Below are 57,671 nucleotides of genomic sequence, written 5' to 3'. Positions count from 1 at the left end.
CACCGTGCGGCGCATGGGCGAGGGCTTCACCTGGGAGACCCAGGACCGGCAGCGCGACATCGCTGCCGCCCGCGAGGCCTGGGAAGCGGCCAAGGAGCTGATCGTCTCGGGCGAGCATCACCTGGTGCTCTGCGACGAGTTGAACATCGTGCTGCGCTACGACTATCTGCCGGTCGAGGAAGTGGTGGAGTTCCTGAAGACCGAAAAGCCGGAGAACGTGCATGTCGTCATCACCGGCCGCAACGCCAAGGACGAGCTGATCGAGGTGGCGGATCTCGTCACCGAGATGGAGCAGGTGAAGCACCCGTTCCGCTCCGGCGTGAAGCCGCAGTCCGGCATCGAGTACTGAGGACCGTCCCCGGTCCGGCCTGGAGACAGAGCCCTTGGTTGACCCGCGATCCCGCACGCCGGCCCTGATGATCCAGGGCACAGGCTCGAATGTCGGCAAGAGCCTGATCGTGGCAGGCCTGTGCCGGCTGTTTGCCAACCGCGGCATGACCGTGGCCCCGTTCAAGCCGCAGAACATGTCGAACAACGCCGCGGTCACCGCCGATGGCGGCGAGATCGGCCGGGCGCAGGCCCTGCAGGCGATGGCGTGCCGCAGGCCCTTGAGCGTGCACATGAACCCGGTGCTGCTGAAGCCGGAAACGGACACGGGGGCGCAGGTGATCGTGCAGGGCAAGCGCTTCGGCACGATGCGCGCGCGGGAGTACGGCACCCGCAAGGCCGAGCTTTTGCCGAAGGTTCTGGAGAGTTTTTCACATCTTGCCGCAACAACGGATCTGGTGATCGTCGAAGGCGCCGGCAGCCCGGCCGAGATCAACCTGCGGGCCGGCGACATCGCCAACATGGGGTTTGCCGAGGCGGCCGACCTGCCCGTGATCCTGTGCGGCGACATCGACCGGGGCGGCGTCATCGCCTCGGTGGTCGGCACCCACGCGGTGCTGGAGGCGGCCGAGCGGGCGCGGATCAAGGCGTTCTTCATCAACCGGTTTCGCGGTGATCCCTCGTTGTTCGACGCGGGAATGCAGGAAATCGTGACGCGTACGGGCTGGACGGGGCTGGGTGTCGTGCCGTGGTTCGCGCAGGCTGGCCTGCTTCCGGCCGAAGATGCGCTGGGACTTGCCGACGGCATCGGCAACGGCCCCCTGAAGGTCGTGGTGCCCGTGCTGGCGCGGATTGCCAATTTCGATGATCTCGACCCCTTGCGCGTCGAGCCGGGCGTGACGCTGGAACTGGTGCACGCCGGAAGGCCGCTGCCTGCCGATGCGGATGTGGTGCTCCTGCCCGGCTCCAAGTCCACCATCGGCGATCTGGCCTATCTCAGGGCGCAGGGCTGGGACATCGACCTGAAGGCGCATCACCGCCGCGGCGGCCATATCCTCGGGCTCTGCGGCGGCTACCAGATGCTGGGCCGCACGATCAGCGATCCGCACGGGATCGAGGGGGCCGCCGGCACCGTGGAGGGGCTGGGCTATCTTGATGTCGAGACGGTGCTGAGCCCGGACAAGCGCGTCGTCGAGGCGGCCGGCACCCACCGGCTGAGCGGGGCAGCGGTCACCGGCTACGAGATCCATCTGGGCCGGACGTCAGGGCCGGACTGCGCCCGCCCGTTCCTCACCTTCGCGGATGGCTCGCCCGACGGGGCCACCAGCGCCGATGGCCGGGTCACCGGCACCTATCTGCACGGGCTCTTCACCGGCGACGCCTTCCGTGCGGCCTGGGCGAGGGGCTTCGGCGTGGCAGCCGCAACCGCCTATGACGCCACCATCGACCGCATTCTCGATGAGCTTGCGGACCATCTCGCCCGCCATCTGGACACTGAACTGATCCTCGGGCTGGCGCAACGCGCCTAGGCCTGTCCGGCCCCCCGGTCATCGACGGCGCCGGGCGACGGTGCCGAGCCCCCTGTGGAGGCACCAACTGATCAGCGCCGGTACACCAGCAACTGGTTGTTTGCCGGCATGGCATGATCGGCAACCAGCGTCAGGCCGATGCCGCGGGCGAGCGCGTCGATGGCCTCGAAGTCGCGCAGGCCGCTCTCCGGATCCTTCTTGCGCAGGCTCTGGTCGAAGGCCTCGTTGCTCGGCGTGGTGAAGGTGCCGCCATACTTCATCGCGCCATAGATGGCGAGCGTGCCGCCTGCGGCCAGCGTTTCATCCACGCCGGCGAAGAAGGCCTCGACCCCGGCCCAGCTCATGATGTGCAGGCTGTTGGCGGTGAAGATGCCGTCAAAGGCATCGCCGGCGTCCCGGTCGGGCGTCGGCCAGGGCAGGTCGCGCACGTCGAGGCCGATGGGCTCGAACAGGTTGTCGAGATCGGTCTCGATGATCCGCTGCTCGAGGCCGGCCAGATGCTCGGGAATGTCACTCGGCTGCCAGGTCAGATGCGGCAGGTTTTTGGCAAAATGCACCGCGTGCTGGCCGGTGCCGCTGGCGATTTCCAGCACCCGGGCCGCATCGGCGAAGGCATCCTTGAGAATGGTGAGGATCGGCGACTTGTTGTTTTCGGCAGCTGCGGAAAAGGGGAGCATGGCGGATCGCAGGTCAGAGGTTCGGAATGCGTCACTCAGGCTTCAGAAAAGCACCAATGCCACCATCAGAACCAGCATTGCCTCGACGACGCAAGCCCCTGCGAGCACGCGCAGCGCACGCCGGATCTCGCCCGCGCCGATGTCCTTGCGGCCGCCGGGGTTCATGAAGGGGTCCTCGACCCGGTAGGTGGCATAGGCCCGCGGTCCGGCAAGGGCGATATCCAGCGCACCGGCCATGGCCGCTTCCGGCCAGCCGGCGTTGGGCGAGCGGTGCTGGCGGGCGTCGCGGGCAACGCAGGAAAGCGCCCGGCCCGAGGACCCGCCGGCCAGCGGCGCGGCGAGGGCGATGAACGCGGCCGCAAGCCGGGAGGCCGGCAGGTTGATCAGATCATCGAAGCGGGCCGAGGCCCAGCCGAAGGCCAGATGCCGCTCGGTCTTGTGGCCGATCATGGAATCGGCCGTGTTGACCGCCTTGTAGGCAAGGAGGCCGGGCAGGCCGAGCAAGGCAAACCAGACGACCGGGGCAACCACGCCGTCGGAAAAATTCTCGGCGCAGGATTCGATCGCCGCCCGGGAGACGCCGGCGGTATCCAGCTGCTCCGGATCGCGCCCGACGATCATGGCAACGGCCCGGCGCCCGCCGGCAAGGCCGTCCCGCTCCAGCGCCACCGCGACGGCCCGCACATGGGTATAGAGGCTGTTCTGCGCCAGCAGCACGCTCGACAGCAGCGCCAGCACGATCCAGCCATGCGGCAGCGCCAGCAAGGCCCGCTGCAGGGCGTAGCCCACCGCAAGGCTGATGATCAGCAGGAGGAGCAGCGTCACGACGCCAAAGGCGCGGCGGGTGCGGTCGGACCAGGCCGGGCGGTTGAGGTGCCGGTCCAGGGCGCCGATCAGGGTGCCGATCCAGACCACCGGATGGGGCAGGCGGCGCCAGAGCCAGTCCGGGTCCCCGATCAACGCATCAAGGACCAGCGCGGCAAGCAGCACCCAGAGCAGGAACGGATCGAACAGCACCGGTCAGATCTCGGCCATGGCATCCGCCAGCGCCGTGCTAAGACGGGTGAGTGCGGCGGGGCTCCCCGGCAGGCCGAAGCGCAGCCAGGTTGGCGAATGGTCAAAGCGCCGGGTCCAGATGTGGCGGCGGGCAAGGGCGGCATGCATCGCCTCTGCCTTGCGCAGGCCCGCGAGCGCATAGAGCGCGGTGCCGCCGAACACCGTAAGCCCCGCCATTGACAGGGCGAGCGTCAGGTCGGCCATCTCGTCGGCCAGCTGCCGCCGCATGGCGTCCTGCCAGGCCAGGTCTGATAGGGCCGCCTGACCGACCGCCAGCGCCGGTCCGCTCACCGCCCAGCTTTCCAGCATCCCGGCTGCCTTGTCCGTGAGGTCAGGCCGGCCGGCGAGGAAGCCGAGGCGCAGGCCCGCAAGGCCGAAGAACTTGCCGAAGGACCGCAGCACCAGAACAGGCTCATCGCCCAGGTGAGGCAGCAGGCTCAAGCCCGGAACCACATCCGAAAAGGCCTCGTCGACGATGAGAAGACCGCCGCGGGCCTGCATCTGGCGCGCCAGATCCATGAGCGCGGCGGGCGACAGCATCCGGCCGTCCGGATTGTTGGGATTGACCAGAACCAGGACGCGGGTGTCCTCGGGGGCGTCATAGGCGGTCGGGATGTCGACCACGGTGCGGCCGGCAGCGCGCCAGGCATCGCCATGGCTGGAGTAGGTTGGCCCGACGATGGCGACCGGTCCGTCTGGCGCCAGTCGCGGCAGCAGGGGCAGGATCACCTGCGTCCCTGGTGCAGCCATGACACCGAGGGAGGCCGGCACCCGGTAGGCCCGTCTTGCGCTGTCGAGCAGACCGGTCAGATCGTCGGCAGACGGCAGCTCGGTCCAGAATCGCGTCTCGATCCGCTCCGGAATGGCCCAGGCATGCGGGTTGATGCCCGTCGACAGGTCGAGCCAGTCGGCGCGCGAGCCGCCAAATCGGGCGATGGCGTCCGAAAGATCGCCTCCATGCCGCATGTGCCATGTCCCCCTTGCTGCACGATGTCGTCTCCGCCCCTGTCTAGCCGAAGCCGGCCGGCGTCGAAAGCGCCAAGGCGCTGGCGGCTGGCCCGCATCCGACATCGCGCCTGGCCACGGGCAGCGCTGCCCGCTTGCAGGCCTTGCTGCCGGGAGACTGTATTCACTGTGAATAGACATGGTAAGATTTAACTATTATTGCAAATGTGCGTGATGGGCCAGGTCGCTTTAACCTGTGATTATTTGATCCGTGGCAGATTTTCCGTGTCGGAGCGTGTTGCGGGACCTGTCAACGCCCGCTGGTTGGTCGGACAGGCTTGCATCGGCGCGCGGGAGCGCGCCCCAGGAGGCAGAACGAGGATGGCGCCCTTGGAAAAGGCCCTGCTGGCGGATTTGTCGCAGCCGGCCGTTCAGAAGGTCATGCTGGAGAGCCTGCAGTCCGAGAGTGCATGGCTCAGGGCGATCCTCGACCAGATTTCCGACTATGTCTTCGTGAAGGACCTCCGCAGCCGCTTCCTCTTCGCCAACCGGGCGGTGGCCGATGACCTCGGCTTTGCCTCCGCCGACGAGCTGATCGGGCAGACCGATTTCCTGCTGCATCCCCGTCAGGTGGCGCTGGGCTTCTTCCGCGACGAGCAGCGGGTGATGCGCACCGGCGAACCGCTGATCGGGCGGGAAGAGTTCATCCAGTTGCCGGACGGCCAGCAGCGCTGGTTCAGCACGTCGAAGTACCCCTTGCGCGACGAGACCGGTCGCCTGATCGGCCTGCTCGGCATCTCGCGCGACATCACGGATCGCAAGCGCTCCGACCGCCTGCGCGATGGTCAGGCGCAGGTTCTGGAAATGATTTCCTCGAGCGCCCCGCTGTCGAGGGTCCTCGACTGTCTCGTGCGCCTGATCGAGGATCAGTTCGACGGCCTGCTGGGGTCGATCCTGCTGCTGGACGAGGATGGCGTGCACATGCGCCACGGGTCCGCCCCGAGCCTGCCGGACGCCTACAGCGCCCGGATCGACGGCATGGCGATCGGGCCGAAGGTCGGGTCCTGCGGGACGGCGGCGTTTCGCAGGGAACCGGTCATCGTCACCGACATCATGTCGGACCCGCTGTGGGAGGAGTTCCGGGCCCTGGCCGAGGTCGGTGGCGTGCGGGCCTGCTGGTCGACGCCGATCCTGTCGCTCGCCGGACAGGTGCTGGGCACCTTTGCCATCTATGCCCGCCGCCCGCTGGCGCCGAGGCCGGCCGAACTGCGTCTCATCAACGACACGGCCCGGATTGCTGCCATCGCCATCGAGCGCAAGCGGGCCGAGGACCGGATCCGCTTCCTGGCCCATCACGATCCGCTGACCGGCCTGCCCAACCGCAGCTTGCTGCCGCCGTGTCTGGACCAGGCGCGTCAGCTGGAGAGCGGTCGCGGCGGACGGGTGGCCGTGGTCTTCCTCGATCTGGATCACTTCAAGGCCGTGAACGACAGCTTCGGCCACGCCGCCGGCGACCAGCTGCTCGTCATCGTGGCCGAGCGGATGAAGGCCTGCCTGTCTGCCTCCGATGCCGTCCTGCGGCTGGGGGGCGACGAATTCGTGCTGCTGATCCCCGTGGGGGCGGACCACCCGGAAGGCCTCAGGGCGCAACTGGCCCGGCTGCGCACGGCGATTGCCGAGCCGGTCGAGCTGGCCGGCCGGACCTTCCATGTCACCTGCAGCATGGGGGTTGCGATCTGCCCGGATCACGGCACGGAGGCCGATGCGCTGCTGGTCCAGGCTGACGCGGCGATGTACCGGGCCAAGGAGGCCGGACGCAACACCTTCGAGTTCTACCGGCCGGACGCCGGCGAGGAAGCCGGCAACAACCTGCTGCTGCTGGAGGAGATCCGCTCCGGCCTGACCCGGGGCGAGTTCCTGCTGCACTACCAGCCGCAGATCGACCTTGCCTCGGGGCGGCTCTGCGGACTGGAGGCGCTGGTCCGCTGGGCGCACCCCCAGCGTGGTCTGCTCGGTCCCGACCAGTTCATCCCGGTGGCGGAGGAGGGCGGGCTCATCCATGCCCTTGGCAAGTTCGTGCTGAAGACAGCCTGCCGCCAGCTGCAGGCCTGGCAACGTCAGGGCGTGCCGGTGGTCCCGGTCAGCGTCAATGTCTCGGCACGCCAGTTTGCCCATCCCGGCTGGACGGATCTCGTGCGCGTGCAGATCGAACGGTCGGGGATCGACCCGCACCAGCTCGAGCTGGAGCTCACCGAAAGCATGCTGATGCGCAATGTCGAGCAGGCCATCGCGACCATGCACGAGCTGCGTGCGCTGGGCGTGACCTTTGCCATCGACGACTTTGGCACCGGCTATTCGAGCCTCAGCGTGCTGCGCTCCTTCCCGGTCTCGCGGCTGAAGATCGACCAGGCCTTCGTCCGCGACATCACGCGCGACACCAGCGGGCGCGGCATTGCCGAGGCGATCATCTCGCTCGGCCATACGCTGAAGCTGCGGGTGATCGCCGAAGGGGTCGAGACGCCGGAACAGCTTGAGTTCCTGAAGGCCGCCGGCTGCGACGAGGCGCAGGGCTATCTCTTCGCCCGTCCGATGCCGGCAGACGAGATCCCCGGCCAACTCGCGCGCGATCCCGGCCAGACCGGCGCGGAGCCATGAAAAAAGGGCACCGGCTTGCACCGATGCCCTTCAATCTGGAGGCCTCGCCCGGAATCGAACCGGGGTTCACGGATTTGCAATCCGCTGCGTCACCACTCCGCCACGAGGCCGTTGCGTGCCTTTTCAAGGAGTTGCTTTGTCCTGTCAAGGGGACTTCGCCCGCTGTCACAGAATTTGCACATCTGACGTCCGTCCGGGCCGCGCCGCCGGGGCCGCCCGACCCCGGCTCCCGGGGCTGCCGCGGCCCTGGCGCCGGGGTGGTCGCCCGTCCTGCGGTGGCGGCGCCGGGGCGCGATGACGCGGGGATGGAGGGCGCGAAGCCCGCAGCTGGCTCTTGTCAGCCGGGACGCGCCTCGGTAAGGGAACGCTGGAGAGAGGGTGGCCGCAGCTCGCGACCGCTACAGGCATGAGGCTCGCCATGGGTGATTATGCACAGTCCCGCACGCGAATGGTGGACAACCAGCTGCGGACCAACGATGTGACCGACCTCCGGATCCTCGACGCGATGGAAGCGACGCCGCGCGAGCTGTTCGTGGCGTCCTCGAAGCGTCCGGTCGCCTACATCGACGAGGACATCCTCGTTTCCGACACCGGCACGCCGCGCTACATGATGAAGCCGCATGTCTGCGGCAAGCTGATCCAGCTGGCGCTGGTCAGGCCCGGCGACGTCGTTCTGGTCGTCGGCGGGACGACCGGCTACACCACCGCCGTGCTGGCCCGCCTTGCCGGTGCCGTTGTGATGGTCGAGGAGGACGCAGCCCTCGCCGCCCGCGCCAGCCAGACGCTCGTGAGCCTCGGCATCGAGAATGCCGCCGTGATCGAGGGCAAGCTGACCGAAGGCTGCGCCTCGGAAGGCCCCTATGATGTGATCCTGCTGGACGGGGCGGTCGAGTTCCTGCCGGAAGCCCTGGCCCAGCAGCTGAAGCCGGGCGGCCGTCTGGTGGCCATCGAGGGCCTCGGCCGGGCCGGCGTCGCGCGCCTCTATCAGGATTCCGGCGCGGCCATCGGCGCCCGCTTTGGCTTCAATGCCAGCGCCCATCTGCTGCCGGGCTTTGAAAAGGCAAGCGAATTCGTCTTCTGACGCACGCTTGATCCAGGCACCCGATGCGATCCCCGGATCGCACCGGGCGCGTCCTCGCCTTGCACTGTTAACCGTTTCGTAACATGTTGCAGCCGTGCCGCAGGTCGCCGGTTTTCGTTCGTTGACCGACGTTCCGGGGTAGGCATGTTTTTCCCGGTGGCTATACTGCCACCATCTTTCGGCACGGGTGGGGGTCCGTGACACAAGGGGCTGACTTCAGTGTATTTTCGCGTTTCTCTGACTGCCGCAGCCATTGGCCTTGCCGCGTTCACTTCGCTGTCCTCGGCCCGGGCCGAGACCATCGCCGAAGCCCTGGCACTCGCCTATGCCAACAACCCGACGCTGAATGCCGCCCGCGCCGAACTGCGCAGCGTCGATGAGCGCGTGCCGCAGGCGCTGGCGGGCTGGCGTCCGTCCATCTCTGCCAATGCGTCCTTCGGCGGCATCCGCACCACGGGCGCCGGCTTCAGCAACTACCGCAACAACGCCTCCATCTCGCTGACGGTGCAGCAGGCCCTGTTCCGCGGCTTCCGGACCGTCAACTCGACCCGTCAGGCCGAGGCGATCGTGCGGGCGCAGCGCGAGAACCTCAATGCCACCGAGCAGGACGTGCTGCTGTCGGCCGCCGAAGCCTACGTCAACGTGATTCGCGACACCGCGCTCGTGTCGCTGCAGCGCTCCGACGTCGAGTTCCTCAACGAGCAGGTCCGCGCGGCCCGTGACCGGTTTGAAGTGGGCGAGGGCACGCGCACCGACGTGTCGCAGGCCGAAGCCCGCCATGCGGAAGCGCAGGCCCGCCTCAACAGCGCGATTGCCAACCTCAACACCAGCCGTGCGATCTACCGCCAGGTGGTCGGGATTGAGGCGCGGAACCTGTCCGCCAGCACGCCGATCGGGCGCATGGTTCCGAAGTCTCTCGACATCGCGCTCAGCACGAGCGAGGAGAGCCAGCCGCTGATCCGCCAGGCCCAGCATCTCGTCGATGCGGCCCAGTTCGCCGTGAAGACGATCGAGGGCGAGGCGCTGCCGACCGTGTCGGTGGAAGGCTCGCTCGAGCGCAACTGGACCACCGCACCGACCAGCCTCGGCGCGTCGAACACCGCGTCCGTGTTCGGCCGCGTCTCCGTGCCGATCTACCAGGGCGGCACCACGTCCTCGCGCGTGCGCCAGGCCAAGGAAGAGCTCGGCCGCACCCAGATCCAGCTTGACGTGATCCGGGACCGCATTCGCGCCAACGTGATCTCCGCCTGGGGCCAGTACCAGGCTGCCGAGGCCTCCATCAGCGCGGCCCAGGCCGCCGTCGAGGCCCAGCAGCTCGCCCTCGAGGGCGTGATCGAGGAGCAGCGTGTCGGCCAGCGCACGACGCTCGACGTGCTTGACGCCCAGCGTGAGCTTGTCGACCAGCGCGTCAACCTCGTCACGGCACAGCGCAACCGCATCGTCGCCGCCTTCCAGCTGATCTCGGCCGTCGGCGAGCTCGATGCCGAGTACCTGGACCTGAAGGTCGCTCGCTACGATCCGAAGGAGCACTACGACAAGGTGCGTGACAAGTGGTTCGGCATGAAGACGCCGGACGGCCGCTGAGACGGCCCCACCTGCTGCGAGTCGTCAGGGCCGGACAGTGTTCCGGCCCTTTTTCATGGCCCTTCGTCGATCCGTCTCGCCGCGCCGCGCTCGCCGGGCGCCCTCCGCTGCCCGTCCGGGTCAAGACCGGGCGTACACCGGGGGAACGGCGGGCGGATTGGGGGCGGATCGGGGGCGGATTTCGGGTGGACTGGACACGGATCCTTGACCCTGTTTCACCTTTTGAAGGGGAAAAGGCGATGGCGGGTCTATCCGCGTCCTATCGCCGGTCCCCTTGACGCCCCATAATCGGCTTAACCGAATCGTAACAGTCCATGTCGGTGCGTATCTGATTCAGTGCTGGGGGAACTCATGTCGAAGGCGAGTCAGGCCCAAGAACCCTCGATGGAAGAAATTCTGGCGTCCATTCGCCGCATTATCTCCGACGAGGAAGCTCCGGCCGCGAAGAAGGCTGCCCCTGAGCCTGTAGAGGAAGAGATCGACGATGCTTTCGAGGCCGCCGAGGCCGAGGAAGACGTGTCCATGTCGCAGGACGACCTGGACAAGCTGTTCGACATGGGCGGCGACGATCTCGACGAATCTCCCGACGACGTGGCCTTTGCCGAGGCCGCCGAGGAAGAGGAGGACGTTCTCGAACTGACCGAGGACTTCGCCGTCGAGGAAGACGAGGGCGACGAGGCCTTCGACATGGTCGACGGCATGGCCGAGACTGTCGATGACGACAGCGGCGATGTTGCCTTCGCGATGGACGACGAGCCGGAGCCGGAGCCCGCTCCGGTGGTTGCCGCCAAGCCGGTTGCCAAGGCCGAGCCGGTGCGCAAGCCCGTTGTCGAGACCCGGCCGGTCGACATGGATCGGCTCGACGATCTGGACGAGGCCGCCCCGCTCACCTCGGAGGGCACCGGCGCTGCCGTCCATGCCGCCTTCGAGAACCTGTCGACGACCATCCTGTCGGCGAATGCCCGCACGCTGGAAGACCTGGTCACCGACATGCTCCGGCCGATGCTGAAGAACTGGCTGGACCAGAACCTGCCCGTCCTGGTCGAGCAGCTCGTCCGCCAGGAAATCGAACGGGTGACCCGCCGTCGCTGACGGGGATGCCATCCAGCGCCTGAAACGCCGCCCCGGCCGGGCGGCGTTTGTGTTTCTGCCACAGCTTCCGCCATTCCTTGTGCTCGCGTGTTGACTTGGCTCCGGCCATCCGATTTACACGGGGACAAACCTTACAACGCTTCGAGAGCCTCCATGCTGGACAAGACCTACGACGCCGCGAGCGTCGAGCCGCGTATCACCGAGATGTGGGAAAAGGCCGATGCCTCGCGCGCCGGGGCAGGCGCTGCCGAAGGCGCGCCGTCCTACACCATCGTGATCCCGCCGCCGAATGTCACCGGCTCGCTGCATATGGGCCACGCGCTCAACAACACGCTGCAGGACATCCTCGTCCGCTTCGAGCGCATGCGCGGCAAGGACGTGCTGTGGCAGCCGGGCATGGACCACGCGGGCATCGCCACGCAGATGGTCGTCGAGCGCCAGCTGGCCGAACGCAAGGAGCCGTCGCGCCGCGAGATGGGGCGTGCGGCCTTCCTCGACCGGGTCTGGACCTGGAAGGGCGAGTCCGGTGGCATGATCTTCAACCAGCTGAAGCGCCTTGGCGCGTCCTGCGACTGGAGCCGCGAGCGCTTCACCATGGACGAGGGCCTGTCCGCCGCCGTCCTGGAAGTGTTCGTCTCGCTCTACAAGGACGGCCTCATCTACAAGGACAAGCGGCTCGTCAACTGGGACCCGAAGCTGCTGACCGCGATTTCGGACCTGGAAGTCGTGCAGCAGGACGTCAAGGGCAACCTCTGGCACTTCCGCTATCCGCTGGAGGGCGGGGCGACCTATCAGGCGCCGATTGCCTTTGATGACGAGGGCAACCCGACCGAGTTCGAGACGCGCGACTATATCGTCGTCGCCACCACGCGTCCGGAGACGATGCTGGGTGACACGGCCGTTGCCGTGAACCCGGAAGACCCGCGCTACAAGGACCTGATCGGCAAGCATGTCATCCTGCCGCTCGTCGGCCGGCGCATCCCGATCGTCGGCGACGACTACGCCGACCCGACCGCCGGCTCCGGCGCGGTGAAGATCACCCCGGCGCATGACTTCAACGACTTCGAGGTCGGCAAGCGCCACGATCTGCCGATGATCTCGATCCTCGACCGCGAGGCCGCAGTTGTCCTTAGGGACAATCCGGAGTTCCTCGAGGGCGTTCCCGCCTCGGCGATGCTGGACGAGACGATGGCCGCTTTCCACGGCAAGGACCGGTTTGTCGTCCGCAAGGCGCTGGTCGCCCGCATGGAAGAGCTGGGCCTTCTCGACCGCGTCGACGATCACCCGCACATGGTGCCGCATGGCGACCGCGGCGGCGTGCCGATCGAGCCGATGCTCACCGACCAGTGGTATGTCGATGCCGCAACGCTCGCCAAGCCGGCGATTGCCTCCGTCCGCGAGGGCCGTACCAGGTTCGTTCCCTCGAACTGGGACAAGACCTATTACGAGTGGATGGAAAACATCCAGCCCTGGTGCGTCTCGCGCCAGCTGTGGTGGGGACACCAGATCCCGGCCTGGTACGGCCCGGACGGCAAGGTCTTTGTCGAGAAGTCCGAAGCCGAGGCGCTTGCCGCCGCAAGCGCCTTCTACGGCAAGCCCGTCGAGGTGACAGACACCGAAGCGGCCATCGCCTCCTGGGAGGCCGGGGCAGGGGACAAGGTCCTTCTGCACCGCGACGAGGACGTCCTCGACACCTGGTTCTCCTCCGCGCTGTGGCCCTTCTCCACGCTCGGCTGGCCGGACAAGACACCGGAGCTCGCCCGCTACTTCCCGACGTCGGTCCTCATCACCGGCTTCGACATCATCTTCTTCTGGGTCGCCCGCATGATGATGATGTCGCTGCATTTCATGAAGACCGAGCCGTTCGAGACTGTCTACATCCATGCCCTCGTCCGCGACGAGAAGGGGCAGAAGATGTCGAAGTCGAAGGGCAACGTCATTGATCCGCTGAAACTGATCGACGAGTTCGGCGCCGATGCTTTGCGCTTCACGCTGGCGGCCATGGCGGCGCAGGGCCGCGACATCAAGCTGGCGACGAGCCGGGTCGGCGGCTATCGCAACTTCGCCACCAAGCTCTGGAACGCCGCCCGCTTTGCCGAGATGAACGGCTGCAGGCGTGTCGCCGGTTTCGACCCGGCCCGCGCGACGCGGACGCTCAACCGCTGGATCGCGACGGAAGTCGGCCGCTGCGCCGAGGATGTCACGGCGGCACTGGAAGGCTACCGCTTCAACGATGCGGCCAATGCCGTCTACCGCTTCGTCTGGAACACCTACTGCGACTGGTTCCTGGAACTGGCCAAGCCGGTGTTCAACGGCGATGACGAGGCCGCCAAGGCCGAGACGCGCGCCACCGCTGCCTGGGCGCTGGACGAGATCCTGAAGATCCTCCACCCCTTCATGCCCTTCCTCACCGAAGAGCTGTGGGAGCGTCTCGGCGAGGAGACCGGCAAGCCCGATCAGCTCCTGATGCTGACCCGCTGGCCCGCGCCGGCCCTCGTGGACACGGCAGCTGCCGACGAGATCAACTGGCTGGTCAACCTCATCACCGAGATCCGCTCGGTGCGGTCGGAAATGAACGTTCCGGCCGGTGCGCAGATCCCGGTCGTGGTTGTCGGGGCCAATGCGACAACGCAGGCGCGGCTCGCCACGCACGAGGCCGCGATCCTGCGGCTGGCCCGTGCCGAGACGCTCGGCCAGGCGCAGGATCTGCCGAAGGGGGCTGCACAGATCATCTATGGCGAGGCCACGGTCTGCCTGCCGCTCGCCGGCGTGATCGACCTTGCGGCCGAACAGGCACGCCTGTCGAAGGAACTTGGCAAGATCGCCGAGGAGATGGGCCGCATCGAGAAGAAGCTCTCCAATCCGGCCTTCATCGAGAAGGCCAGGGAAGAGGTTGTCGAAGGCGAGCGCGAGAAGCTGGCCGAGCTGAGCGAGCGCAAGGCGCAGACCGAGCTGGCCCTGAGCCGTCTCGCCCAGATCGGATGAGTTTCCCCGACACGCCGGCCGGGCTTGCAGGTGCCAGCCCGGCCGGCAAGGGGCCGGCCTTTTCGGGGCCGCAATCGGGTGCTACACGCGCCTCTGGTTTCGTGGCGAAGTCTGACTGCCGAAGGATGTCATGCGGCTTTCCAACAGTATGAAGCGGATTGGTCTCGGCCTGGCGGCGCTGGGGGGGCTTGGCCTGTCCCCGGCACTTGCCGAGAAGATCGAGAACCCGGTCGCGGTGTTTTCCGGTCTCGACAAGATCACCGGACGCATCACCAGCTTTGACGTCTACATCGGCGAGACGGTGCAGTTCGGTGCGCTGCAGGTGACCCCGCGCGTCTGCAACACCCGTCCGCAGACCGAAAACCCGCAGACGACCTCTTTCGTCCAGGTGGACGAGATCACGCTCAACAACGAGGTCCGCCGCATCTACTCCGGCTGGATGTTTGCCGCGAGCCCCGGCCTGCACGCCGTCGAGCATCCCGTCTATGACGTGTGGCTGACCGATTGCCGCCAGACCTCGACGGTTCCGCCGCCGGAGGGCTACTCGGGTCCGCCGGTGCAGGTGGTCCAGGAGGGCGCCGACACGCTCGGGGCGGACACGGCGGCCCCGTCGACGCCGGAGGCCGCGCAGGCCCCGCTTGATGGCGCGGCCGTTCCGGTGCCCCGGGCCAAGCCGCCGCTGTTCTGAGCAGGGGGGCTGCGCATCTAGCCGCTGGTGCGCCCCTGTCGTCATCCGGTGTCGTCTTCCGGTGTCGTCATCCGGGTCCAGCGCAGCGCCAACCCGCGACCGCAGCGCCCTGGTGTCGATATGCCGCTGAATTGATACCTGAAAGACCGGGGCGCTCCGCTCCCGGATCTCCGCCGCTTTCTCGCCTGGGGTGATTTCGGGACGGGCAAGCAGTGCGATCAGCATCGCTGGCTTTCGCCCCTCATCCCATCCGGGTTGGCGCCTCGATCAGGTCGTGCCCGGAGCCGCGGCGCGGCGCTCCAGGATGTCCATGACCATCGCCCCGGATACCGCAGGGGGGAGGGTGTGGAAGTTTGCTTCCTGTGTCATCGCCGTTGCCAGCCGCACCGCATAGATGTCCTTCGGGATCTCGATGGTGCCGAAGCGGGCGAGGTGCTCGGTGGTGAACTGGGTGTCGAGCAGGCTGTAACCGCCGGCCTTCAGCCGGGCGACGAGATGCGTCAGGCAGATCTTCGAGGCGTCGCGGGCGCGCGCGAACATGCTCTCGCCGAAGAAGGCGCCGCCAAGGCTGAGGCCATAGAGCCCGCCGACCAGCACGCCCTCATGCCATGCCTCGACGGAGTGGCAGTAGCCCATGTCGAACAGGGCGGAATAGAGGCGGCGGATCTCGCTGTTGATCCAGGTGTTGCTCCGTCCGGGGGCCGGCGCGGCACAGCCGTCGATCACGCCCTGGAAGTCGCTGTCGATGCGGATCTCGTAGACATCCGAGCGCACCGTCCGCGCCAGGCGGCGCGGCACATGAAACGTCTCGAGCGGCAGGATGCCCCGCCGCTCGGGTTCGACCCAGAACAGATCCGGGTCATCGGCGGATTCCGCCATCGGAAAGATCCCGCAGGCATAGGCGCGCAGCACCAGATGCGGGGTGATTTCCGGCAGCGATCCGTTGTCGTTCCGTCGTTTTGCCATGACCGGTTCCGGGGCAGCCGCCCCCGCTCAGGCCTTGTTCTCCGCCAGATACTTCTCCAGCCAGTGGATGTCGTACTGGCCGTTGGCGATGTCCTGGTTGTCGACCAGCTCGCGGAAGAGCGGGATCGTCGACTGGACACCATCCACCACGAATTCGTCCAGGCAGCGGCGCAGGCGCATCATGCATTCGACGCGGTTGCGCCCGTGCACGATCAGCTTGCCGATCAGGCTGTCATAGTAGGGCGGGATCCGGTAGCCCTGATAGACACCGGAATCGACCCGCACGCCCAGACCGCCGGGCGGGTGGTAGTAGGTGATCGTGCCCGGCGACGGCGCGAAGGTGCGCGGGTTCTCCGCGTTGATGCGGCATTCGATGGCATGGCCCTCGAACAGCACGTCCTCCTGGCGCAGGCCCAGGGTGCCGCCGGCGGCGATGCGGATCTGCTCGTTGACGAGGTCGATGCCGGTGATCATCTCCGTCACCGGATGCTCCACCTGCAGGCGGGTGTTCATCTCGATGAAGTAGAACTTGCCGTCCTCGTAGAGGAACTCGACCGTGCCCACGCCGCGATACTTCAGCTTGCGCATCGCATCGGCGACGATCTCGCCGATTTCCGAGCGCTGGCTTGCGTTCAGGGACGGGGACGGGGCCTCTTCGAGCACCTTCTGGTGCCGGCGCTGCAGCGAGCAGTCGCGTTCGCCCAGATGGATCGCGTTGCCCTGGCCGTCGCCCAGCACCTGGATCTCGATGTGGCGCGGCTTGGCGAGATACTTCTCCATGTAGAGCGCATCGTCACCGAAGGCGGCCTTGGCCTCGGACCGCGCCGTGGCAAGCGCGTTGTCGAGATCTGCCTCGGTGAGGGCGACCTTCATGCCGCGTCCGCCGCCACCGGCCGCCGCCTTGACCAGCACCGGATAGCCGATCTCGCGGGCGATGGCATGGGCATCGTCCTTCGGACCGACCGCGCCGTCGGAACCCGGAACGACCGGGATGCCGAGCCGCTTGGCGGTCTGCTTGGCCTCGATCTTGTCGCCCATGATGCGGATGTGTTCCGACGTGGGGCCGATGAAGGTGATGTTGTGCGCCTCAAGGATCTCGGCGAAACGGGCGTTTTCCGAGAGGAAGCCGTAGCCCGGATGCACCGCATCCGCCCCCGTGATCTCGCAGGCCGCGAGCAGGGAGGGGATGTTGAGGTAGCTGTCGCGCGCCGGCGCCGGGCCGATGCACACGCTTTCGTCGGCCAGGCGCACATGCATTGCATCGGCATCGGCCGTGGAATGCACCGCCACCGTCGAGATGCCGAGCTCCTTGCAGGCCCTGAGGACCCGGAGGGCGATCTCGCCGCGGTTGGCGATCAGGATCTTGGAGAACATGAGGGCGCCCCTTACTCGATGATGAAGAGCGGCTCGCCGTATTCGACCGGCTGCGCATCCTTCACGAGGACCTGCTTCAGCACGCCACTGCGCGGAGCCGGGATCTGGTTCATGGTCTTCATGGCTTCGACGATCAGCACCGTCTGGCCTTCATTCACGCGCTCGCCGACCTCGACGAAGGGGCGCGCACCCGGCTCCGGCGACAGGTAGGCGGTGCCGACCATGGGCGAGGGGACCGTGCCCGGATGCTTGGCCGGATCGGCGACCTCTACCACGGCGGCGGCTGCGACGGGCGCAGCCATCGGCTGCGGCGCGGCGACCGGCGCGGCATAGGTCGGGACCGAGGCCTCGATGCGCAGCTGGCGGGCGACGCGGATGCGGAAGTCCTTCTGCTCCAGTTCGATTTCCGACAGGTTCGTCTCGTCCAGCAGAAGGGCGAGCTCACGGATGAGGTTTTTATCGAAGCCGTTGTTGTTGTCTTTGGTCATCACGGAGTTCTTTCGATTCCGGCGTCAGGCGCCGAGCTTGTTGGCCAGGGCCTCGATCGCCAGGTCATAGCCCTTGGCGCCAAAGCCGCAGATCACGCCCACAGCGACCGGCGACACATAGGAATGGTGCCGGAAGGCTTCGCGGGCGAAGACGTTGGACAGGTGCACCTCCACCGTCGGGACGGCCGCCGTGCGGATCGCATCATGCAGGGCCACCGAAGTATGGGTGTAGGCCGCCGGATTGATGATGAGGCCGCGCGCGACGTCGCCTGCCTCCTGGATCCAGTCGACCAGGGTGCCTTCGTGGTTGGACTGCCGGAAGACGATGTCGAAACCAAGGCGCGCGCCGGTGGCGCGACACTGGGCTTCAATGTCCGCAAGTGTCGTGCGGCCATAGGTCTCCGGCTCGCGCGTGCCGAGCCGATTGAGATTGGGGCCGTTCAGGATGAACAGGGTTGCGGGCATTCCGTCTCCAAGACCGCGAAGTCCGCCCTCTTATAGGGACTTGCCGTGTTCAGGAAAAGCCCAAACGGGGGCAGGGCGGGCCATGCCCCCAGGGATTCGAGCCTTCAGCAGCTCGACTGGCCGCACTTGCGGACGGCGGCGATGGTTTCCTTCAGCGTGTCATAGCCGACCGCACCGGGAATGACGTCCTTGCCGATGACATAGGCGGGCGTCCCCGTCAGGCCGAGCTGGTTGGCAAGGCCGTAGACCTCCTCCAGCGTGGCCATGACCTCACCCGAGGCCATGGCCTTTTCCAGGTCCTGCTGGGTGACGCCGGCGGCCTTGGCCATCTCGACGGCAACGGCCATGTCGGCCTTGCCGCGGTTGCCGAGCAGGGCCGCATGGAAATCGGCATATTTCTCGGGGGCGGCAATGTTCACCGCGATCGCCACCTGCGCGGCCTCGATGGAGGGCTGGCCGAGCACGGGGAACTCCTTCAGCACCACGCGGAGGTTCTTGTCCTCCTCGATCAGCCTTTCCATGTCCGACAGGGCCCGCTTGCAGTAGCCGCAATTGTAGTCGAAGAACTCGACCAGCGTGACGTCGCCCTTCGGATTGCCGAGCACGACCTGCCGGGTCGAATTGAACAGAAGGCTGGAATTGTCCGACACCAGCTTGGCCGCGGCCGCTTCCGCGGCGGCCTTCTCGCGCCGGTCCAGCTCGATCAGCGCGTCCCGCACCACCTCGGGATTGGCAAGGAGATACTCCTTCACGATCGCCTCGATCGCCGCCTTGTCGGGCGTCTGGGCCGCCAGCGGGGCGGCCAGCAGGGGCAGGAACATCAGGGCGCCGGCGACGGCGGCAATCAGGCGTTTCATGGAGCACTCCCGGCGGACCCTTGCCGGTCCGGTGGTTGAAGGCGGACTCAGCGTCCGAACTGGGGTGGTTTATACGCCACAATATCATCCGCTTGCAGCCACGCGGGTGAACCACGCTTCAGATTCTTTTGCGCCCGCGCCGCATAGCGGCGCGCGCCCTCGACGTCGCCCGAGGTCATCAGTCCCTGGGCCGTCGCAAGGTCGGCCTCCGCCTGCTTGCCCTGCCGTCCCAGTGCGATGGCGAGCTGGCTGTAGGCGATGCCCGAGTTGGGGTCGCGCTGGATGCCGGCCTTCAGCACCCGCTCGGCCTCCGGCAGCAGCGCCTTGTCGTTGGAGCCGACCAGCGCGTAGCCCAGCCAGATGTGGAACTGGCCCTCGTTCGGCCGCAGCGCCAGTGCCCGCTGGAACGAGGGGATGGCCTCGCGCGGACTGCCCGATTCCAGCAGCGCCTGGCCGCGCAGCTCGTGGAAATAGGGGTTGTTCGGCTGCTGCCGGATCAGGGCGTCGATCTCCTTCAGCGCTCCCTTGCCGCGCGACTGCATCGCCGCGATCGCCCGTGCATACTGCGCCGGCAGACTGGTGTCGGAGGCCGGGAACTCGCGCGCCACCACATTGGGGTGGCTGGCGAAGGCGATCAGCTTTGCCCGCACCAGATCGTGCCGCGCCTGCAGCGCCGGCGGGGCGGGCGTGTCGAAGAAGCGGCTCTTGCGCGCGCCTTCCTCAAGCGCGGCATAGCGTTCGCGGGCCATCGGATGGCTCATCGCGTAAGGGTCCGCGTAGCGGGCCGACACGAGCTGCTGGTCGGCAAAGCGCTCGAAGGTCTTGAGCATGCCGCGAGCCGACTGGCCGGTCAGCTCCAGGTAGCGCAGGGCCGCCTTGTCGGCCGCCGCTTCCTCGCCCCGCTGGTAGGCCAGCAGCGAGCGCTGGCCGATGCTGCCGGCGCTGAGCGCCATGGCCGCGCCGCCGCCGTCGAGGCCGCCCGCCCCCTGGGAGGCTCCGGCCACCACCGCACCGGCACCGAGCACCGTGCCGATGACGGCCATGATCTGGGCATTGGCGACCGCCTCGCGCAGGCGCACCAGATGCCGGCCGGCGATGTGTCCGGCCTCATGCGCGATGACGCCGATCACCTCGCCGGGGGTCTCTGCCCCCATGATGACGCCGATGTTGATGAACATGCGCCGGGCATCCGGCACGAAGGCGTTGAAGTCGGTGTCGTTGACGAGAATGATCTCGACCTGTCCCTGCGCGATGCCGGCCACCTGGAAGATCGGCTTGGCGTAGTCGCGCAGGAGCTCTTCCGTCTCGGCATCCCGCACCAGCGGGATCTTGCGCCCCTGGGCCTCGGCGCGGCTGCCGAGCGTGGGCAGGACAAGCGCCGTGGCAAGGACAAGCGCGGCGGCCTGGCGCAGCAGCGATGCGGCACGGCGGGCGCGGGCGAGGGGCAGGGACGCTGGTGTTGCGGTCACGGGAAGGACATCCTCCAGAACGGACAACCGGTCGGCCGGCTTGGATCAGGGCACCTGGGCCAGAGGGTAGGGAGCCTCCCGCGACAAATCAACCGCGCGCCCCCCGACGCAGGCACCATCGGACCTCCAGTCAACCGTTCGAATGGGGCGACAGGACGGCAACAATCGGCTACAGCATCGCGGCCCGCCGCAACACCAGGCCGCGGGCGCCGGTGGGGCATCCTGCCGGTCTCCGGTTCTTCCGAGGAAACAGCTCCCGTGACCAGACACCCGCTCGCTCCCTCCCGCCGCAGTGCCGTCGATCCCTTTCTTGCCATGGACATTCTTGCCGCCGCCCGCCGCCTCGAGGCAGAAGGGCGCAGCATCATCCACATGGAGGTGGGGCAGCCGGGGGCACCGGCACCGCGACCGGTTCTGGAGGCTGCCCGCGCCGCACTCGCCGGCGGCCGGCTCGGCTACACCGAGGCAGCCGGCATCCTGCCGCTGCGCCGCCGCATCGCCCGCCACTACCACGACACCTATGGCGTCGACGTTCCCGAGAACCGGGTGATGGTCACGACGGGCTCGTCGGCCGGCTTCAACCTGGCCTTCCTCGCCGCCTTCGATCCGGGCGACCGGATCGTGCTGACCGCTCCGGGCTATCCGGCCTATCGCAACATCATCCGCGCGCTTGGTCTCGTGCCCGTGGAGATCGAGGTCGGTCCCGAAACGCGCTGGAGCCTGACGCCGGAGCTGATCGAGGCGGCAGCGGCCAATGGCCCGGTCAAGGGGGTTCTCGTGGCAAGCCCGGCCAACCCGACCGGCACCATGATGACGCCGGAGGCGCTCGCGGAGCTGGTGCGCTACTGCGACGAGGCCGGCATCTGGTTCCTTTCGGACGAGATCTATCACGGGCTGGTCTATGAGGGGGTGCAGGCAACTGCCCTGTCGACCTCGCAGAACGCCCTGATCATCAACAGCTTCTCGAAATACTACTGCATGACCGGCTGGCGGATCGGCTGGATGGTCCTGCCCGAGGCGCTAATGCGCCCGGCCGAGCGGATTGCCCAGTCCCTCTACATCTCCCCGCCGGAGCTGTCGCAGATCGCGGCGGCGGCCGCCTTTGACGCGCGGGTCGAGCTCGAGGCCGTCAAGGCCGGCTACGCCGCCAACCGCGCCCTCCTGCTGGAGCGGCTGCCGGCCATCGGCTTCGACCGTCTGCTGCCGGTGGACGGCGCCTTCTACATCTATGCGGACGTGCGCGGGATCTGCGAGGATTCGCTCGCCTTCACCCGCGCCATGCTGACGGAGGCCGGCGTTGCGGCCACGCCGGGGGCCGACTTCGACCCCTACAACGGGGCGCGGTTCCTGCGCTTCTCCTTTGCGGGCAGTCATTCCGACATGGCCGAGGCGCTCGACCGGCTGACGGCCTGGAGACAGAAGCGCGGCTGAGCCGCTCGGGGCGTCGCCGTCACGTCTGCGCAGGCGCATGCGTCCCTCCCGGTGTCCTCAACCACCGGGAGCCACCCATGCCTGCCCTGCGTACCCGCCTGAAGGTCAGCCTGACCGCCGCACTCCTTGCCCTGGCCCAGATGTCGGCAGCCCTTGCCGACGGGGCCGTCGTCATGACCTCGGCCATCTGCGACAACCCGCGCGATGCCATCGACACGCTCTGGGTATCCAGCCGGTTCGGGGCCAACGACGTCTTCTACATGCGCGCCGACACCAACCAGGTGGTGGCCATGAGCGCGGCCGTCGCCTTCGACGCGCGGCAGGACATTTTTGTCGTTTCCCATGGCAACGAGGATGACATCGGTCCTTTCGCCAAGGCGCAGTTCGCGGCCAACCTGTTTGCCGCGCACCCCTCGCTGCCGGCCAGGGTCTATTTCGACAGCTGCAACGCGGCCAGCGGCGTCCAGACGGTTCTCGCCGAAACCAACCAGCTCTATGGCAACCAGATCCCCGCCCTTTATGGCCCGCAAGGCCCCTGCCAGCTGGTCGGCAACGGCAACCCGGACGTGGCGAGTGCCGAGAACCGCTATGATGCGGGGCTTCAGCCGGGCAACCAGTTTGCCGCCGTGGCGGACAACATCATGACGGTCTGGACGACGCAGCCCTATGCCGCCAGCGGAATGACCTGGCAGGCGGCCTGCGAGACCTACGCCAACGCGGCCGACATGCCGAACCTCGATGCCTTCCGTCTCGCCGTTCAGCACACGTTTCTCAACGCCCCGGTCTATCCCATTGGCGAGAGCCACAACTATGGCCTTCTGATCCAGTGGAACACCGGCGGGCAGGCGTTCTTCCAGTGCGGGCTTGCGAACGCGGTGGCCTGTCCCTGAGCGGGCGGGCAGGGCGCCCGGTCGCCCCGCAAGCCGCCCGGTCCACACTCCCGAAAGACGAAAGGCCTCCGGGTGGATACCCGGAGGCCTTCAGATCTGCTTGAGCCGGACCTATGCCGGACGGCGGTCTCAGAAGAACGACCGCCGCTGCCACCAGCCGGAGCGCTTCGGCTTGCCGTCGTCGTCGTCGCCCGGTTCCGGCGTGCCGTCACCGAGACGCTCGCTGGTCACGACCGGGGTGGCCGGGGCCCGCGGCTTTGCCGGTTCGGCAGGCTCTGCGACAGCCGTCTCGGCGGCCTCGGTCACGGCCGCGCCGTCCGGATTGCCATCCACGTCCGTGGCGGCAGGGGCGACCGGGCTTGCCGTCTCGTCCCCGGCCGTCTTGTCCCCGGTCTGGACCGAAGTCTCGCTCCCAGTCTCGCCATCAGTCTCGTCCGCAGCCGCACCGGCCTCGTTGGCTCCGGCCGCCTCTGCAACGGCTGCCTCGGCCGCCGCTGCGGCTGCCGCGCGGGCCGCCGCCGCCTTGGACTGCCGGCCGCGAGGGGCCCGGGCCTTCGGGGCAGCGGTTGCGGCTGCCTCGACGGCCGGGGCCGCAGCTGCCTCGTCGCCGGCATCCGCATCGCGGGTCGCCTCACCGGCGGCATCGCCGGCTTCCGTCCCGCCGGCATCGCCATCACGGTCATCGTCCCCAGCGCCTTCGCGCTCGGCCCCGTCGGCTTCCGCGTCCGCGGCTGCGTCGGCGACGGCCTCGCCATCCTCGCTGCCGTCACCGGCCGAGGCTTCGCGTTCGCCGTTACGCCGGCCGCGACGGCCACCGCGCCGGCCGCGCCGACGCTTGCGCTTCGGCTCGCCGTCCTCGCCGGTGGCACCGCGCTCGTCGTCGCCCTCGTCGCCTTCGCCTTCGTCACCTTCGCCATCACCATCGGCGGAGCCGTTGCCAGCAAGATCGCCGCGCCTGCTCCCGTCGCCGGATGCCTCCGACTGTCCCTGGCCGGCACCGTCCGGGCCACGCCGGCGCTTGCGGCGGCGACGGCGGCGGCTGCGCTCGCCGTCTTCACCGGACGCCGGCCGCTCGGTCACCTCGACCTCGACCTCGTCCTGCTCGTCCTCTTCCTCCTCGATGACGTCATCGACGTCGTCGATCATGATCGTGTCGGGCTGGACAGAGGTCGGGGCAGGGATCGGAACGCGCTCGCGGTCGATCGGGGTCGAGCGTTCGAGCACGTAATGCTGGCCATGGCCGATCTCGTCGGCCTGGACCGAGATGTCGAGGGCGAAGCGGGCCTCGAGGTCACCGAGGTGCTTGCGCTTCTGGTTCAGGATGTAAAGCGCGACCGAGGTGTTGGTCCGCACGATGATGTTGTGCGACACGCCCTTGAGCAGGAAGTCTTCCAGCGAGCGCAGCACGTGCAGAGCGACCGACTCCACCGAGCGGATCATGCCGGTGCCATGGCAATGCGGGCAGACGGTGGTGGAGCTTTCCAGAACACCGGTGCGGATGCGCTGGCGCGACATTTCCAGCAGGCCGAAGTGCGAGATCCGGCCCACCTGGATGCGGGCGCGGTCGTTCTTCAGGCAATCCTTGAGCTTGCGCTCGACGGACCGGTTGTTCTTGTTCTCCTCCATGTCGATGAAGTCGATGACGATGAGGCCGGCCAGGTCGCGCAGGCGCAACTGGCGGGTGATCTCCTCGGCCGCTTCAAGGTTCGTCTGGAGGGCGGTGTCCTCGATGTTGTGCTCGCGCGTCGACTTGCCCGAGTTCACGTCGATCGACACCAGCGCTTCGGTCTGGTTGATGACGATGTAGCCGCCCGAGCGCAGGGTGACCTGCGGCGAGAACATAGCGTCCAGCTGCGGCTCGACGCCGAAGCGGGTGAAGATCGGCGTGGCATCGCGGTAGGGCTGCACGTTCTTCGCATGGCTCGGCATGAGCATGCGCATGAAGTCCTTGGCCTCGCGATACCCGTCGTCACCGGCAACGAGAACCTCGTCGATGTCCTTGTTGTAGAGGTCGCGGATCGAACGCTTGATCAGGCTGCCTTCCTCGTAGACGAGGCAGGGCGCCGACGACTTCAGCGTCAGGTCGCGCACGTTCTCCCACAGGCGCATCAGGTACTCGAAGTCGCGCTTGATCTCGGCCTTGGTGCGGCTGGCACCGGCCGTGCGCAGGATGACGCCCATCCCCTCCGGCACATCCAGCTCCGAAGCGATCTTCTTCAGGCGCTTGCGGTCGGTCGGCTGCGTGATCTTGCGGGAGATGCCGCCACCGCGACCGGTGTTCGGCATGAGGACGGAATAGCGGCCGGCGAGCGACAGGTAGGTCGTCAGCGCAGCGCCCTTGTTGCCGCGCTCTTCCTTCACCACCTGCACCAGCAGCACCTGGCGGCGCTTGATGACTTCCTGGATCTTGTACTGCCGGCGCTGCCGGGTGCGGCGCTCCGGGACTTCCTCGAGGGCATCCTCGGCACCGACGGACTCGACATGGTCCGCATCGTCGTCCCCCTCGTCGCCGTCGCTGTCGTCGGCGCCGTGGTCCTCTTCGGACTTCCGCGCCTGTGCGGCGCGCTCGGCAGCCTCGCGGCGCTCGTCCTCGGCCTTTTCATCCTCGAGGAGGGCCTGCCGGTCGGCCATCGGGATCTGGTAATAGTCCGGGTGGATTTCGCTGAAGGCGAGGAAGCCGTGCCGGTTGCCGCCATACTCGACGAAGGCGGCCTGGAGCGACGGTTCGACACGCGTCACCTTCGCCAGATAGATGTTTCCGCGCAGTTGCTTGCGATTAGCTGCCTCGAAGTCGAATTCTTCAACCCGATTGCCACGGACCACGACAACCCGGGTCTCTTCCGGGTGTGCCGCGTCGATCAGCATCTTGTTTGCCATTGATAGGGATCTCCACGATTCCCGATCCTTCTGGGCGCGGCGAACGCGCTCCATCGCTGAAGGCACGGCGAATCGTTTTCTTGTCGCTTGATGTGAGAAGGAAGAAGGCTGGCCTGCGCGCGCTGATGACTGCGGTGCAACGGTTCCCGCTCGGGGTCTCCGCCGCCTGTTCTGTGCCCGCATGCATCGCGAAAATCGTCAAGGCAGTGCCTGCCCATGTTGAACTGGTGTTGCGATCTGGCAGGGTGCGCCGGCCGTTGCCCTTGCACCGCGCCCTTGAATGTCCGGATCCGGGCTTTACTCCCGGCAAGCAACCACGTCAAAAAGGCGGGCATTCCCGTGAAGCCTGCAACGCGGTCCCGGTCATCTTCCCATCCGGTCGGGCCGCTGACGGTCGGGTTTGAATGGCCTCGCCCCGTGCCGTGCGTCCGGTCTAACCTCAGATGAGATGTGGACAGCCGTGCTGTCTCACCCGTCGAGCCGGTATCGGTTGCAAACCGAAATCCGTAGAGTCCCTTTTACGGTCCGATGAGCGCCTTGGCAAGCAATGGAAATCGCAGCCGGGCGCTTGCAAGCGCGACGTCGAAGCGTTAGCGGAAGGTTAACCGGGCGGGTGCAGGCTGGAGCCCGTCAGGCGGTGCGGTCCGCCGGCCTGTCCGCCTGCCAGCCCGCGCCCGGGATATGCCCGCGGCGTGACTGGTCCGGAACCGGTCCAGAACCGGTCCGGACCTGGGTCGCAACTGGCGCGCGACGGGGCGGAAAGCCCGGTGAACGGATCTGCCGCTGGGGCAGGATTGCGCGGAAAACCGGGGTCCCGACGGGACGGCCGGTGCTCCGCGGCGATGGCAGACAGGATGGAGACGGGATGCTGGGCCTTGGCAGCCTTCGCAAGCGACATGCCGGACGAGGGACCGTGTCGGATACCGGACCTGGTCCCGAGCCGACTGCTGGGCCGCGTGCCGGACAGGGTGCCGGGACGCTGGCCGTCTGGCTGCGCCGGGCGCTTTCGGTCGCCGTGATTGCTGCCGCTCTCCTGCAGGTCGGTCCCGCGCCGGTCGAGGCGGCCTCGCCGCCCGTGGCCGCTGCCACCGATGCGCGAATCGCCGGTGACGACGTGCGCACCCGTTTCATCCTCGACCTGGACGCGCCGGTCACCTTCACGGTCTCGAAACTGGCCGATCCCTACCGGCTGATCATCGACCTGCCCTCGATGGACTTCCGCCTGCCGCCGCTCGCCGGGCGGGAGGGCAGGGGGCTGATCAAGGCCTGGCGCTACGGATCCTTTGCGCCCGGCAAGTCGCGCATTGTCCTGGACGTGCGCGAGCCGGTCGACCTCGACAAGAGCTTCGTGCTGCCGGCCGTCGAGGACCAGCCTGCGCGGCTGGTGCTGGATCTCGTCAAGTCGAACCATGCGGCCTTCATGGCGGCGGTGGAGGCGACGCGGCAGGCGCCCGTGCCGATGCCGGCCATCCCCTCCGCGCCGAAGGGCGACCGGCTCGACAGTGGCGGCAAGACCAAGCCGGTCATCGTGCTCGATCCGGGCCATGGCGGCATCGATACGGGCGCGGTCGGCGTTCATGGCACGCTCGAGAAGGCCGTGGTCATGGATTTCACCAGCGTGCTGCGGCGCAAGCTCGAGGCCTCCGGTCGCTACTCGGTGCATCTGACGCGCGAGACCGACATCTTCGTGCCCTTGCGCAAGCGTGCCCTGATGGCGCGCGGGCTCAAGGCAGACCTGTTCATCTCGATCCACGCGGATTCGGTGCGCAGCGGCAAGGACGTGGTGCGCGGAGCGACCGTCTACACCCTGTCCGACAAGGCCTCGGACGATGTTGCCGCGCAGATCGCCGAGTCCGAAAACCTGTCCGACGTCATCGCCGGCGTCGAGCTCAGCGAGGAGCCGGCCGAAGTCACCGACATCCTGATCGATCTGGCGCGGCGCGAGACGAAGGTGTTCTCGATCCATTTTGCCCGCACGCTGGTCGAGGAGCTGCGCAGCGCGGTCCGTCTGATCAACAACCCGCATCGCTCTGCCGGCTTCGTGGTGCTCAAGGCGCATGACGTGCCCTCGGTGCTGATCGAGCTGGGTTACCTGTCGAACGAGCATGACGAGAAGCTGCTGATCTCGGAAGAATGGCGCGAGCGCACGGCAACGGCCGTGGCGGAGGCGATCGATACGTTCTTCCAGCCCCGCTTTGCCATGGACAAGCCGCCGGTCGCGGCAGCAACGGCACAATAAGGCGGGATGCAACGGGCGAGATGGCGGCAGATGCCGCCGATGCCTCAGCATCGCCATATTGCTCGATGACTAAGGAAGCTGGTTGTTGCGCGGCAAAAAGCGGTGCCGCCTGTCCGCGAGTGTGTTACGTGGGGCGACTGACGACCTGAGGCCTGGATTTAGGGCGAGCCGGACGCATGAAGTTTCTGATCAAGTTTTTCGGGTATCTGTTCGGCATTGGTGCCGTTCTGGCCTTGCTGGTGGCTGCCGGTGTCTGGATCTATCTCGACAGCCTGAAGAAGGACCTGCCGGACTACACCGCGCTCAAGAACTACGAGCCGCCGGTGATGACGCGCGTGCACGCCGCCGATGGCAGTCTCATGGCCGAGTATGCCAAGCAGCGCCGCATGTTCCTGCCGATCCAGGCCATTCCCGATCTGCTGAAGCAGGCCTACATCTCGGCCGAAGACAAGAACTTCTACACCCATGTCGGCATCGACCCGGAGGGCATTGCCCGTGCGGCCGTCCGCTTCGTGCAGAACTACGGCAGCGGCCGCCGGCCCGAGGGTGCCTCGACGATCACGCAGCAGGTCGCCAAGAACTTCCTCCTGACCAACGAGCTGTCGGTTGACCGCAAGATCCGGGAAGCCATCCTGTCGCTGCGCATCGAGCAGGCGTTCTCCAAGGACGAGATCCTCGAGCTCTACCTCAACGAGATCTATCTCGGCCTCGGCGCCTATGGCGTGGCGGCCGCCTCGCTGGTCTATTTCGACAAGTCCGTGCACGAGCTGACCCTAGACGAAGTCGCCTATCTGGCGGCGCTGCCCAAGGCGCCCAACAACTATCATCCGTTCCGCGGCCGCGAGCGCGCCATCGAGCGCCGCAACTGGGTGATCGACCGCATGGTCGAGAACGGTTACGTCACGGCCGCCGATGGCGAGGCAGCCAAGGCGCGCCCGCTCGAGGTCAAGCCTCGCGACACCGGCTCGCAGCTTTTTGCCGCCGAGTATTTCACCGAGGAAGTCCGGCGCGAGGTCGCCAACATCTACGGCGAGAACAGTCTCTACGAAGGCGGGCTGTCCGTCCGCTCCACGCTGGATCCGAAGATGCAGCTGATGGCGCGCAAGGCGCTGATGGACGGCCTGCTCGACTTCGACCAGAAGCGGGGCAGCTGGCGGGGGCCGGTGGCCGAGATCCCGCTGGCCGCGGACTGGGGCGTGGACCTGGGCAAGGTCGAGGCCCTGTCGGATCTGCCGGAATGGCGCCTGGCGGTCGTGCTTTCGGCCGGCAAGGACAGTGCCGAGGTCGGCCTGCAGCCGCGCCGTCTGGTCAGTGGCCAGCTCGGGCCCGAGCGGGACACCGCGACGCTGCGGCTCGCCGACATGAAGTGGGCCCGCATCGAGGGGCGCGCGCCCACGGCGGTGTCGGACGTGCTCAAGCCGGGCGACGTGGTCTATGTGCAGGGCGAGGGCAGCAGCTACGTGCTGCGGCAGGTGCCGCGCATTTCCGGCGCGCTGGTGGCGATGGATCCCTTCACCGGCCGCGTGCTGGCCATGGCCGGCGGGTTCAGCTTCGCCCAGAGCGAGTTCAACCGCGCCACCCAGGCGATGCGTCAGCCGGGGTCTTCCTTCAAGCCGTTCCTCTACGCGGCGGCGCTCGACAACGGCTACACGCCCTCGAGCGTGGTGATGGACGCACCGCTGGAACTCGCTGTCCCGGGACAGGAAGTCTGGCGCCCGCAGAACTACGGCGGCAAGTTCTACGGTCCGTCGACCCTTCGGACCGGCATCGAGCTGTCGCGTAACCTGATGACCATCCGCCTGGCGCAGGACATGGGCATGCCGCTGGTGGCCGAGTATGCCAAGCGCTTCGGCATCTACGACAACATGCTGCCGGTGCTCTCCATGTCGCTGGGCGCGGGCGAGACCACCGTGCTGCGCATGGTCACCGCCTATTCGATCCTCGCCAACGGTGGCCGCAAGATCACGCCGACGCTGATCGACCGCATCCAGGACCGTTACGGCCGCACCATCTACAAGCATGACAGCCGCATCTGCGAGACGTGCTCGGATGCCGACTGGAAGGGCCAGGACGAGCCGGAGCTGATCGACGAGCGGGAGCAGGTTCTCGATCCGATGACCGCCTACCAGATCACCTCGATGATGGAAGGCGTGGTCCAGCGCGGCACGGCAACCAGCGTCAAGGCGCTGGCCCGCCCGGTGGCCGGCAAGACCGGCACCACCAACGACGAGAAGGACGCCTGGTTCATCGGCTACACCCCGGACCTGACGGTCGGCGTCTTCATCGGCTTCGACCAGCCGCGCCCGATGGGCCGTGGCGGCACCGGTGGCCAGGTGGCGGCGCCGATCTTCACCGAGTTCCTGCAGATGGCCCTGAAGGACAAGCCGCCGGTCGAGTTCCGTGTTCCGAAGGGCCTGCAGCTGATCCCGATCAACCGCCGCACCGGCCTGCGTGCGGTCGCCGGGGCCGAGGACACGATCCTCGAGGCCTTCAAGCCGGGCACCGCGCCGCCGGACACCTACTCGGTCATCGGCTTCCAGGACGAGATGGGCGTGCCGCGCACCGTTTCGCCCGAGGCCGGCGAGGCCGTGCTCACCGGGACCGGCGGACTTTACTGAAGGCCCAGTCCACGGTTTACAGCGCGGCCTTGCGCAGCTAGGTTCACGCCCCAAATTCCGGCCCGTCCCAAAGGCGGGCCGGTGCTCATTCCACCCTTCCGGCAACCCCGTAGCGAGGTATCCGATGCGCGCCGAAATGGAAGCCATCGTCGACGAGATCAAGCAGGCCCTCAGCCTGCTGAGGAGGCATCTTTGACTGGGATCAGGCCCTTGTCCGTCTGGACGAACTGAACGCCCTCTCCGAGAACCCCACGCTCTGGAACGACCCGTCCAGGGCCCAGAAGCTGATGCGCGAGCGCCAGCAGCTTGAGGACAGCATCAACGGCGTGCGCCGCCTCGAGGGCGAGCTGGCGGACAACATCGAGCTGATCGAGCTGGGCACCGAGGAAGGCGACAAGTCCGTCGTCGAGGACGCCGAGGCCGCGATGCGCAGCCTCAGGTCCGAGGTCAGCCGCCTGCAGATGGCCTCGCTTCTGTCCGGCGAAGCGGACGGCAACGACACCTACCTGGAAATCAACTCCGGCGCCGGCGGCACCGAGAGCCAGGACTGGGCCTCGATGATGCTGCGCATGTATCGTCGCTGGGCCGAGAAGCGCGGCTACAAGGTCGACCTGCTCGAGTACCACGACGGGGAAGAGGCCGGCATCAAGTCGGCGACGCTGCTGATCAAGGGCGAGAACGCCTATGGCTGGCTGAAGACGGAATCGGGCGTTCATCGCCTGGTCCGCATCTCGCCCTATGACAGCCAGGCGCGCCGCCACACGTCGTTCGCCAGTGCCTGGGTCTATCCGGTGATCGACGATTCGATCGAGATCGAGGTCAACGAGAGCGACTGCCGCATCGACACCTACCGCGCCTCCGGTGCTGGTGGCCAGCACGTCAACACGACCGACTCGGCGGTGCGCATCACCCATATCCCGACCGGGATCGTGGTGCAGTGCCAGAACGACCGCTCCCAGCACAAGAACCGCGCGACCGCGTGGAGCATGCTGAAGGCGCGGCTCTACGAGGCTGAGCTGCAGAAGCGGGAAGAGGCGGCAAATTCGGAAGCCGCCTCCAAGACGGCCATCGGCTGGGGTCACCAGATCCGCTCCTACGTGCTGCAGCCCTACCAGCTCGTGAAGGACCTGCGCACCGGCGTCGAGAGCACCTCGCCGCAGGACGTGCTCGACGGCGATCTGGACGGCTTCATGGAAGCAGCGCTTGCCCAGCGTGTCTTCGGCGGTGACGAGGTCGAGGTCTCCGACGTCGAGTGAGACCACCCGACTGGCCCTGCAAACTGAAGAGGCCCGCCCGGGAAACCCGGCGGGCCTTTGCATGAGGGCGGGCGGAAGCGTCGGCCGGATCAGCGCACGAGCACGCCGGCCAGACGGTCGCCGGCAATGACGAAGCGCGACGGGTCAAGCGCGGTGCCGTTGCGCCGGACCTCGTAGTGCAGATGCGGCCCCGTCGAGCGGCCGGTGCTGCCGACGCGCCCGACCACCTCGCCCGCAAGGATCTCTTCGCCCTCGCTGACCAGGATGCGGCTCATGTGCGCGTAGCGCGTCACCAGCCCGCCCGGATGTTCGATCTCGACCATGTTGCCATAGCCGCCTTGATAGGAGGCGGTGAGGACACGGCCGGCCCCGGCGGCGCGGATCACCGTGCCCTGGTCGGCCTTGAAGTCGATGCCGGTGTGCATGGCCAGGGTGCCGAGGAAGGGATCGAGCCGCGGCCCGAAGTCGCTCGACACCTCGACATTGCGGATTGGCCGCGCCAGCGGCAGTTTCTGCGCCGCGCCGCGCAGCACGTCATAGGCGGCAATGGCGCGTTCTGCCCGGCTCAGACGTTCCTCAAACGTGCTGGCGGGCAGGGGCACAAAAGGGCCGCCGATGCCCTCCTCGGCCAGGCTGCTCAGGTCGAGACCGAGCGGACGGATGGCGGCGGTCAGGGTGCGGATGCCCTGTTCGGCCGTGCCGGCGAGCGCGTCAAGGGCCCGGTCGTTTTCGGCCAGCATCTGGTCCAGCGTCGCACCGATGCCGAGGAGATCGCCGCTGTCGGCCTGGGGGCCGGGCGCAGCGCCCAGGTCCTCGGTCTGCGGCACGCCGATGTCGGAGGAACTGCCGCGCAGGCCGAGCGAGGGCAGGGGGCCGGCCGGCAGGGGCACCGGCTCGCCACCGATCGCGAGGTTGGACTGGCCCGCCGGCGCGAAGGAGAGCACGCTGCCCGGCAGCGACGGCTTCTCGGCCGGCAGAGGCAGCGCCTGGGTCACCGTCAGGCCGACAGTGGAGGCCTTCTCGAGCAGCGCGCGGACACGGGCGTGATTGTCGGTCAGCTGGTTCTGGCGCTCGATCAGCGCGTCGACCATGGTCTCGACGGAGCGGCGCTCGAACACCTGCGTGCTGGCCAGCCGGTCGATCTCCGCCCGCAGATAGGCGATTCGGCTCTCGTAGGACGCCTCGATCTGGGAGCGTTCCGTGTCGCGGGCCGCAAGGATGTCGTCACGCCACACCAGATAGGCGGTGGCCGACAGATATCCGACCGCGAACACGCCGACACAGGCGGCGACCGAACCGAGCACCCAGGGACGGAACGAGAAGGTGCGGCTGCGGTCACCGTTGGTGATCGTCACGTGATGCAGGGACCTGCGTTTTCCGAAGCCATGGCGGAGGTTGGCTGTGGGGTCGGACATGTCGCGTGCCATCATCCTCGAGGCGGGCCACGTGCCCGCCGGTTGAGGCTGATTAGAAAGCGGTAAGGTTAACAAAGCCCTTGCAACAGGCCTCGCCAGCCCCTGTCGGTGCAGCTTTCCCCTGCGTCAGCCGGTCAGCTTGGCCAGCGGCCGGTAGAATCCGGGCGTCAGGCCGGCCTCCGAGCGGGCCCGGTCGTTGAACGGCGGCTTGAGCGCGCCCCGGAAATGCGTCCGCACCAGCTCGTGGAACTTCGGTTCCGGCCGCTCGCCTGTCCGGTCGCACAGGAACCGGAACCATTTTGCCCCGAAGGCGACGTGATTCTTTTCGTCGCGGTAGATCACGCCGAGCACCCTGGCGGTGGCGTGATCACCGAGCGCTTCCGCCTTCTCGATCATCGGCGGGGTGATGTCGAGGCCGCGCGCCTCCAGCACCAGCGGGATGATGGCGAGCCGCGCGGCCAGGTCGCGCCCGGTCGACTGTGCCGCCTGCCACAGCCCGTCATGGGCCGGGAGGTCGCCATAGGCGGCCCCGAGCTCGCCCAGCCGGTCCTCCAGCATCGAGAAATGCTTGGCCTCCTCGAGCCCCACCCGCACCCAGTCATCGTAATAGGAGCGGGGCAGGCGGGTGTCCGCAAACCGGCCGATCAGATCCCAGGTCAGGTCCACCGCATTCAGCTCGATATGTGCCAGCGAGTGCAGCAGCGCGATCTTGCCGGCGTCGCCGCCGAGGGCCCGCTTGGGCATGTCCCGCGGCGCAAGCAGGACCGGCCGTTCCGGCCGGCCCGGACGCTCCGGCATCGGACCGCTCAGGGACAGGCTGCCCAGCCCCAGATGCCGGCCGTACCAGGCCTTGGCCGTGTCATAGGCAAGGCGGACCTTCTCGGCCGTGTCGGTCGCCCGGACGATGGCATTGGCGCGGGCAACGAGCGTGTCCGCGCGGTCGGTGTCGGCAGTGATGGACATGGGGCTGAGGGACGAGGTCGGGGAACGGGGGGGGGATCCGGGAGCGGGCAGGGGCGATCAGAGCGCCTTGACGGCCTCCAGGACCGCCTCGGCGTGCCCGGGAACCTTCACCTTGCGCCAGATGCCGGCCAGCTTGCCCTCGGCAGAGATAAGGAAGGTGCTGCGTTCGACGCCCATGTACTTCTTGCCGTACATCGACTTCTCCACCCAGACACCGAAGGCTTCGGATACGGCATTGGACGGGTCCGAGGCAAGATCGACGCTCAGCGTGTGCTTGGTCTTGAACTTGGCGTTCTTGGCGGCCTCGTCGGGCGAGATGCCGATCACCTCGGCGCCGGCTGCGGCGAAGTCGGCCTTCATGCGGCTGAAGGCAATGCATTCCTCGGTGCAGGCCGGGGTGTCCGCCTTGGGATAGAAGTAGAGGACGACGGCCTTGCCGCGCAGGGAGGCCAGCGCCACGCTGCGGTCGCCGTCGAGGGCGAGGTCAACGGCCGGTGCGGCATCGCCGATCTGCAATTCGCTCATGTTGCCTTCCTTCTGTCATGTTCCGCCGGATTATCCGGGCGATAGGTGTGAACGCCGCAGCCCCCCGACGGAGGTTCGGGTTTTGGGTTGGCGTGAGTTATCATATTTTGCGGGTCGACTCGACGCCCCGCCATTGAGGACAAGGGTAACACGCGCTGACACAGTCCCTGCCCACGCCTGATACCGAAGCCTTACGGACGGCGGGCCCGAATGGATTTCGGCGGCTGCGTCGGGCTGCGGCACTCATCGTGCTGGTGCTGCTTGCGGGCATCCTGGCGCTGGCGCTGCGCCTTGCGCTCGGGCCGACCCCCATCCCGCTGGTCGCCGGACTGATCGAGAGCACCACGCGCGGCGCCGATGCGGAGCTGACGGTCGGTCGCGTCCTGCTGGACCTCAGCGCCGAGCAGGGTCCGACGGCGATCATCGAGGGGGCCGTGCTGAAGGTACCGGGCGAGGCGCAGGTCGATCTCGTGCTGCCGCGCCTGCAGGCCGTGATCGCGCTGGAGCCGCTGCTGGCCGGCACGCTCAACTTCACCCGGCTGGAGATCGACGGACCGCGCCTGACCCTGCGCCCGGGCGATGCGGACACCCCGATCGCCTCGATGGGCGACATGATGGAAGCGGTCGACCGCACGGCCGCCATCGTCGACGCGGAATTCCAGCGCCGCAGCCTCGCCGAGGTCCTGCTCAGGGACGGGCGTCTCGACGTCATCGGCCCGGTGCCCCGGCGCATCAACGAGATTGATGCCGTGCTGCGGCGGGATTCCGAAGGCGGTCTGCTGGCCGAAGCGGAGATTTCCGGCCGCATGGGCGTCTGGGACCTGGCGTTGCGCCGGGCCGTTGTCAGCGACAGCGGCGAGCGTCAGATCGGGCTCTACATCCGCGACATGGCGCTTGCCGAGCTGTTTCCCTCCAATGAAAAGGTGAATGCGGGCAAGGGGCTCGGTCTGCCGCTGGAGGTCCAGTTCAATGCCGCGCTTGACGGCACGGGCGCCTTCGAGGTCGCCAATCTGGTCGCCCGCGGGCAGGACGGCTGGCTGCGCTCGGGCTCGACCCTGATCCGGTTCGACGATGTTGCCCTCGCGCTCGCCTGGTCGGCCGGGACACCCGGCGTGACCATCGGCAAGTCGCACGTGATCCGGGGCAACACGGAGATCTTCTTCTCCGGCGCGGTCCGCCCGCCGGCGGAGGGCAGCAGCGACTGGACCTACCAGATCAGCACAGACCGGGCCCGTTTCGGCTCGGCCGACGTGCCGGAGCCGCCGATGATCGCCGACTATCTGGCGCTCGAGGGCCGGGTGAACCTGGCCGACCGGGCGGTCCTCATCGACCGGTTGCAGCTCCAGTCGGGGCCCGCCTCGTTCCAGGCAATCGGGTCGCTCGACCTGCGCGACGACGGCCCCTATCTCGCGCTTGCGGTCGATGCGCAGACCATGCCGGTCGCCATGCTGAAGCAGATCTGGCCCATCACGCTGGCCCCCCCGGCCCGTCGCTGGATCATCGAGCACCTCAAGGGCGGACAGATCCAGTCGGCCCGCGTCGACGCTGCGATCCGGGCGCCGGCCTTCGATGAATCCCACCCCGACCCAGGCTGGGGCGGCGACGACCTCAAGCTCGACATCGTGCTGGTCAACACCGATGTCCAGCCGCTGGCCACGCTCCCGCCCATCACCGGCCTCACCGGCACGGTCACGATCCAGAACGAGCTGCTGACCGTCGACATGCGCTCAGGCAGCGTGACCACGCCCTCGGGCGGATCGGTCGCCGTGCCGGCCGGTCGCTTCGAGATCCCGCATCTGTCGGGACGGGACATCAAGACGGGTCTGCTGGACCTGAAGCTTCAGGGCGGCCTCGGCCCCCTGTCGGAGATTGCCAATGCCCCGCCGTTCCGCATCCTCGACAAGGCGGAGCTTTCGGATGTCGCGCTCACCGGGTCCGGCGACATCGACGTGACGGCCAAGCTGCCGCTGAAGCTGTCGCTGGCGGTGGCCGAGGTGGGCTGGGCGGCACGGGCGAAGCTGACCGGCTTTGCCGCAGACAAGCCCGTGCGCGGGCACCGCATCACCGATGCCACCCTGCAGCTGACGGCTGATCCCCTGCAGGTGGACATCAAGGGCAAGGGCCGCATCGACGGGCTGCAGGCCAACATCGACCTCGTCTATCCGCTGGATGATGACAGTCAGGTCGAGGCGCGCCAGGACGTGCAGCTCAAGGTGACCACGGCAGACCTGCGCAAGAAGGGGGTCGATCTGGGGGGCCTGGTCGAGGGCACGATGGTGCTCGACGTGGCCGAGACGCCGGAGGGGCAGCAGTTCGAGATCGACCTCAAGGAGGCGTCGCTGCGGCTGAGCGAGATCGGCTGGGAGAAGGGCCCCGGTGTGGCGGCGAGGGCGAGTTTCCTGCTGACCGATCGGGGTGAGGCGCGCCGGCTGGAGAATTTCTCGCTGCGCTCCGACGGCGTCGCGCTGGAGGGAACGGTGGCGCTTGGCAAGGGAGGCGAGTTCCGCGAGGCGGATTTCTCGACGTTCCAGATCCGCCCGGGCGATTCGGCTGCGCTCAAGGTGGTCAAGGACAGCGCCGGCCGGGTCCGCGTCACCCTGACGGGCGCGCAGTTTGACGGCCGCGGCCTCATCCGGCAGCTGCGCGACCGCAAGGGCACCTCCGAAGACGAGAGCGATGACGACACCGCCTTCCGCGTCAGCCTCAAGATCGGGCGGCTGCAGGGCTTTCAGGGCGTCTATGCGACCGATGTCGCGGGCGAGGTGGCCGGCAAGGCCGGTGACCTGACGTCCATGCGTCTGACGGGGGCGCTCAACAACCAGGGCGCCTTCACCTTCGAGATCACCGGCGAGGGCGAGGCACGGGCGGCAAGCGGCGAGTTTGCCGACACCGGTGCCCTGCTGCGCTTCCTCGATCTCTACGAACGCATGCAGGGCGGTACGGGACGGCTGCTCGTGTCGCTGCCTGCCGACAAGACCTGGTTCGGGACCTTCGGCGTGCGCGGTTTCTCCATCACCGAGGATCCGGCCCTGCGGAAGCTGGCGGAGCTGCCCGAAATCTCCCGGCCGATGCCCGACAGCCAGCCGGTGCCGAACGGCGCGGCCATGTCCCGGAACGGCGAGGCCTCCTTCGACCGCATGGACATCCGCTTCTCCCGCAAGGGCGACACGCTGACGGTCGAGGAGGGGATCCTGCAGGGCGCGGCCGTCGGGGGCACCGTGCTCGGAACGGTCGATCTCGACACGCGCGAGCTGGCGCTGACCGGCACCTTCGTTCCGATCTTCGCCCTGAACAACCTCTTTGCCAGGATCCCGGTGCTGGGCTTTGCCCTCAGCGGCGGCAGCCAGGAGGGCCTGATCGGCGTCACCTACCGCCTGTCCGGCCCCATCAGCGCGCCGGCCCTCACGGTCAATCCGGTCTCGGCGATCGCCCCCGGCATCTTCCGCAAGATGTTCGAGTTCCGCTGATTGCCCGTCTCGGGAGCAAAAAAGCCCGGCACATGGCCGGGCTCCTGATGGTGATCGAGGGCCGGAGGCTCAGACCGGCTTCAGCAGCACGTGCTTCTTCTTGCCCATCGACAGCTTGATCACGCCTTCGCCGGTCAGATCCCCCGTGCCCAGCACGCGCTTGTCGTCCGTCACGGCCACGTCATTCACCTTCAGCGCCCCGCCGGCGATGTTGCGCCGGGCCTCGCCGTTGGAGGCCGACAGGCCGGCGGTGACGAAGGCGGCCAGGACGCCGATCCCGGCCGAAAGGTCGGCGGCCGCGATCTCGACCGTCGGCAGGCCCTCGGCCAGCGCGCCTTCCTCGAAGGCGCGACGTGCGGTCTCGGCCGCCGCCTCGGCCGCCTCGCGGCCATGCACCATGGCGGTCGCCTCGGTCGCCAGCACCTTCTTGGCCTCGTTGATTTCCGAGCCCGAAAGGGCGGCAAGCCGCGCGATCTCGTCCAGCGGCAGCACGGTGAACAGCTTCAGGAAGCGCTCGACGTCGGCATCCTCGGTGTTGCGCCAGTACTGCCAGTAGTCATAGGCCGACAGCTGCTCCGGATTGAGCCAGACGGCGCCGGCGGCAGTCTTGCCCATCTTCGCGCCCGAAGACGTCGTCAGCAGCGGGGCAGTCAGCGCGAAGGCCTCGATACCGGCCTTGCGCCGGATCAGGTCGACGCCCGACAGGATGTTCGACCACTGGTCGGAGCCGCCCATCTGCAGGCGGCAGCCGGTCTGCTGGTAGATCTCCAGGAAGTCGTAGCCCTGCAGCAGCATGTAGTTGAACTCAAGGAACGACAGGTGCTGCTCGCGCTCCAGCCGCAGGCGCACGCTGTCGCGCTGGATCATCTGGTTGACCGAGAAGTGGCGGCCGATGTCGCGCAGGAACTCGACATAGTTCAGCTTCATCAGCCAGTCGGCGTTGTCGAGCATGATGGCGTCACGCGGGCCGGTGCCGAACGTCAGCAGCTTCTCGAACACTTTGCGGATGCCGGCCTTGTTGGCCTCGATCTCCTCGTCGGTGAGGATCTTGCGGCTCTCGTCCTTGCCGGTCGGATCGCCGACCCGGGTCGTGCCGGAACCCATGAGCGCGATCGGCCGGTGCCCGGTCTGCTGCAGCCAGTACAGCATCATGATGGTGACGAGCGAGCCCGCATGCAGGCTCGGCGCCGTGCAGTCGAAGCCGATATAGGCCGTGACGGTTTCGCTCGACAGCAGCTTGTCGAGACCTTCGTGGTCCGACACCTGGTGGATGAAGCCACGCTCGCTGAGGATCTTGAGAAACTCGGATTTGTACTCGGTCATTGCGCCCGTTCGTCCCGTTGGCCCGTTCGTCCGGTTGATCTGTGCCGTCCGGATCGGTGCTGTCCGGTCTGGCGCGCCGGCTCTGCCCCGGCCGGCAGGTGTTGCTCTATAGCCGATGCGGCGGCGGATTTCACGTCCCAAGCCAAAGTCGCCCGCCTCATTTCGCAGGCAGCCCGACCCCGGACCGCATGGCCCTCCTGCAAGCAGAAAGGCCGGGCATGAGCCCGGCCTTTCGTCCGCAGTCCGGATGGACTGAGGCGCAATCGTATCAGGCGGAGTAGTACATGTCGTACTCGACCGGATGCGGGGTCATCTCGTAGCGCATGTTCTCTTCCATCTTCAGCTCGATGTAGCTGTCGATGAAGTCGTCGTCGAACACGCCACCGGCCTTCAGGTAGTCGCGGTCGACGTCCAGCGACTGCAGGGCTTCACGCAGCGAGCCACAGACGGTCGGGATCTCGGCCAGCTCTTCCGGCGGCAGGTCGTAGAGGTTCTTGTCCATGGCGTCGCCCGGATGGATCTTGTTCTTGATGCCATCGAGACCGGCCATCAGCTGGGCGGCAAAGGCCAGGTACGGGTTGGCGGTCGGATCCGGGAAGCGGACCTCGATGCGCTTGGCCTTCGGCGAGGAGGTGTACGGGATGCGGCAGGACGCCGAGCGGTTGCCCGAGGAGTAGGCGAGCAGGACCGGAGCCTCGTAGCCCGGGACCAGGCGCTTGTAGGAGTTGGTCGACGGGTTGGTGAAGGCGTTCAGCGACTTGGCGTGCTTCAGGATGCCGCCGATGTAGTAGAGGCACATCTCGCTGAGGTCGGCGTAGAGGTTGCCGGCGAACAGCGGCTTGCCGTCCTTCCAGATCGACTGGTGGCAGTGCATGCCCGAACCGTTGTCACCGAAGATCGGCTTCGGCATGAACGTGGCGGTCTTGCCGTAGGCGTTGGCGACCTGGTGCACCACATACTTGTAGATCTGCATGTGGTCGGCGCAGGTGACCATGGTGTTGAACTTGATGCCCAGCTCATGCTGTGCGGCCGCCACCTCGTGGTGGTGCTTCTCGACGGAGACGCCCATCTCGGCCATCACGGACAGCATCTCGGAACGGATGTCCTGGCAGCTGTCGATCGGGGGAACCGGGAAGTAGCCGCCCTTGACGCGCGGACGGTGGCCGAGGTTGCCGGCCTCATACTCGGTGTCGAGGTTGGACGGCAGCTCGTTGCTGTCGATCTTGAAGCCGGTGTTGTAGGGCTCCGAGGCGAAGCGGACGTCGTCGAAGATGAAGAATTCGGCTTCCGGGCCGAAGAAGATGGTGTCGCCGAACCCGCCGGACTTCACATAGGCCTCGGCGCGCTTGGCAATGGTGCGCGGGTCACGGTTGTAGGTCTCGCCGGTGCGCGGATCGACGATGTCGCACAGGATGACCATGGTCGACTGGGCGAAGAACGGGTCCATGTGGACCGAGGTCGGATCGAGGACCAGCGTCATGTCCGAAGCGTCGATGGCCTTCCAGCCTGCGATCGACGAGCCGTCGAAGGCCACGCCTTCGGCGAACATGTCTTCGTCGACAAGCGACGAATCCATCGTGACGTGCTGCAGCTTGCCGCGCGGGTCGGTGAAGCGCAGGTCAACGAACTTGATGTCCTTGTCCTTGATTTCCTTGAGGATCTCAGCAACGGTGGTCATTTAATTACTTCCCTAGTGTTCTGGTTTTCACGTGGGCTTGCTCTCGGTCGGGGAGGCGCCCCCCAGGCGTCAGATCCCGCCCGACCGAAAATCGGGTGCAGGCCGGAGCCCGCAAACTTGTCAGATGGCGTCCACCCCGGATTCGCCCGTCCGGATGCGGACGGCTTCCTCGATGTTCGACACGAAGATCTTGCCGTCGCCGATGCGACCGGTCTGGGCGGCGTTGCGAATCGCCTCCACGGCCTTCTCGACCATCTCGTCCGGCAGCACGACTTCAACCTTCACCTTCGGCAGGAAGTCGACGACGTATTCGGCGCCGCGATAGAGCTCGGTATGGCCCTTCTGGCGGCCGAAGCCCTTGGCCTCGGTGACCGTGATCCCCTGAAGACCAACTTCCTGCAGCGCCTCCTTCACCTCGTCGAGCTTGAAGGGCTTGATGATCGCCTCGATCTTTTTCATCGCCTTGGGTCTCTCTCCGTGTCTGAGGCCGCGGGGCCGGTTCTCCTGGGCAGAAGCGACGGTCGGGACCGGTCGTTTCGGCGGTTGGCCTCACTAAAGCACGTGGCGTGCCAGTTTTGAAAAATCGCCCGCGCGCCGCAAAAACGAGCAAATCAGCCGGAAGGTCGCCCGGTCCGCCGCAGCAGGCCCTGCGAGGATGCCGCGAAAAAGCGCAATTGCATAGAAAATGTGCAACTGATGCGGCCGGTCGGTGCGATTGGTGCTGCTTAAAAAAGAGGCTGGCTGCCGGTCGCCTCGGCATCGCGGCAGGCTTGCGGCGGCAAGGCCGGCCGATCAATGCTGGCGCAGGACCGGCAGGGCCCCGGCGCGGGATCGGGCGGTGGCAGGCGGCGGCGGAAGGAGAGGCTGGCGTGACGGACTGGGCCATGGACAGGGACAAAGGGTCTGGCAAAGGGTTTGGCGGAGGCGCTGGCGGGAGCTTCGGCGGAGGCTCAGGCGGGGGCGCCGGCTGGGACTGGAGCGGGGAGCAGGCTGCCACCGCGCTTCTGACGCCTGCGGAAATGGCCGAGGCCGACCGGCGGACGATGGCCGCCGGGGTGTCGGGCCATGAGCTGATGCGCCGGGCCGGCGCGGCCGTCGCCCGCGCCGCAGCGGTGATGCGCTCGGCCGGCCAGCCCGTCCTGGTGCTCTGCGGCCCCGGCAACAACGGCGGCGACGGCTATGTGGCGGCAACGCTCCTGAAGCGCTGGGGTATCCCCGTTACCCTTCTGTGTCTGGGGCAGCCCGACCAGGTGCGGGGCGACGCGGCTGAAGCCGCAGCCGGCTGGCGCGCGGCCGGTGGCACGATCGCTCCCCTGGATCCCGCTTCTTTCATTGCCAATGACAGGAACGCGCCGCGCCCGCTGCTTGTCGATGCCCTGTTCGGGGCCGGGCTGTCCCGGCCGCTCGACGGTGCGGCCGCAGCCGCCGTGGACCGTATCAATGCGTCTGCGCTTCCGGTGCTTGCGGTCGATGTGCCCTCGGGGCTCGAAGGGGCGACGGGCCGCGCCGCCGGGCCGGTTGTCCGGGCCACCCGCACCGTGACCTTTGCCCGCCTGAAGCCCGGGCATGTCCTTCTTCCCGGGCGCGATCTGTGCGGTGAAACGGTGCTCTGTGACATCGGCATTGGCAATGAAACGATTTCGGACCTGCAGCCGAAGGCCCGTCTCAACGGCCCTGCAGCCTGGGGCAGGGGCCTGCCGCAGCCGGCCCGCGACACCCACAAGTATGCCCGCGGCGCTGTCCTGGCGGTGAGCGGACCCTATCACGCCACCGGGGCGATCCGCCTCGCGGCGGAGGCCGCGCTCCGGGCCGGGGCCGGCCTTGTCAGCATCGCCTGCGCCCCGGCGGCGACGGCGGCCCTCGTGCCGCATCTGACGGCGGTGATGGTGCGGCCGCTCCGTGACGGCGCGGCCTGGGCCGACCTTCTCGCCGACCCGCGCATCGCGGCCGCCGTGATCGGCCCCGGCGCCGGGCTGGGGGAGGGCGTCCGGCACCAGGTGCTGGATCTCGTGGCGGCGCCCGCCGGTCCCGGCCTGGTGCTCGATGCCGACGCCCTCTCGGCCTTTGCCGGGGACCGCGAGCGCCTGCTCGGCGCCCTGCGTCAACGCAGCAGTCCGGCGATCCTGACCCCGCATGCGGGCGAGTTTCGCCGCCTGTTCCCGCAGGCCGCGGCGCTGGACCGTCTGGCTGCTGCCCGTGCGGCGGCACGCGAGGCGGGGGCGGTCGTCGTGCTCAAGGGGCCGGACACGGTGATCGCCGCGCCGGATGGCCGGGCCTTCGTCAATGCCAACGCACCGGCAGCGCTTGCCACCGCCGGCTCCGGCGATGTGCTGGCGGGACTGGCGGCGGGCCTGCTTGCCCAGGCGGTCGCGCCCTTCGAGGCGGCGGCCATGGCGGTGCATGTCCACGGCGCGGCGGGAGCCCTTGCGGGCGCCGGAATGACGGCCGAGGACCTTTTGCCGGCTGTCCCCCGGGCGCTGGCCCGGCTTGCGGCGGGATAAGGCCCGCGTGATTTGGCCGGATGCGGCATTTTTGCTTTGATGCAGGCAGGGCGGGTGCTATAGAGGCCGCGCCCTGGCTTCGGGCGTCCTAGGCCGTCGCGGGCGTGGTGGAACTGGTAGACACGCCAGATTTAGGTTCTGGTGGCGTAAGCCGTGGGGGTTCAAGTCCCTCCGCCCGCACCACGGCGAATGGCTCGGAGTCGCCAGCCGAGGCTGAACCGGCCGACTGTGCGCCGGTCCCCGAACTTCCCGCGATCCGGCCGCTTCGCACCGTCGAGATCCGGACAGGACATGGGGACCCCGAGCGTCTCGGCCGCCCTGAAGAGGGCCCCCACGGGGCCAATTGCAAACATGACACGGGATCCATGTCGGGCCCCGTACCGAGGACGAAGCACACGACCATGCAGGTGACCGAAACCCTTTCCGAGGGCCTCAAGCGCGAACTCAAGATCGTCATTCCGGCTACCGAGCTGGCTGCGAAACTCGACTCGTACCTCGATGAACTGAAGGACAAGGTCCGGATCAACGGCTTCCGCCCGGGCAAGGTGCCGGCTGGGCACATGAAGCGCATGTACGGACGTCAGGCCATGGCCGAGATCGTCTCCCGGACGATCCAGGAATCGAGCCTCAAGGCGATCGAGGACCGCTCCGAGCGCCCGGCGCTGCAGCCGGACATCGATCTGGCCGATGACGAGGCCCAGGCCATCATCGAAGGCTCCGCCGATCTGGCGTTCAAGGTCATCTATGACCTGCTGCCGCAGTTCGAGGTCGTCGACTTCTCCGGCATCGAGCTGACCCGTGAGGTCGTCGAGGTGTCCGACGAAGGCGTCATGGAGCAGGTCGAGGCGATTGCCGCCAACAACCGCGCCTACGAGAGCAAGGGCGAGGGCGCCGTGGCCCAGTCCGGCGACCGCGTGACCATGTCCTACGTCGGCAAGCTCGACGGCGTGCCCTTCGACGGCGGTGCCGACGAGAACGGCCAGCTGGTGCTCGGCTCCGGCCAGTTCATCCCCGGCTTCGAGGATGGCGTCATCGGCATGAAGCAGGGCGAGGAGAAGGTCATCTCCGTCACCTTCCCGGCCGACTATCCGGCAGCCAACCTGGCTGGCAAGGAAGTCACCTTCGACATCGTCCTGAAGGACGTCGCCGCTCCGGGCGAGACCAAGATCGACGACGACTTTGCCAAGAGCCTCGGCCTGGAGTCGCTCGACAGCCTCAAGGACATCATCCGCGGCCAGATCGAGAACCAGTTCGGCGCCATGACCCGCCAGCGCGTCAAGCGCCAGCTGCTCGACAAGCTCGATGAGGTCTATTCCTTCGACCTGCCGTCCAAGCTGCTCGAGACCGAATTCCAGAACATCTGGAACCAGGTCGAGAACGACATGAAGCGCAACGGCAAGACCTTCGAGGACGAGGAGACGACGGAAGAGGCCGCCAAGGCCGACTACCGCAAGATTGCCGAGCGTCGCGTGCGCCTGGGTCTGGTGCTCTCCGAAGTCGGCGAGAAGAACAAGATCGAGGTGACCGAGGAAGAAGTGCAGCGCGCCCTGTTCGAGCGCGTGCGCCAGTTCCCGGGCCAGGAGCGTCAGGTGTTCGAGTTCTACAAGAACAACCCGCAGGCGCTCGCCACCCTGCGCGCCCCGATCTACGAAGAGAAGGTTGTGGACTTCATCCTCTCGCTCGCCAAGGTGACGGACAAGACCGTGACCAAGGAAGAGATGCAGAAGCTCGTTGCCGAGGATGAGGACAAGGACGAGTCAGCCGCCGGCTGACCCTCCGACGTTCCAGCGGCGTGAAGGCTTTAACCTTGCCTTCACGCCGTATCGGCCACAATCTTGAGATATGGGCGACATCCCCTATGTATGGGTGTCGCTTTTTTCGACTCAGAGGGTCGGAGCCTCGCGTTTCACCGCTCGCCATCCGGCGTCCCTGCCGGGCCCGGTCGAGCCAGCAGATGGATATGGTATGAAGGATCCCGTCGAATTCTACACGAACACGCTCGTGCCGATGGTTGTCGAGCAGACGAACCGCGGCGAGCGGGCCTTCGATATCTATTCCCGGCTCCTCAAGGAGCGGATCATTTTCCTGACCGGCCCGATCGAGGACCACCTGGCGACGCTGGTCTGCGCCCAGCTGCTGTTCCTGGAATCGGAAAACCCGACCAAGGAAATCGCGATCTACATCAATTCGCCCGGCGGTCTGGTGACGGCCGGTCTTGCCATCTACGACACGATGCAGTTCATCCGGCCGGAAGTGTCGACGCTCTGCATCGGTCAGGCCGCCTCGATGGGCTCGCTGCTGCTGGCAGCCGGTCACAAGGGCAGCCGCTTCTCGCTGCCGAATGCCCGCGTGATGGTGCACCAGCCGTCCGGCGGTTTCCGCGGTCAGGCCGCCGACATCATGCTGCATGCCCAGGAAATCCTGAGCCTGAAGCGCCGTCTGAATGAAATCTACGTGAAGCACACGGGCCAGTCGCTTGACCAGGTCGAGGAAGCGCTGGAACGTGACAACTTCATGACCGCCGAGATGGCCAAGTCCTTCGGCATCGTCGATGCCGTGATCTCGGACCGCTCCAGCCTCGGCGCCCAGGGCGGCGCCTGACCGGCCTCAGCGGCGGATGGGGCCGGCTTTGTCCGGCCCGCTTAAACGAATATTGATTTTTACGGGCGAAGGATGAAACCATCTTCGTCCGTGGAGGTCGCAAGCAAGGCGGTCCTGGACCGGATGACGGGCAAGCGCGCAGCGCAGGGCCCGGAACGACAAGTGGGAGGGCTCTGGCCCTCCTGGAACCTGCGGGGTTGAATACATGACAAAGGCCAGCGGCAGCGACTCCAAGAATACGCTCTACTGCTCGTTCTGCGGCAAGAGCCAGCACGAAGTTCGCAAGCTGATCGCCGGCCCGACTGTTTTCATCTGCGATGAATGTGTCGAGCTGTGCATGGACATCATACGCGAGGAGAACAAGTCCTCGCTGGTGAAATCGCGCGATGGCATCCCCACGCCGCAGGAAATTCGCCATGTCCTTGATGATTACGTGATCGGCCAGAACAGCGCCAAGAAGGTGCTCTCCGTGGCCGTGCACAACCATTACAAGCGCCTGAACCACGCCACCAAGAACAACGACGTGGAACTGGCCAAGTCCAACATCCTGCTGTGCGGCCCGACCGGCTGCGGCAAGACGCTGCTGGCCCAGACCCTGGCGCGCATCCTCGATGTGCCCTTCACCATGTCCGATGCCACGACGCTGACCGAGGCCGGTTACGTCGGCGAGGACGTGGAGAACATCATCCTCAAGCTGCTGCAGGCGGCCGACTACAACGTCGAGCGCGCGCAGCGCGGCATCGTCTACATCGACGAGGTCGACAAGATTTCCCGCAAGGCCGACAACCCGTCCATCACCCGCGACGTCTCGGGTGAGGGCGTGCAGCAGGCCCTGCTGAAGATCATGGAAGGCACCGTTGCCTCCGTTCCGCCCCAGGGCGGTCGCAAGCATCCGCAGCAGGAGTTCCTGCAGGTGGACACGACCAACATCCTGTTCATCTGCGGCGGCGCCTTTGCCGGGCTCGACAAGATCATCTCGGATCGCGGCCGCAAGTCCTCGATCGGCTTCAAGGCCAATGTGGTCGGTCCGGAAGACCGCCGCATCGGCGAGCTGTTCTCCGAGCTGGAGCCCGAGGACCTGCTGAAGTTCGGCCTGATCCCGGAATTCGTCGGCCGCCTGCCGGTAATCGCGACGCTGGAGGATCTGGACGAGGATGCGCTGATGACCATCCTGACCGAGCCGAAGAACGCTCTGGTCAAGCAGTACCAGCGCCTGTTCGAGATGGAAAACGTCGACCTGACCTTCCACGAGGACGCCCTGAAGGCGATTGCCCGCCGCGCCATCGAGCGCAAGACGGGGGCCCGCGGCCTGCGTTCGATCCTGGAAGCCATCCTGCTCGACACCATGTACGAGCTGCCGGGCCTCAAGGGCGTCAAGGAAGTGGTGATCTCGCCGGATGTCGTGGAGGGCAAGGCCCGTCCGCTCTACATCTACGAGGATCGCGCCGAGACGGCGACGTCGGCCTGAAGGCGGCCCGACAGCGGCCTGAAAGCGGCCTGAAAGCGTCCCGACAGGGCGCCCGCCGGCTGCGACCAGACAAGACACGAACCGCGCGATGCCGTCCCCCCGGGGCGGCATCTTGCGTTTCAGCCCCCTGGTCGCCGTCCTGCGGCGCCTCAGCGTCACGCCCGTGCGCCTTGTCCCGCCCCGTCCTGCTGCAGCCCCGCGCGCGGGGCCGGAGGCCATCCGACGGCTTGCGCCGGCCTTGTGCTGCACCGCCGTCGTCAACAGGCAAGGCAGGCGATCAGGGCTGCTTGCCTTGACACCCGGTGCCCTGGTGTCCACCTAATAGGGTGAACGATGGTTCGGCGGTTCAGTGTCGCTGCCCTGAGCGGGGCGTCCGGAACCGGCCATGATCCGTGCCACCCCGGTCCGGAAGACCATCCAAGGAGAGCCTGAGGCCTTCCCCCTCCCGGGACGCCTGAGGCCGCAGAAAGGAATGGACATGAGCGAAATCGAAACGCGCTCCCTCGACGAGGCCGGCAAGACTGTCTATCCGGTGCTCCCCCTGCGCGACATCGTTGTGTTCCCGCACATGATCGTCCCGCTGTTCGTCGGCCGCGAGAAATCCATCCGCGCCCTCGAAGAGGTCATGACTTCCGACAAGCACATCCTGCTTGCCACCCAGAAGAACGCTGCCGACGATGATCCGGAGCCGGGCGAGATCTACGAGATCGGCACCCTGGCGACCGTGCTGCAGCTGCTGAAACTGCCCGACAACACCGTCAAGGTACTGGTCGAGGGTGGCGCGCGCGCGAAGATCACCGGCTACACCGGCCGCACGGACTTCTATGAAGCCGAAGCGCTGGTCATGCCGGAGAAGGACGGCGAGAACATCGAGGTCGAGGCCCTGGCCCGCTCGGTGGTGGCCGAGTTCGAGAACTACGTGAAGCTGAACAAGAAGGTTTCGCCGGAGGTTCTGGGCGCGGTCAACCAGATCGAGGACTACTCGAAGCTCGCCGACACCATCGCCTCGCATCTTGCGATCAAGATCCCGGAAAAGCAGGACATCCTCGGCATCGTCTCGGTGGCCGAGCGGCTCGAGCGCGTGCTCGGCCTGATGGAGAGCGAGATTTCCGTCCTGCAGGTGGAAAAGCGCATCCGCTCGCGCGTCAAGCGCCAGATGGAGAAGACCCAGCGCGAGTACTACCTCAACGAGCAGATGAAGGCGATCCAGAAGGAACTCGGTGACGGCGAGGATGGCCGCGACGAGCTGGCCGAACTGGAAGAGCGCATCAAGAAGACCAAGCTCACCAAGGAAGCGCGCGAGCGCGCCCATGCCGAGGTCAAGAAGCTCAAGCAGATGAGCCCGATGTCGGCGGAAGCCACCGTCGTGCGCAACTACCTGGACTGGATGCTCGGCATTCCCTGGAGCAAGAAGAGCAAGGTCAAGCATGACCTTGCTCTGGCCGAACAGGTGCTTGATGCCGATCACTTCGGTCTCGACAAGGTCAAGGAGCGCATCGTCGAGTATCTGGCCGTGCAGGCCCGGGCCAACAAGCTGAAGGGGCCGATCCTCTGCCTCGTCGGCCCTCCGGGCGTCGGCAAGACCTCGCTCGGCAAGTCCATCGCCAAGGCCACCGGCCGCGAGTTCGTGCGCATGTCGCTCGGCGGCGTGCGCGATGAGGCCGAGATCCGCGGCCACCGTCGCACCTACATCGGCTCGATGCCCGGCAAGGTCATCCAGTCGATGAAGAAGGCCAAGCGCTCCAACCCGCTCTTCCTGCTCGACGAGATCGACAAGATGGGCATGGACTTCCGCGGCGATCCGTCGGCGGCTCTGCTCGAGGTGCTGGATCCGGAACAGAACAACGCCTTCATGGATCACTATCTGGAGGTCGAGTACGACCTGTCGGACGTGATGTTCGTGACGACGGCGAACACGCTGAACATCCCTGCGCCGCTGATGGACCGCATGGAGATCATCCGGATTGCCGGCTACACCGAGGACGAGAAGGTCGAGATCTGCCGCCGGCACCTGCTGCCGAAGGCGGAAAAGGACCACGGCCTCAAGTCGGGTGAATTCTCGGTCGAGGACGAGGCCCTGCGCTTTGTCATCCGCCGCTACACCCGCGAGGCGGGCGTGCGCAACCTCGAGCGCGAGATGGCGACGCTGGCCCGCAAGGCCGTCAAGGACATCCTCATGCAGGGCGTCCAGACGGTGCATGTGGACCAGGCCAAGGTCGAGAAGTATCTCGGCGTGCCGCGGTTCCGCTATGGCCAGGCCGAGCTGGAGGACCAGGTCGGCGTCGTCACTGGTCTCGCCTGGACGGAAGTCGGCGGCGAGCTGCTGACCATCGAAGGCGTCATGATGCCCGGCAAGGGCAAGATGACGGTGACCGGCAACCTGCGGGACGTGATGAAGGAATCGATTTCGGCGGCGGCCTCCTATGTCCGCTCGCGCGCCATCGATTTCGGCATCGAGCCGCCGCTGTTCGACAAGCGCGACATCCACGTGCACGTGCCGGAAGGCGCGACGCCGAAGGATGGGCCGTCGGCCGGCATTGCCATGGCGACGGCCGTGATCTCGGTCATGACCGGCATCCCGGTTCGCCGCGATGTCGCCATGACCGGCGAGATCACCCTGCGGGGGCGCATCCTTCCGATCGGTGGTCTGAAGGAGAAGCTGCTGGCGGCCCTGCGTGGCGGCATCAAGACGGTGATGATCCCGGAAGACAACGCCAAGGATCTGGCGGACATTCCGGACAGCGTGAAGAACTCGCTCGACATCATCCCCGTCTCCAGCATGGAGGAGGTGCTGCGCAATGCCCTCGTCCGCATGCCGGAGGCGATCGAGTGGGACGAGAGCAAGGCCGCTGCGGCAGCCGAGAGCCGCAAGGCGGAAGAGGATGCGGCCGGCGTTGTTGCCCATTGACAAGGCCAAATTTGTCTAGACGAGCGAAAGCCCCGGTTCTTACCGGGGCTTTTTGCTTTCAAATCGCGTGAAAATGGCGGTTTTCTGCGAAAAAATGGCTTGCTTTGGCGCCCGTTTCCTCCGAATTTCCGCCCCAGCGGCTTGGGCGGTGAATCGCCTGTTTCTGCCGTTTTGTAGAAAGGGACTGCTATGAACAAGAACGATCTGATCGCGGCCGTGGCCGAGAAGACCGGCCTGACCAAGGCGCAGGCCGGCGAAGCCGTCGATGCGACCTTCGAGGCCGTGACCCAGGCGCTCAAGGCCGGCGATGAAGTCCGCATCATCGGCTTCGGCAACTTCTCGGTTTCCGAGCGTGCTGCCACCGAAGGCCGCAACCCGCGCACTGGCGAAACGATCAAGATCCCGGCCTCCAAGACGCCGAAGTTCAAGGCCGGCAAGGGCCTCAAGGACGCCGTCAACGGCTGATCCTGCTGTCCGTCAGGACACAAGTTCCCGCGCATTCATCTGAATGCGCGGGTTTTTTATGCCACTGCGCTGGTGTCGTTCCAGCCTCGCATGCCCAGGGTGGCATGGGGCCAGTCCGTCCGCGGGGGCGCGTTGCGCGGCACCCGGGGGAAGGGGGCGGGGGAGGGGCGGTCGTGTCGGACTGCCACCCTTGCGGACCGGGGCGTCCGAACCCGGGATCGACGCGTGACCGGGGAGGCCACCTTGCGTCAGGCGGCGGCCGGCATCAGGTTTTGCGCCAGCATCAGGGCGTTTCCGTCCGGATCAAAGAAGGTCGCAAGCTTGACCATCCCCTCGATGACCTCGGTCGGGCCATCGAACCGGACGCCAACTCCCTCCAGCTTGGCACGCGCGGCATCGAGATCGGCGATGCCGAAGACCGGAACGCAGTTGCCGGGCGCAGGCTGCACATGCTCGCCGAGGCCAAGCGTTACATTCTGCGTGTTCGTCTGCAGCTCCGACCAGCCGGCCTCTTCGATCTGGAAGATCGTCTCGAAGCCCAGCATCTCCTTGTACCAGTCCGCGCTCCTGTGCCGGTCCTTGACCGACATGGCGATGGTGATTGTTTGATCCACTGCGATCAGTGCCATGCGGCTGTTCCTTCGTTTGAAAATATAGTAACTATACAATATGGACATAAACCTCCTTGTCAAGATCACCTCGAGAGCCTGGGCATTATCCATTCTGGACAAGCTCCATCTCGGCATTCCCGGCCGGCAGGCCGCCCTGCTGGCTGCGACCGGAGCTGGCCGGACGGCCTTTCTGCAAAGCCTTGAGCATCTGGTGACGCTTGGGCTTCTGGAGCGCAATCCGGGCCATGGACATCCCCTTCGTCCCGAGTTTCGCCTGACGCCGGCAGGCGTGGCGGCGGCCGGCCTCGCGCATGAGGTTCTCAAGGCCGTCAGGCAGGACGAACAGGATCTCTTGCGCCTGAGCTGGACCTTGCCGGTCCTGGCCACGCTTCAGGCGGCCCACCCGTTCGGCGAGATAAGGCGCAGCCTGCCGTCGATCACCGACCGGGCGCTGTCGCACTCCTTGCGCTCCATGGAGCAGCGAACCTGGATCCACCGCCATGTCGAGGAAACGACACGGCCGCCAAGACCGCTCTACATGGCGATCAACAACGGCGCGGTCGTCAGCAGCCTGGCCGGCGCGGTGCTCGGGAGATGAGCGGCGGGCAGACATTCCTCCGACACCGACATCCAGGCCGGACCTGAAAAAGAGCGGGGAGGGAACAGGTCTCCGGTCCAGGCAGGCAAGGCCTGGCGAGAGCCTGCCGGCACGACACCCTCGACCGACGGCCTCGCGGCCTGCATCGGTCACACCACGCCCGGAGCCGGGTCCGCAGGCGGAGGCGCGTTGCCCACAGGATCGCGACGAAATCCAATCCGGGCTTGATTTGCCTCTTGCCAAGCCGGTGCGAAGCCCCTAAGAGCCGCATTTACGGGCGGGCGGTTAGCTCAGTTGGTAGAGCGCCTCGTTTACACCGAGGATGTCGGGAGTTCGAGTCTCTCACCGCCCACCATTCCGCACCATAGTCGGACGGTCCGAACCTGGCACGAAAGTCGCCGGGTTTTTTGTTGTGTCGTGTGGCGCCTGCGCCTGTCCTCAAGCCTGTCCCCAAGCCTGTCCCCGAGCCTCTCCCTGTCGCTGTGCCGGCAGGCGGCGATTGAGATGACGGGGAGCGGGCGAGGGCGCTTGCGCCGGCCGGCCGTGCTGCATCCGGGCCGCATCCGATCCAGTCCCTCTTGCGGACGTCTGCCGGCCAGCTTTCGTTGTGGATAACCTTTTGCCGGAGAAGAGATTTCTGCCCGGTCAACCGCACACAAGGCCGCGCCCGAAGCGGGGCTTCGCAAGCGGAAACCGGCGGTTTTGCAAGGGATCGGCGCGAGTTTTCGGGCCGGTGGAAAATCCGCGCCGAACGCTGTTTCTGGTGCTTGACTTCCGACCCGTCAGGCCGTACACCACGCCCACTTCTCGCGGGCCACACGGTTCGTGAGAACGAAGCGGGTGTAGCTCAGTTGGTTAGAGTGCCGGCCTGTCACGCCGGAGGTCGCGGGTTCGAGCCCCGTCACTCGCGCCACTTTCCAGTCTCTGGACAAGTGGCGACCGCTTCGTGAGATGTGCGGGTGTAGCTCAGTTGGTTAGAGTGCCGGCCTGTCACGCCGGAGGTCGCGGGTTCGAGCCCCGTCACTCGCGCCACTCACGAAATGAACAGGCCCCCTCGGTGGGGCCTTTTTCATTTGTGACCTTTTGTCCCACCCCGTCGGAACTCCTTCGCCAGCCAAGCAACGGCTTGCCCCCGGGGCGTTGCATCAGGGGCAGCGACCGTCGCCTGCGACATCGCATGCCGGGCCTGCAACCGGCTGGAAATGAGGCTTTATTTTGGCTGTTTTCCGATGCTTCCACGACGTTTCGGCCAATTCATGCTTCGCTAAGGCATCCTCAGGGATAAATTGTGCTGGTGTTTGACCGGTCTGGGCTCTTGCGTTGCCCATGCTCGTGGGCTAAGCGTGCGCTCGCATGTTGGTTAAACCGGGGCCGTCGCGGGCCTGAGTCGCGTCTGTGCGCCTGTCCGCGTCGGCTGGATCCCCTCCCGATCCGACCCGCCAAATGCAAGGACGCGAAAGACATGGAAGATCTGTTGCGGGACTATATCCCGATTGCCGTCTTCATCGGCATCTCGCTGGTCATTGGACTGGCCCTGCTGGTGTCGCCGTTTTTGCTGGCCTATTCCAAGCCGGATCCGGAGAAGCTGTCGGCCTACGAGTGCGGCTTCAACGCCTTTGACGACGCGCGCATGAAGTTCGATGTGCGCTTCTACCTCGTCTCGATCCTGTTCATCATCTTCGACCTGGAAGTGGCCTTCCTGTTCCCGTGGGCGGTCGTGTTCGGCGATCTCGGGGCCTATGGCTTCTGGTCGATGATGGTCTTCCTCGGCGTGCTGACCATCGGCTTCATCTACGAATGGAAGAAGGGGGCTCTGGAATGGGACTGACCACGTCTTCCGGTCCGCTCGTGGCACCGCAGCCCAAGGGTCTGATCGACCCGGCAACGGGCAAGCCGGTCGGCGCCAACGATGCGTTCTTCACCCAGGTGAACGACGAGCTGGCCGACAAGGGCTTCCTCGTCACCTCCACCGACAATCTGATCCAGTGGGCCCGCACGGGCTCGCTGATGTGGATGACCTTCGGTCTCGCCTGCTGCGCCGTCGAGATGATGCAGATGTCGATGCCGCGCTACGACGCCGAGCGGTTCGGCTTTGCGCCCCGCGCCAGCCCGCGCCAGTCCGACGTGATGATCGTCGCCGGCACGCTGACCAACAAGATGGCTCCGGCCCTGCGCAAGGTCTATGACCAGATGCCCGAGCCGCGCTACGTCATCTCGATGGGCTCCTGCGCCAACGGCGGCGGCTACTATCACTATTCCTATTCGGTGGTGCGCGGCTGTGACCGCATCGTTCCGGTCGACATCTATGTCCCGGGCTGCCCGCCGACCGCAGAGGCGCTGCTCTACGGCGTGCTGATGCTGCAGAAGAAGATCCGCCGCACCGGCACGATCGAACGCTAGGCCTTGAGGCCGGACAGGGTCCGGCCGGGCAGGACGGGCGGGGCAACCCGCCAGCGGCGCCGGGAACGGTGCCGTAAGGGAGAGCCCCCGTGGACCGGAACCGGTCCGCCGGGGCCATTGTCGAGGTCGATACGATGGACGAGACGCTCAAGGAACTCGGCGAGCACATCCAGCAGGGGCTGAAGGACAGGCTTCTGTCCTGGACGGTCGCCTACGGCGAACTGACGCTGGTGGTCAGCACGCTGGCGGTGGTCGACGCGATCCGCTTCCTGCGCGATGACGCGAGCTGCAAGTTCGTCAACCTGACGGATATCTGCGGCGTGGACTATCCGTCGCGCGAGAAGCGTTTCGACGTGGTCTATCACCTGCTGTCGCCGGTGCAGAACCTGCGCATCCGCGTCAAGGTCGCCACCGACGAGGACACCGCCGTGCCGTCGCTCGTTCCGGTCTTCCCGGCGGCCGAATGGTTCGAGCGGGAAGCCTACGACATGTATGGCATCCTGTTCTCCGGCCACCCGGACCTGCGCCGCATCCTGACGGACTACGGCTTCGACGGCCACCCGCTGCGCAAGGACTTCCCCGTCACGGGCTATGTCGAGGTGCGCTACGACGACGAGAAGAAGCGCGTGGTCTACGAGCCCGTGCGTCTGAACCAGGAATTCCGCAACTTCGACTTCCTCTCGCCCTGGGAAGGCACGGACTACGTGCTGCCGGGCGACGAGAAGGCAACGACGAACTAAGGCGGGCGACATGGCTGAAGCTCAGGTTCGCAATTTCAACATCAACTTCGGTCCGCAGCACCCGGCGGCGCACGGCGTGCTGCGCCTCGTGCTGGAGCTGGACGGCGAAGTGGTCACGCGCGTCGACCCGCATATCGGCCTGCTGCATCGCGGCACCGAAAAGCTCATCGAGCAGAAGACCTATCTCCAGGCCGTGCCCTATTTCGACCGCCTCGACTATGTGGCGCCGATGAACCAGGAGCACGCCTACGCGCTGGCGGTCGAGAAGATGCTCGGCATCACCGTGCCGATGCGCGGGCAGCTGATCCGCGTGCTGTTCTCGGAAATCGGCCGCATCCTGTCGCATCTCCTGAACGTGACCACGCAGGCCATGGACGTTGGCGCGCTGACCCCGCCGCTGTGGGGCTTCGAGCCGCGCGAAGAGCTGATGGTCTTCTACGAGCGCGCCTGCGGCGCCCGCATGCACGCAGCCTATGTGCGTCCCGGCGGCGTGCACCAGGACCTGCCGCGTCAGCTGCTCGACGACATCTGGGATTTCTGTGATCCGTTCCTGCAGACGCTGGACGACATCGAGGGTCTGCTGACCGACAACCGCATCTTCAAGCAGCGCAACGTCGACATCGGCGTCGTGACGCTCGAGGAGGCCTGGGCCTGGGGCTTCTCCGGCGTCATGGTGCGCGGCTCCGGGGCGGCCTGGGACTTGCGCAAGTCGCAGCCCTACGAATGCTACGCCGATCTCGATTTCGATATTCCGATCGGCAAGAACGGCGACTGCTACGACCGCTATCTCATCCGCGTGGAAGAGATGCGCCAGTCGGTCCGCATCATGAAGCAGTGCCTTGAGCGCCTGACCAAGGAAACCGGACCGGTGTCCGCCACCGACGGCAAGATCGTCCCGCCGAAGCGCGGCGAGATGAAGCGGTCGATGGAAGCGCTCATCCACCACTTCAAGCTCTACACCGAGGGCTACCACGTGCCGGCCGGCGAGGTCTATGCGGCCGTGGAGGCGCCCAAGGGCGAGTTCGGCGTCTATCTCGTGGCCGACGGCACCAACAAGCCGTATCGCTGCAAGATCAAGGCACCCGGGTACAGCCATCTTCAGGCCATGGACTATCTCTGCCGTGGCCACCAGCTCGCCGACGTGTCGGCGATCCTCGGATCGCTCGACATCGTGTTCGGTGAGGTGGATCGGTAAGGCGCACCAGTCAGGCCCGCCAGTCAGGCGTGCCAGTCAGGCGCTCTGGCGCCGGGAGGCAGCAACCTTCAGGCTGCTGCCCCCTCCAAGGGGATCATGTCGAAGCCGGGCAGGGCGGTTGCGCCTGACCGGCTGTAGTTCAATCGGCGCCCGGGTTACGGCCTTGGCGCCTGCCGCAGCCGCGGCGGTCGGATCGCAGGGGCACCGCAGGACGGGCCTCCGGTCTGGCCCTGCGGCCAGGGACATACGGAACGGGGATTAGACCATGGCGGTTCGCAGACTTGCCGCGGAACAACCGGACAGCTTCGCCTTCTCGGCGGAGAACCTCGCCTGGGCGAAGAAGGTCATCGACCGCTATCCCGCCGGGCGTCAGGCTTCGGCCGTCATCCCGCTGCTGTGGCGCGCGCAAGAGCAGAACGAAGGCTGGGTCAGCGAGCCGGCCATCCGCTACATCGCCGAAATGCTCGGCATGCCGCACATCCGCGTGCTGGAAGTGGCGACGTTCTACACCATGTTCCAGCTCCAGCCGGTGGGCCGCAAGGCCCATATCCAGGTCTGCGGCACCACCCCCTGCCAGCTTCGCGGCGCGGAAGACCTGATCCGGGTCTGCAAGTCGAAGATCGCGGCCCATGCGCATGAGCTGTCGGCCGACGGCAACTTCTCCTGGGAAGAGGTCGAGTGCCTGGGCGCCTGCGTCAACGCGCCGATGGTCCAGATCTTCAAGGACACCTACGAGGACCTGACGCCGGACAGCCTCGAGAAGCTGATCGACGACATTTCCGCCGGGCGGGAAGTCACGCCCGGGCCGCAGATCAATCGCCGCTTCGGCGCGCCCGAAGGCGGCCCGACGTCGCTGACGGACATTGCCGACGACACCCAGGGCGTTCTGCCCGTTCCGCATGTGGTGGACGGGTCCGAGAAGGCCTCGCAGGCCTTTGCCGGCCCGGCAATCAACAGCGGTGGCAAGGACTTCAACGGTGTACCGGATTCGGCTGAAGTATCAGTTGCACGTGTGCAGGCTGAAGTGGCCGCCCGCAAGGCTGCTGAAGCCGCAGCCAAGAACGAGGGGTGAGAGAGGCAAGATGCTGAAGGATCAGGATCGGATCTTCACCAACATTTACGGGCTCCATGACTGGGGTCTGGAGGGTGCGCGCAAGCGTGGCCACTGGGACAACACCAAGGCGCTGCTCGAGAAGGGGCGCGACTGGATCATCGACGAGATGAAGGGCTCCGGCCTGCGCGGTCGCGGCGGCGCCGGCTTCCC

At 66.8% G+C, this 57,671-nt stretch carries 44 protein-coding genes and 5 tRNA genes (2 of these 49 only partly in view); 31 read left to right on the top strand and 18 right to left on the bottom strand.

Annotated elements, in window-relative coordinates; all coding sequences use genetic code 11:
• Together cobO and GWI72_RS07135 are read left to right on the top strand one after the other, a co-directional pair.
• Positions 1-349 carry the 3' portion of a cob(I)yrinic acid a,c-diamide adenosyltransferase gene (cobO, locus tag GWI72_RS07140; RefSeq protein ID WP_161709120.1) on the top strand. 263 nt of this gene lie to the left of the window's left edge, so the window shows 349 of its 612 coding nt (coding positions 264-612); the start codon falls outside the window, past its left edge; it ends in the stop codon at positions 347-349.
• Between the two features lie 67 nt (positions 350-416).
• Complete coding sequence (locus GWI72_RS07135) at positions 417-1,856, top strand: cobyric acid synthase (protein ID WP_161709119.1); 1,440 nt, start codon at positions 417-419, stop codon at positions 1,854-1,856.
• 71 nt (positions 1,857-1,927) lie between these two features.
• On the opposite strand, the gene GWI72_RS07130 is transcribed toward GWI72_RS07135, so the two are convergent.
• Genes GWI72_RS07130 through cobD form a run of 3 tightly spaced genes read right to left on the bottom strand, consistent with a single transcriptional unit; the run spans position 1,928 to position 4,555 of the window.
• Positions 1,928-2,533 (bottom strand): DUF938 domain-containing protein, encoded by a 606-nt coding sequence (locus GWI72_RS07130; protein ID WP_161708222.1) that lies wholly within the window; start codon positions 2,531-2,533, stop codon positions 1,928-1,930.
• 42 nt (positions 2,534-2,575) lie between these two features.
• Positions 2,576-3,550 (bottom strand): adenosylcobinamide-phosphate synthase CbiB, encoded by a 975-nt coding sequence (cbiB, locus tag GWI72_RS07125; protein ID WP_161708221.1) that lies wholly within the window; start codon positions 3,548-3,550, stop codon positions 2,576-2,578.
• A 3-nt stretch (positions 3,551-3,553) separates the two neighbouring features.
• Positions 3,554-4,555 (bottom strand): threonine-phosphate decarboxylase CobD, encoded by a 1,002-nt coding sequence (gene cobD / locus GWI72_RS07120; protein ID WP_161708220.1) that lies wholly within the window; start codon positions 4,553-4,555, stop codon positions 3,554-3,556.
• A gap of 360 nt (positions 4,556-4,915) precedes the next feature.
• Here cobD and GWI72_RS07115 point away from each other — a divergent pair, with 360 nt between their 5' ends.
• Positions 4,916-7,189, top strand: a complete 2,274-nt coding sequence (locus GWI72_RS07115; protein ID WP_161708219.1) for a sensor domain-containing protein — start codon at positions 4,916-4,918, stop codon at positions 7,187-7,189.
• Positions 7,190-7,225: 36 nt separating this feature from the next.
• Here GWI72_RS07115 and GWI72_RS07110 read toward each other — a convergent pair.
• Positions 7,226-7,299: transfer RNA gene (locus tag GWI72_RS07110), tRNA-Cys, on the bottom strand.
• A gap of 308 nt (positions 7,300-7,607) precedes the next feature.
• Between GWI72_RS07110 and GWI72_RS07105 the strand changes: the two genes are divergently transcribed.
• The 5 genes from GWI72_RS07105 to GWI72_RS07085 all read left to right on the top strand — a co-directional run bounded on the left by GWI72_RS07105 (position 7,608) and on the right by GWI72_RS07085 (position 14,619).
• Positions 7,608-8,270, top strand: coding sequence for a protein-L-isoaspartate O-methyltransferase family protein (locus GWI72_RS07105; RefSeq protein WP_161673267.1), 663 nt, complete (start codon positions 7,608-7,610; stop codon positions 8,268-8,270).
• A gap of 219 nt (positions 8,271-8,489) precedes the next feature.
• The gene (locus GWI72_RS07100) at positions 8,490-9,854 is read left to right on the top strand and encodes a TolC family outer membrane protein (RefSeq protein WP_161673265.1); all 1,365 of its coding nucleotides are present in this window, start codon (positions 8,490-8,492) and stop codon (positions 9,852-9,854) included.
• Between the two features lie 384 nt (positions 9,855-10,238).
• Positions 10,239-10,946 carry a PopZ family protein gene (locus GWI72_RS20300; protein ID WP_280116297.1) on the top strand — a complete coding sequence of 236 codons (708 nt, stop codon included), beginning with the start codon at positions 10,239-10,241 and terminating at the stop codon, positions 10,944-10,946.
• 153 nt (positions 10,947-11,099) lie between these two features.
• Positions 11,100-13,931 carry a valine--tRNA ligase gene (locus GWI72_RS07090; RefSeq protein WP_161708218.1) on the top strand — a complete coding sequence of 944 codons (2,832 nt, stop codon included), beginning with the start codon at positions 11,100-11,102 and terminating at the stop codon, positions 13,929-13,931.
• Between the two features lie 130 nt (positions 13,932-14,061).
• Entirely contained in the window at positions 14,062-14,619 is a 558-nt protein-coding gene (locus tag GWI72_RS07085; protein ID WP_161673259.1) for a DUF2155 domain-containing protein, read from the top strand.
• Between the two features lie 267 nt (positions 14,620-14,886).
• On the opposite strand, the gene aat is transcribed toward GWI72_RS07085, so the two are convergent.
• From aat to GWI72_RS07055, 6 genes are all read right to left on the bottom strand, one after another.
• The gene (aat, locus tag GWI72_RS07080; RefSeq protein WP_161708217.1) at positions 14,887-15,585 is read right to left on the bottom strand and encodes a leucyl/phenylalanyl-tRNA--protein transferase; all 699 of its coding nucleotides are present in this window, start codon (positions 15,583-15,585) and stop codon (positions 14,887-14,889) included.
• A gap of 27 nt (positions 15,586-15,612) precedes the next feature.
• Complete coding sequence (gene accC, locus GWI72_RS07075) at positions 15,613-16,959, bottom strand: acetyl-CoA carboxylase biotin carboxylase subunit (RefSeq protein ID WP_161673255.1); 1,347 nt, start codon at positions 16,957-16,959, stop codon at positions 15,613-15,615.
• An 11-nt stretch (positions 16,960-16,970) separates the two neighbouring features.
• On the bottom strand, positions 16,971-17,447 hold the full coding sequence (gene accB, locus GWI72_RS07070) for an acetyl-CoA carboxylase biotin carboxyl carrier protein (protein ID WP_161708216.1): 477 nt from the start codon (positions 17,445-17,447) through the stop codon (positions 16,971-16,973).
• 24 nt (positions 17,448-17,471) lie between these two features.
• The gene (gene aroQ, locus GWI72_RS07065; protein WP_161673251.1) at positions 17,472-17,912 is read right to left on the bottom strand and encodes a type II 3-dehydroquinate dehydratase; all 441 of its coding nucleotides are present in this window, start codon (positions 17,910-17,912) and stop codon (positions 17,472-17,474) included.
• A 104-nt stretch (positions 17,913-18,016) separates the two neighbouring features.
• A complete protein-coding gene (locus GWI72_RS07060; protein WP_161673249.1) occupies positions 18,017-18,769 on the bottom strand; it encodes a DsbA family protein in 753 nt (250 codons plus the stop codon).
• Positions 18,770-18,816: 47 nt separating this feature from the next.
• Positions 18,817-20,238 (bottom strand): M48 family metalloprotease, encoded by a 1,422-nt coding sequence (locus GWI72_RS07055; protein WP_161708215.1) that lies wholly within the window; start codon positions 20,236-20,238, stop codon positions 18,817-18,819.
• A 315-nt stretch (positions 20,239-20,553) separates the two neighbouring features.
• Between GWI72_RS07055 and GWI72_RS07050 the strand changes: the two genes are divergently transcribed.
• Both GWI72_RS07050 and GWI72_RS07045 read left to right on the top strand, forming a co-directional pair.
• Positions 20,554-21,669 (top strand): pyridoxal phosphate-dependent aminotransferase, encoded by a 1,116-nt coding sequence (locus GWI72_RS07050; protein WP_161709118.1) that lies wholly within the window; start codon positions 20,554-20,556, stop codon positions 21,667-21,669.
• 77 nt (positions 21,670-21,746) lie between these two features.
• Positions 21,747-22,559 carry a hypothetical protein gene (locus GWI72_RS07045; RefSeq protein WP_161708214.1) on the top strand — a complete coding sequence of 271 codons (813 nt, stop codon included), beginning with the start codon at positions 21,747-21,749 and terminating at the stop codon, positions 22,557-22,559.
• A gap of 129 nt (positions 22,560-22,688) precedes the next feature.
• Here the strand turns inward: GWI72_RS07045 and GWI72_RS07040 are convergent, their stop codons facing one another.
• Entirely contained in the window at positions 22,689-25,436 is a 2,748-nt protein-coding gene (locus GWI72_RS07040; protein ID WP_161708213.1) for an Rne/Rng family ribonuclease, read from the bottom strand.
• 913 nt (positions 25,437-26,349) lie between these two features.
• On the opposite strand from GWI72_RS07040, the gene GWI72_RS07035 reads away from it, so the two are divergent.
• From GWI72_RS07035 to prfB, 3 genes are all read left to right on the top strand, one after another.
• Positions 26,350-27,675 (top strand): N-acetylmuramoyl-L-alanine amidase, encoded by a 1,326-nt coding sequence (locus tag GWI72_RS07035; protein ID WP_348272650.1) that lies wholly within the window; start codon positions 26,350-26,352, stop codon positions 27,673-27,675.
• A gap of 176 nt (positions 27,676-27,851) precedes the next feature.
• On the top strand, positions 27,852-30,293 hold the full coding sequence (locus GWI72_RS07030; RefSeq protein WP_161673239.1) for a penicillin-binding protein 1A: 2,442 nt from the start codon (positions 27,852-27,854) through the stop codon (positions 30,291-30,293).
• 124 nt (positions 30,294-30,417) lie between these two features.
• Positions 30,418-31,549 (top strand): peptide chain release factor 2 gene (prfB, locus tag GWI72_RS07025; protein ID WP_161673237.1). Its coding sequence is split into 2 segments (ribosomal slippage): positions 30,418-30,486 and positions 30,488-31,549, totalling 1,131 coding nucleotides; the frame shifts between segments, so codons are not numbered across the junction.
• 89 nt (positions 31,550-31,638) lie between these two features.
• On the opposite strand, the gene GWI72_RS07020 is transcribed toward prfB, so the two are convergent.
• The 3 genes from GWI72_RS07020 to GWI72_RS07010 form a co-directional block, all read right to left on the bottom strand.
• On the bottom strand, positions 31,639-32,964 hold the full coding sequence (locus GWI72_RS07020; RefSeq protein WP_161673235.1) for a M23 family metallopeptidase: 1,326 nt from the start codon (positions 32,962-32,964) through the stop codon (positions 31,639-31,641).
• A gap of 126 nt (positions 32,965-33,090) precedes the next feature.
• The gene (locus tag GWI72_RS07015; RefSeq protein ID WP_161708211.1) at positions 33,091-33,927 is read right to left on the bottom strand and encodes a ferritin-like domain-containing protein; all 837 of its coding nucleotides are present in this window, start codon (positions 33,925-33,927) and stop codon (positions 33,091-33,093) included.
• Between the two features lie 57 nt (positions 33,928-33,984).
• Positions 33,985-34,452 carry a peroxiredoxin gene (locus GWI72_RS07010; RefSeq protein ID WP_161673231.1) on the bottom strand — a complete coding sequence of 156 codons (468 nt, stop codon included), beginning with the start codon at positions 34,450-34,452 and terminating at the stop codon, positions 33,985-33,987.
• A gap of 248 nt (positions 34,453-34,700) precedes the next feature.
• On the opposite strand from GWI72_RS07010, the gene GWI72_RS07005 reads away from it, so the two are divergent.
• Positions 34,701-37,919: an AsmA-like C-terminal domain-containing protein gene (locus tag GWI72_RS07005; protein ID WP_161708210.1), complete on the top strand. Its 3,219-nt coding sequence runs from the start codon at positions 34,701-34,703 to the stop codon at positions 37,917-37,919.
• Positions 37,920-37,988: 69 nt separating this feature from the next.
• On the opposite strand, the gene tyrS is transcribed toward GWI72_RS07005, so the two are convergent.
• The 3 genes from tyrS to GWI72_RS06990 all read right to left on the bottom strand — a co-directional run bounded on the left by tyrS (position 37,989) and on the right by GWI72_RS06990 (position 41,379).
• Positions 37,989-39,242 carry a tyrosine--tRNA ligase gene (gene tyrS / locus GWI72_RS07000; RefSeq protein WP_161708209.1) on the bottom strand — a complete coding sequence of 418 codons (1,254 nt, stop codon included), beginning with the start codon at positions 39,240-39,242 and terminating at the stop codon, positions 37,989-37,991.
• A 268-nt stretch (positions 39,243-39,510) separates the two neighbouring features.
• Positions 39,511-40,920 (bottom strand): type I glutamate--ammonia ligase, encoded by a 1,410-nt coding sequence (glnA, locus tag GWI72_RS06995; protein WP_161673225.1) that lies wholly within the window; start codon positions 40,918-40,920, stop codon positions 39,511-39,513.
• Positions 40,921-41,040: 120 nt separating this feature from the next.
• Entirely contained in the window at positions 41,041-41,379 is a 339-nt protein-coding gene (locus GWI72_RS06990) for a P-II family nitrogen regulator (protein WP_161673223.1), read from the bottom strand.
• A gap of 545 nt (positions 41,380-41,924) precedes the next feature.
• Between GWI72_RS06990 and GWI72_RS06985 the strand changes: the two genes are divergently transcribed.
• The 7 genes from GWI72_RS06985 to GWI72_RS06955 all read left to right on the top strand — a co-directional run bounded on the left by GWI72_RS06985 (position 41,925) and on the right by GWI72_RS06955 (position 50,863).
• Complete coding sequence (locus GWI72_RS06985) at positions 41,925-43,421, top strand: NAD(P)H-hydrate dehydratase (protein WP_280116588.1); 1,497 nt, start codon at positions 41,925-41,927, stop codon at positions 43,419-43,421.
• 98 nt (positions 43,422-43,519) lie between these two features.
• Positions 43,520-43,604: transfer RNA gene (locus GWI72_RS06980), tRNA-Leu, on the top strand.
• Between the two features lie 218 nt (positions 43,605-43,822).
• Complete coding sequence (tig, locus tag GWI72_RS06975) at positions 43,823-45,193, top strand: trigger factor (protein ID WP_161708207.1); 1,371 nt, start codon at positions 43,823-43,825, stop codon at positions 45,191-45,193.
• 193 nt (positions 45,194-45,386) lie between these two features.
• Positions 45,387-46,022, top strand: a complete 636-nt coding sequence (gene clpP / locus GWI72_RS06970) for an ATP-dependent Clp endopeptidase proteolytic subunit ClpP (RefSeq protein ID WP_161708206.1) — start codon at positions 45,387-45,389, stop codon at positions 46,020-46,022.
• 205 nt (positions 46,023-46,227) lie between these two features.
• The gene (gene clpX / locus GWI72_RS06965) at positions 46,228-47,490 is read left to right on the top strand and encodes an ATP-dependent Clp protease ATP-binding subunit ClpX (protein WP_161673215.1); all 1,263 of its coding nucleotides are present in this window, start codon (positions 46,228-46,230) and stop codon (positions 47,488-47,490) included.
• 478 nt (positions 47,491-47,968) lie between these two features.
• Positions 47,969-50,398 carry an endopeptidase La gene (lon, locus tag GWI72_RS06960; protein ID WP_209000066.1) on the top strand — a complete coding sequence of 810 codons (2,430 nt, stop codon included), beginning with the start codon at positions 47,969-47,971 and terminating at the stop codon, positions 50,396-50,398.
• Between the two features lie 189 nt (positions 50,399-50,587).
• Positions 50,588-50,863, top strand: coding sequence for an HU family DNA-binding protein (locus GWI72_RS06955; RefSeq protein WP_161673211.1), 276 nt, complete (start codon positions 50,588-50,590; stop codon positions 50,861-50,863).
• 248 nt (positions 50,864-51,111) lie between these two features.
• Here GWI72_RS06955 and GWI72_RS06950 read toward each other — a convergent pair whose 3' ends face one another.
• Complete coding sequence (locus tag GWI72_RS06950; protein ID WP_161708204.1) at positions 51,112-51,492, bottom strand: VOC family protein; 381 nt, start codon at positions 51,490-51,492, stop codon at positions 51,112-51,114.
• Between the two features lie 40 nt (positions 51,493-51,532).
• On the opposite strand from GWI72_RS06950, the gene GWI72_RS06945 reads away from it, so the two are divergent.
• The 10 genes from GWI72_RS06945 to nuoF all read left to right on the top strand — a co-directional run.
• Positions 51,533-52,072, top strand: coding sequence for a winged helix-turn-helix transcriptional regulator (locus GWI72_RS06945; protein ID WP_161708203.1), 540 nt, complete (start codon positions 51,533-51,535; stop codon positions 52,070-52,072).
• Between the two features lie 279 nt (positions 52,073-52,351).
• Positions 52,352-52,427 (top strand) — tRNA-Val (locus tag GWI72_RS06940).
• Positions 52,428-52,908: 481 nt separating this feature from the next.
• A tRNA-Asp gene (locus tag GWI72_RS06935) sits at positions 52,909-52,985 on the top strand.
• 42 nt (positions 52,986-53,027) lie between these two features.
• Positions 53,028-53,104: transfer RNA gene (locus tag GWI72_RS06930), tRNA-Asp, on the top strand.
• Between the two features lie 430 nt (positions 53,105-53,534).
• Positions 53,535-53,900: an NADH-quinone oxidoreductase subunit A gene (locus GWI72_RS06925; RefSeq protein WP_161673207.1), complete on the top strand. Its 366-nt coding sequence runs from the start codon at positions 53,535-53,537 to the stop codon at positions 53,898-53,900.
• On the top strand, positions 53,891-54,472 hold the full coding sequence (locus GWI72_RS06920; protein WP_161673205.1) for a NuoB/complex I 20 kDa subunit family protein: 582 nt from the start codon (positions 53,891-53,893) through the stop codon (positions 54,470-54,472). Before GWI72_RS06925 ends, GWI72_RS06920 begins: the two co-directional genes overlap by 10 nt.
• 134 nt (positions 54,473-54,606) lie before the next feature.
• Positions 54,607-55,212: an NADH-quinone oxidoreductase subunit C gene (locus tag GWI72_RS06915; protein WP_161674618.1), complete on the top strand. Its 606-nt coding sequence runs from the start codon at positions 54,607-54,609 to the stop codon at positions 55,210-55,212.
• 10 nt (positions 55,213-55,222) lie between these two features.
• Positions 55,223-56,407: an NADH-quinone oxidoreductase subunit D gene (locus tag GWI72_RS06910; RefSeq protein WP_161673203.1), complete on the top strand. Its 1,185-nt coding sequence runs from the start codon at positions 55,223-55,225 to the stop codon at positions 56,405-56,407.
• A gap of 265 nt (positions 56,408-56,672) precedes the next feature.
• Positions 56,673-57,479 carry an NADH-quinone oxidoreductase subunit NuoE gene (gene nuoE / locus GWI72_RS06905; protein WP_161708202.1) on the top strand — a complete coding sequence of 269 codons (807 nt, stop codon included), beginning with the start codon at positions 56,673-56,675 and terminating at the stop codon, positions 57,477-57,479.
• 10 nt (positions 57,480-57,489) lie between these two features.
• Positions 57,490-57,671 carry the 5' end (the start) of an NADH-quinone oxidoreductase subunit NuoF gene (nuoF, locus tag GWI72_RS06900; RefSeq protein WP_161673199.1) on the top strand. The gene runs 1,120 nt beyond the window's last position, so only the first 182 of its 1,302 coding nucleotides appear in the window; the start codon lies at positions 57,490-57,492; its stop codon lies off the right edge, out of view.

Origin of the sequence: Pannonibacter sp. XCT-53, from assembly GCF_009915765.1 — a bacterium.
Lineage (GTDB): Bacteria > Pseudomonadota > Alphaproteobacteria > Rhizobiales > Stappiaceae > Pannonibacter > Pannonibacter tanglangensis.
The sequence above is the reverse complement of the archived record's forward strand: the minus strand, read 5'-3'. Positions and strand labels throughout refer to the sequence as shown.

Coding starts and splice junctions, on each gene's coding strand:
- GWI72_RS07135 (WP_161709119.1), top strand. CDS start 417: ATGATCCAGGGCACAGGCTCGAATGTCGGCAAGAGCCTGATCGTGGCA.
- GWI72_RS07130 (WP_161708222.1), bottom strand. CDS start 2,533: ATGCTCCCCTTTTCCGCAGCTGCCGAAAACAACAAGTCGCCGATCCTC.
- cobD (WP_161708220.1), bottom strand. CDS start 4,555: ATGCGGCATGGAGGCGATCTTTCGGACGCCATCGCCCGATTTGGCGGC.
- GWI72_RS07115 (WP_161708219.1), top strand. CDS start 4,916: ATGGCGCCCTTGGAAAAGGCCCTGCTGGCGGATTTGTCGCAGCCGGCC.
- GWI72_RS07105 (WP_161673267.1), top strand. CDS start 7,608: ATGGGTGATTATGCACAGTCCCGCACGCGAATGGTGGACAACCAGCTG.
- GWI72_RS20300 (WP_280116297.1), top strand. CDS start 10,239: ATGGAAGAAATTCTGGCGTCCATTCGCCGCATTATCTCCGACGAGGAA.
- GWI72_RS07090 (WP_161708218.1), top strand. CDS start 11,100: ATGCTGGACAAGACCTACGACGCCGCGAGCGTCGAGCCGCGTATCACC.
- GWI72_RS07085 (WP_161673259.1), top strand. CDS start 14,062: ATGCGGCTTTCCAACAGTATGAAGCGGATTGGTCTCGGCCTGGCGGCG.
- aat (WP_161708217.1), bottom strand. CDS start 15,585: ATGGCAAAACGACGGAACGACAACGGATCGCTGCCGGAAATCACCCCG.
- accC (WP_161673255.1), bottom strand. CDS start 16,959: ATGTTCTCCAAGATCCTGATCGCCAACCGCGGCGAGATCGCCCTCCGG.
- accB (WP_161708216.1), bottom strand. CDS start 17,447: ATGACCAAAGACAACAACAACGGCTTCGATAAAAACCTCATCCGTGAG.
- aroQ (WP_161673251.1), bottom strand. CDS start 17,912: ATGCCCGCAACCCTGTTCATCCTGAACGGCCCCAATCTCAATCGGCTC.
- GWI72_RS07060 (WP_161673249.1), bottom strand. CDS start 18,769: ATGAAACGCCTGATTGCCGCCGTCGCCGGCGCCCTGATGTTCCTGCCC.
- GWI72_RS07050 (WP_161709118.1), top strand. CDS start 20,554: ATGGACATTCTTGCCGCCGCCCGCCGCCTCGAGGCAGAAGGGCGCAGC.
- GWI72_RS07045 (WP_161708214.1), top strand. CDS start 21,747: ATGCCTGCCCTGCGTACCCGCCTGAAGGTCAGCCTGACCGCCGCACTC.
- GWI72_RS07040 (WP_161708213.1), bottom strand. CDS start 25,436: ATGGCAAACAAGATGCTGATCGACGCGGCACACCCGGAAGAGACCCGG.
- GWI72_RS07030 (WP_161673239.1), top strand. CDS start 27,852: ATGAAGTTTCTGATCAAGTTTTTCGGGTATCTGTTCGGCATTGGTGCC.
- GWI72_RS07020 (WP_161673235.1), bottom strand. CDS start 32,964: ATGTCCGACCCCACAGCCAACCTCCGCCATGGCTTCGGAAAACGCAGG.
- GWI72_RS07015 (WP_161708211.1), bottom strand. CDS start 33,927: ATGTCCATCACTGCCGACACCGACCGCGCGGACACGCTCGTTGCCCGC.
- GWI72_RS07010 (WP_161673231.1), bottom strand. CDS start 34,452: ATGAGCGAATTGCAGATCGGCGATGCCGCACCGGCCGTTGACCTCGCC.
- tyrS (WP_161708209.1), bottom strand. CDS start 39,242: ATGACCGAGTACAAATCCGAGTTTCTCAAGATCCTCAGCGAGCGTGGC.
- glnA (WP_161673225.1), bottom strand. CDS start 40,920: ATGACCACCGTTGCTGAGATCCTCAAGGAAATCAAGGACAAGGACATC.
- GWI72_RS06990 (WP_161673223.1), bottom strand. CDS start 41,379: ATGAAAAAGATCGAGGCGATCATCAAGCCCTTCAAGCTCGACGAGGTG.
- tig (WP_161708207.1), top strand. CDS start 43,823: ATGCAGGTGACCGAAACCCTTTCCGAGGGCCTCAAGCGCGAACTCAAG.
- clpP (WP_161708206.1), top strand. CDS start 45,387: ATGAAGGATCCCGTCGAATTCTACACGAACACGCTCGTGCCGATGGTT.
- clpX (WP_161673215.1), top strand. CDS start 46,228: ATGACAAAGGCCAGCGGCAGCGACTCCAAGAATACGCTCTACTGCTCG.
- lon (WP_209000066.1), top strand. CDS start 47,969: ATGAGCGAAATCGAAACGCGCTCCCTCGACGAGGCCGGCAAGACTGTC.
- GWI72_RS06955 (WP_161673211.1), top strand. CDS start 50,588: ATGAACAAGAACGATCTGATCGCGGCCGTGGCCGAGAAGACCGGCCTG.
- GWI72_RS06950 (WP_161708204.1), bottom strand. CDS start 51,492: ATGGCACTGATCGCAGTGGATCAAACAATCACCATCGCCATGTCGGTC.
- GWI72_RS06945 (WP_161708203.1), top strand. CDS start 51,533: ATGGACATAAACCTCCTTGTCAAGATCACCTCGAGAGCCTGGGCATTA.
- GWI72_RS06925 (WP_161673207.1), top strand. CDS start 53,535: ATGGAAGATCTGTTGCGGGACTATATCCCGATTGCCGTCTTCATCGGC.
- GWI72_RS06920 (WP_161673205.1), top strand. CDS start 53,891: ATGGGACTGACCACGTCTTCCGGTCCGCTCGTGGCACCGCAGCCCAAG.
- GWI72_RS06915 (WP_161674618.1), top strand. CDS start 54,607: ATGGACGAGACGCTCAAGGAACTCGGCGAGCACATCCAGCAGGGGCTG.
- GWI72_RS06910 (WP_161673203.1), top strand. CDS start 55,223: ATGGCTGAAGCTCAGGTTCGCAATTTCAACATCAACTTCGGTCCGCAG.
- nuoE (WP_161708202.1), top strand. CDS start 56,673: ATGGCGGTTCGCAGACTTGCCGCGGAACAACCGGACAGCTTCGCCTTC.